Here is a 42,671-nt window from a genome sequence, read left to right on the forward strand (position 1 = left end):
GCTGCCCCCTTTTACGGGTGGCAGAATAAAAAACTCATCGTTGTTTGAATCCTGGAGCGATCTGGAAATCAGTGTATGCCATTGACGGTCCAATTCCCTCATCGGGTCTGCCAGTGACTCTTGTACCGCAATGGCCGGCTCGACGTCGATTCCCGTTACAGCCTGGATGGCGGTAAGGACCGGTGGGGCCGACGAGGGTACTTTTCCCTCAAGGACGGTCAGGCCGCACGCTCGAAGGGTGTCACGCCAATGGAAGCTGTTGTCGTCAATCGTCACCGTCGGCTCCTTTCTGTGGGAAGGCCCTGCTATTCCGAGTAGAAGAAATGATGATCTCCGCCTGGTTTGTTAATCTTTGCGTATCTCTCTATGTCGCTGGGATATCCGAAACTTCCATCTTCGCGTTGCACCCTACGGTTGTCCCAACCGAAGTTGACCAGTTCCCGAGTGTCGTCGATTTTTGGCTTCCCTGCGTGGAAGTGTGGGCCGGCTGGATCGTGTACATGTTCCACTACCACCCGGGATCCTTGTGCGGTCTCGAATTGTCGAAAATTGCCCCAGTGGCTCTGTTCGCTTGAGTACGTGTACCCAGGGGCATGTTTCAAATTTTTGTCCCCAGTGACAGTCCACTCGGCGATCGGGGTTTCTCCGTACGGCACCCCTGCTGCGTCGAACGCGGCCCTCTCGGCGTCCGCTCTGTACTTGAACGGGTTGGAATGTTCTCCCTTGGGCGGGCAGGGGCCCAGGCCGAGGGGGTCGGACCAGGTGTGGGGGTTGTGGACGTACGTCGCCGGGTTGGGGGCCGGTTCGAGGCCGAGGGGGTCTTGGGTGAGGTAGCGGGCGGTTTCGGGGTCGTAGTGGCGGAAGTAGTTGTAGTGGAGGCCGGTTTCGGGGTCGAAGTACTGGCCGGGGAAGCGGAGTGGCGTGTAGGCCGTGCTGTTCGTCGACCAGGTGGTGGTGCCCCAGAGCGTGGTGCGGGTGTGCCACGCAAGGGAGCCGGTCTCGTCTATGAGCTCTGTGGGAGTGCCGACCAGGTCCGTGGCTATGGCGAAGAAGCGTTCGTCGATCTCGTCCTGGGGGGCGTCGGCCGCGGTGATGCGTTCGGTCTGGGCGAGGGGCCGCAGGCCCTTGTGGTGCCAGGTGAGAGTGACCGAGTTGGGTAGCTTCTCCGACCACGTGGTCTGTTCGCAGAGGGTGCTGCCTTCCCAGCTGAAGTCGATCTGCTCTTCGACGGTAGCGCCGTCGGCGGCGAGCCGCTGTTTGGCGGTGCGGCGGCCGAGCGGGTCGTACAGGTAGCGCCAGCGCGTGCCGCCGGGGGTGGTCACGGAGGTGAGGCGGTCTTCGGCGTCCCAGGCGTAGCGCCAGGTGTCCGGCTTGCGGGAGAGGTGGACCTTCTGGCGGAGGGTGATACGGCCCTGGGCATCGTGCTCATAGCGCACGTCACCCGCGCGGGTGATGCGGGTGCCGGTGTAGGTACGCGGTCCCCGGGCCTCACCGCCGGCGTGCCGGTCCGGCCACGAGGCGGTGGTCTGGTTGCCGACCTCGTCGTAGGCGTAGGTCTCGGTCCAGTTTGTCGCGTGGACAGCGGTGACACGCCCCGCCGGGTCGAGGTCGAAGCGGCGACTGCCGGAGAGTTGGTCATCGACGCCGGTGAGGTTGCCGTCGGCTCGGTAGGTGTAGGCGCGGTGCTGGAGGAGGCCCGCGTCATGGCCGCGTACAGCCTGTGCGGTCAGCTGCCCGACCGTGTCCCACGTATGGGTGAGGGTGAGAGTGGAGCCCAGATGGCGCGCCAACTCCTGGCCCGCCGCGTCATGTTCGAAGGCAAGAGTGCGGCCCGAGGCCGTGAGGGCGGAGCGCCGCCCCGCTCCGTCGTACATCCAGGTACTGGTGGCGCCGGTAGGCGTGGTGCGTCCGGTACGGCGGCCCAGGATGTCGTAGGTGTACGACATGGTGCGGTCGGCGACCGTTTCGGATCGGAGACGTCCGTAACGGTCGTGGAGGAGGGTAAGTGTGGCGTCGGGGCCGATGGCCTGGGCGAGGCCGTCGGTGTAGTCGTACTCGTACGTGGTGATCGAGCCGTCGGCGTCCTTGGCCGTGAGCCGGCCCAGTACGTCGCGCTGATAGGTGACCGACTGACCGAGGCCGTTCGTACGCGTCACCAGCGCACCTGTGGCGTCATGGGCGTAGGTGAGGGTCCGGCCGTCGAAGTCAGTCTCCGATATGAGCCGTCCCGCCGGATCGTACTCGTAGTCCCAGGTCAGACCTTGGGGGCTGGTAACCCGGGTGAGACGGAGATGAGGGTCGTAATCGAACTCATAACGGGCGCCGTCCGGGCCGGTACGAGCCGCCATGAGATCGAAGTCCGTGTACTCGAAACGGGATACGGAGCCCATGGCGTCGGTGTTGCTCGTGCAGTTGCCCTCGCCGTCGTACGTCCATGACTGTGCTGTGCCGTCCGCCTCGATGCGGCGGGCGAGTCGTCCCTCCGGCGTCCATTCCAGACGTGCTGTCGCCCCGAGTGGGTCGGTGACGGCGACTGTACGACCGAAGGCGTCGCGCCCGTAACGGGTCACCGCTCCTAGCGGGCCGGCGACTTCGGCGACGAGGCCGGTCCGGTCGCACCGCACCCGGGTGGTGTTGCCCAGCGCGTCCGTCGCCGAGGTGAGGTTGCCCGCCTCGTCATAGGTGTAGTGCGTGGTGGCGCCGGACGGGGCGGTCGCCGAGACGCGGTTGCCCCGTCCGTCGTAGCTCTGGCGGCGGATGGTGCCGTCCGCGGCGCGGAGGGCCGTTGGCAGGTTGAGGGCGTTGTACGTCATTGATGCTGTCCGGCCGTCCGGCCGGGTGAACGAGACCAGGTTGCCGAGGTCGTCGTACTCAGACGTACTCGACCTGCCGAGCGCATCGGACCGTGACAGCAGGCGGTTGAAGCGGTCGTATGCGAATCGGGTGACCGCTCCCAGTGCGTCGATCTCGGTGACGACCTGCGCCCGGTCGTTGATCACGAATCGCTTGGTGTGGCCCAGGCCGTCGGTGACGGAGGTCATGCGCAGGCCGCTGTCGGGGTCGGTGTCGTCCCAGGTGAAGCGGGATTCCACGTGTCCGTTCGTGCCCGACTGGTAGACGCATCGGTCGAGATCGTCGTAGACGTAGTCGTAGTGGCTGCCGTTGGTATCGGTCCACGATGTGATGCGGCCCTGCTCGTCGCAGCCGAAACGCAGCGGCCGGCCGGAGGAGTTGGTTACCTCGGTGAGATGGCCATTCGTATACCCGTACCGGAGGATTTCCTGGTCGGTGCCGTCCGGTGCCGCGCCCGCCAGGTGCAGGGCGGTGACTCTTCCCTCGCTCGTGGTGAGCTTCAGGTGGTAGCCGCCGTGGTGCACGATCGAGGCCGGGGCGCCCGTCTCGTCGTAATCGAAGGCGATCCAACGTCCGTTACGGTCGTCGGTCTGGGCCAACAGAGCCAACTCGTCGCCGTGGTCGGCGAAATGCCAGACCCGCCCGGTGCTGGGGTCGGAGATGGTGTAGCCGTCGTCCACCCGGTCCAGAGGCCATTGCCTGCCATGCGTGGGCAGGACGGGGACACCGGGCGCGGGATGCGGATAAGCCAGCAGGCTGCCCTCGTCACAGCTGAACACCACGCCTTCCGCGTCGATCTCCAGCCGCTGGTCGACGGTGCTCGACCAGGTCGGGCCGAACCAGCCGCCCGCGCGGTACGAGGAGTCGAAGGTACGCCGGAACACCAGGGGCAATGCGCCCGGCAGCGAGATGTCCGTCTGCGGCAGGAGCACGCGCCCGGTAGCGACGTCGACCGGGTCTCCGTCGCACTTCGTCTCGTCGCACTTCTTGCCGCCGCTGTCAGGGTCCTTGTCGTGCCCGTGCCGGCTCTTGCCCTTCGGGCTGTCGGCGAGGTCTTTCATCCCGGCCCGCAGACCGCCTCGCAGAACGCCTGCGCCCTTGGTCCCGATCAGTTCGGGGACGAGTCGGCCGAGGAATTCGGACGGGTCGCCCTTCGCCGCGTCCCAGGCGTTCTTGAGGGCGCGGTCCGGGTTGGCGACGGTAGTGGCGAGGCCGGCGAGCGTCATGTTGACGCCCTTGTAGTACTCGGCAGGGTGGGTCAGGTTGTACGCGTCGAGCGGGTTGACCGAGCGGACGAAGTTGATCAGCCCCGCGGTGCCCTTGACGACGCCGCCGCCGAAGTGGGCCAGCTCGACACCCTGGCCCAGGCCCCAGTCCATGAGCTCCAGCTTGGCCCGCTCGCGTCCGGTGGGCTCATTCGGGGCATGCGCCATCGCCGCGGTGACGGCGCCTTTCGCGGTCTCGGCCGCCTCATTGTGGGCGCGCCGGGCGTCGTTGAGGATCTCTTGGGCGCGTCGCCGTTTGGCCGCGCCGGGGTCGGTGAAAGGAGCGGGCCTGGGGGGAGGATTGTCGTTATTGCGCGCCGCGTTGTACGCGTCGACCTTCTTGTTGTACGCGTCGGTGGCCGTCTTGGAGGTCTCGTTGCCCTCCTTGTAGAGGGCGATCGCCTCGCGTGCCTTGCTCTGCGCGCTGGTGACCGTCTTGGAGTACGTCTCCAGTGCCTTGGCCGCGTCCTCGAAGGCATCGGCCGCGCGCAGCCAGTCGGTGGGCAGAGGCTGGAACTTCTTCCGGAAGGCGTCGGCGCCCTCGCCCTTCCAGCGGCTGGAGTCGAGCTTCCTCATCCCGCCGCCGACGAGATCGAACGCCTTCTGGAAGTCCCGCAGGTTCTTCACCGTCGCGGCGATCTTCTCCGGCCTGCCATGGATCAGCTCGTCGGCTTCCTCACTCTGGCCGAGTTGCTGCTCACCGACCTCGGCGCCGAGAGAGGACGCCGTCTCGTCGCCCTAGTCCTCGACGGCGTCCGCCCAGTCATGCGCGCCGACCTTGTCCAGACCGTCACCGACCCGGTCCGTGGCCCAGTCGACACCCTCGCCCACGACCTCCTTGCCCTTGTCGATCCCCTTGCCGATCCCGTCGACGACATCGTCGGCGAGCCCTCCCCAGTCCACCATCAGCGGCTCTCCCCCCACCGCGGCTCCTCGGCCTGCGCCACCGTGTCCGCGGAGGGATCGAGAGTCTCCTTGAGCCGCTCGTCCAAGGCGTCACGTACGGCCGGGTCCATCGTTCCCGAGCGCTCCAACGAGTCGAGCATCGCGTCTTCCACGTCGTACGCGGTGTCCTTCCACGTCTGCTTGACTTCCGCGTGCGCCTCGGAGAACGACTCGGCACTCCAGTCGGGGTTGTCGTACGCGCTCTGCGTACGGATCTCGTCCCAGCCGAGCTCTCCGACTTCGTCCTCGCTCAGGTGCGGGTTCCCGTTCAGCGAGTTCACGCCGATCTTGATCGAGTCCTTGACGTACTGCTCCTGCTCGGCGAACGCGCCGGCCGACAATCCCACGCCCTGGGCGAAATCGTTCCCGCGCAGCGTCAGAGACCGGACCCCCCACTCCCAGCGATCGCAGAACGTCTGGAACTCGGCCGTCAGCCCGCCGTGCCCCACCTCCAGTCCCGACTGCGACAGGTCCGAGAACCCCCGCCCCGTCGACGCCTCACCGATCATCCCGAGCTCCTTCAACTCGGCATGCGCCAGGTCGATGCCCTTCGCGATGTCGGCGAGCGCCGACGCCGAGGCTTGCAGATCAGCACCGTCACCGGTCATGTGGTATCCCCGAGATCTACGGCCGCCGAGTCCGGCACAATGCCCTTGACCGGCGGAAACAACATCCCTTCCGCGCTGCCCGCGTCCAGCGCCACACCCGCCGGACCCGGCAGCATCACATCCAGCAGCCGCGCACCGAGAACCGTCCGGTACGCCCACTCCCGCCCCGCGGCCCCCTGCATCCGCGCGAAACCGGCCAGAGCCTCCTCGTCCGAGAACGCGCAGATCCACCGCACACCGTTCTGCTCGGCGGTCCACAAACTCCCGTACTCGTCGAACGGCACCAGCACCGCCGTACGCCGGAATTCTCCCAGCAACATCGCGAACTGACGCCTCGCAATGGCCAGTTCATCCACCGGCGCAGGGTCGGGAGCCGGCCCGGGACCCTTCTGGCCGCCGGTCGGCCGCTCCGTCTTCGGCCAGTCGATCAACTCGGTCAGTTTCGACGAACGGTCCGGCTCCGCTGTCTCATCCCCTGTCTCATCCCCGTTTTCCCGCACGTCCGAAAGGCTGTCACGGGAGCGTTTCCGGGAGCAAGGCACTGCCGTCGCGGGCGGTTCGGGCGGCGGCCCGGGGGACGCCGTTTCTCCACCGCCCGCGCCCTCAGGCCCGTAGCTCCTGTGTGCAGCACTTCACGCTGCCGCCGCCCTTGAGCAGCTCCCCGAGGTCGATGCCCAGTGGCTCGAACCCCCGGTCGCGCAGCGGGGCGAAGAGGCCGGCGGCGCTCTGGGGGAGCAGTACGTGGCGGCCGTCGCTCACCGCGTTCAGGCCGAGTGCCGCCGCGTCCGGTTCCTCGGCGATGAGGGCGTCGGGGAAGAGGCGGGCGAGTACGGCACGGCTGCCGGGGGAGAAGGCGTCGGGGTAGTACATGATCTCGTCGGCCGCGTCGTCCAGGACGCAGAGGGCCGTGTCCAGGTGGTAGTAGCGCGGGTCGACCAGGTCGAGGCCGATCACCGGCCGGCCGAAGAACTCCTGTGCCTCGTCGTGCGAGAGCGGGCTGGACCGGAAGCCGCGTCCGGCGAGCAGGTACGTGGCGGTGACGGCGAAGTCGCCCTCGCCCTCGTTGATGTGCACCGGCTCGCGGATGTCGGCGTAGCCGTGGGCGCGGAACCAGTTCAGGTGCGCCTCCGCCTCGTGGTGCCGCTCCGGGTGGGCGAAGCGGGCGCCGAGGACGCGGCCGTCGATGACCGTGGCGCCGTTCGCGGCGAAGACCATGTCCGGCAGGCCGGGGTCGGGGTCCAGCAGCGCGACGGTGTGGCCGAGCGCCGTGTAGCGGTCGCGGAGGTCCTCCCACTGGGCCAGGGCCAGCGGCAGGTCCACCGGCTTCGCCGGGTTCATCCAGGGGTTGATCGAGTACGTCACCGCGAAGTGGTGCGGCGGGCACATGAGATAGCGGCGGGGCGAGGCGTCACGAGGCAAGGGGGGCTCCTCACGAGCTGCGTTGCTGCGTTGGTGCGGGGGCTGCGGGGCTGCGGGTTGCGGGGTTGTGGGGTTGTGGGGCTGCTCGGCTGCGGGACTGCGGGGCACATGTGGTGTGTGTGCGTTGTGCGTGTAGGGGGAAGCGTGGTGTGCGTGAAGCCATGGTCCGCTTCCCGGGGCCCACGCGCTGTCAACCGTTCGGGTGGTTCCGCGCACGACGTACGAGGCAGTTTGCGAGACGATACGTATCGCCTCCCCGGTTGTAGATTGATGCCATGACTGACAGCGGGGCACCCGACTCCACCCGGCGCAGTGAGCGTTCACGCCGGGCGATCTATGACGCGGCCCTCGCCCTGGTGGGCGAGGTCGGCTACGGCAGGACGACGATCGAGGGCATCGCGGCCCGCGCCGGAGTCGGCAAGCAGACGATCTACCGCTGGTGGCCCTCCAAGGGCGCCGTGCTGCTGGAAGCCTTCCTCGACCTCATCGAGCAGGCGGCACGCGAGGCGGACGGCGGGGAAGGGATCCACGAGATCCCCGACACGGGCGATCTGGAGGCCGATCTCAAGCTGGTCCTGCGCGCCACGGTCGATGAGATGAACGACCCGAAGTACGAGGTGCCCTCCCGCGCGCTCGCCGCCGAGGGGATCATCAACACCGAACTGGGCGTCGAATTCGCGAAGACGATGCTCGAACCGCAGCTCCAGCTCTATGTGAGGCGGCTGAGAGCCGCCCAGGAGGCGGGGGAGGCGCGGCAGGACCTCGATCCCCGTATCGCCCTGGAGCTGCTGGTCGGTCCCGTCGCCCATCGCTGGCTGCTGCGCACGCTTCCGCTGACGCACGCGTACGCCGACACGATCGTCGAGTACGCGCTGCACGGGCTGGCCCCGAGGCCGTCCGCACGGCACTGAGTGCCAGGGTGCTGCCGGGGGTCTCCGGGACGCTGTCCGGGCGCCCCGGACCGTCCGGGCGCCGGGGGGCGCGCGGGGGCGCGTCGATGCATCCGGGGCGGGTGTGGTGAAAGCCACCGGCCCCGGAGCCCCCGTACGGGGCCATATATCGCCGCATAAGCCGCGATTCGCTCGGTGGTGGCGGACCACTCCCCAGACCCCGGTGGGGGCTCGCGGCCACCCGGGGAGCAGGATGGTGGGAGCATGGGGAGAGTCCGCAGGGACGAGCATGAGGTGTGAGGGGATCGATGGGCGACGATTTCGGCCGCTACCGCGGCACGGAGAGCAGGATTCCCCAGTGGCTGCGCAGGCGCCCCAAGAAGAGCGCCGGCGGCTCCGCGTTCGACGGGGACGTGGCCGGCCGGGAGGCGCTGCTGCTCGCTGTGGCGGCTGCCGGTATGCCCGTCTCGCCCGCCGCCCACCCCGTCGGCTACCGATGTTCCTGTGAACGGATCGGCTGTCCCACCCCGGCCAGACACCCCCTGTCCTTCGCCTGGCAGACCCAGTCCACGACCGATCGCGCGCAGATCGAGCGATGGGCGCGCAACCAGCCCGAGGCCAACTTCATCACCGCGACCGGCATGATCCACGACGTTCTCGACGTGCCGCTCGAAGCGGGCAGCCGGGCGCTGGAGCGGCTGCTCGAACAGGGCATCGACGTCGGGCCGGTGGCGGACTCCGGCGGCGACCGGATGCTCTTCTTCACCGCGACCAGGGGCACCCCCGAGGACGAGGACGAGTGGTGGCCCTGTGAGCTGGACTGCCACCCCGAGACGATGGACGAGCACCCGGGGCTGCGCTGGCACTGCCGGGGCAGCTATGTGCTCGTACCCCCGGCCCAGTTGCCAGGCGAGCTGTCGGTCCGGTGGCTGCGCGGTCCCGAGCACCCGCTGCCGGATCCGCTGACGCTGCTGGAGACCCTGACCGACGCGTGTGCCCGGTACGCGGGCGAGAACGGCGAGCTCGACCCGCACGCGGTGGCCTGGCCGCTGGGCCGCTGACAGTCGCTGCGACCGCCGACCGCCGACCGCCGACCGCCGACCGCCGCTGACAGCCGCTGGACCTGTGACTACTGGCTGACGTCCGCCGACAGCCGCTGGACCAGTGACCGACCAACGGCCAGTGGGCGGCCAACGGCTTGAGCTGCCTACGGCTTGAGCGACTGACAGGCCGACGACCCGAGGCGGCCCGGCCGTCTCAGGTCGTCCCGCCCGAGTGACAGGCCCTACGACCCCTTCGCCGCCGTGACCCCCTGAAGGCGGCTCGCCACCTCCACCGTCGGCGTGTCCGTCCCGGCGCGCGGCACCAGCGCCACCTGGCTGGAGACCCACTCCTTCGTGAGCGTGTTCCGTATCTGGCCCGTCATCAGCGCCCTCACGTCCGCGTTCGCCCCGGGCGTGACACCCTTCGCGCCCGTCTGCCGCTCGAAGTACCGCGTGGCGAAGAAGACCAGCGCGCCGCCGTCCTTCGTCGTCAGCCCCAGCGGGGCGAAGTCGCCCTTGTCGAGCGGCTGGTCGACGTACTGCGTGACCAGACCGGGCAGCCGCGCGTTCTTCTCGCGCGTCTCCCGCCAGCCGTCCGTGTGCGGCCCGTCCGCGAAGGTCTTCGCCGTACCGTCGCGCAGATACGAGGCGTACGCCTCGCTCAGCTTCCCCGGTGCCACCGCCAGCGCCTCGCTGTCCGGTGCCACCGGTTCGCCCCAGCCGTCCTTGTCGGTCGCGAACTCCGGGACCTCGTCGGCGGCCAGGATCGTCAGGTACGGCACCTTCCACCGGTCGTCGGGCCCGTTGCGTACGAAGACCAGCACCCAGCGCGTGTCCTGCGGGCCGCTGTCGTCCGCGTCGCGGTTGCTGTCGGTGTCCGCGACGAACCAGCGCGGCCAGCCCGCCTTCTTGGGGATCGTGAACCGCGCGTCGGTCAGCTCCAGCGGCTGATGCGCCGGGTTGCCGTCCGGGTTCGTGATGCTGCGCGCCTTGAGACCGGCCTGGTTGATCGCGCCCAGCGCGCCGGTCACCCGGGCCGCGTCGAGCGCCGGATCGTACGCCTTGTCCGCCGCGTTGTACGCGTCGGTGAAATCCTTCAGCGCGCGCGTGGCCTCACTCCGGTCCGCCGACGGCAGTACCGCCAGCTCCCCGTGCACCGTCACGCATCCGCTCGCCGTCAGCGACAGCACCATCGCCGTCGCGAGCCCCGCCGCTGCCCGAATCGGCCTTCCCCGCCTGCTCATCGGCCGCCTCTGCTCCTTGACCCCGACTGACCGGCCCCAACCCTACCGGCGCCAGGAACAGCGCGAGCGTCGGGACCAGATACAGGCACCAGACAGTGACCTGAAGGACCGTCGGGTCCGGCTGGAAGTTGAAGACGCCCTTGAGCAGCGTGCCGTACCAGCTGTCCGGCGGGATCGTCGTACTGATGTCGAACGCCTTGCTGGACAGGCCGCCCAGGAAGCGCGCCTCCTGGAGGTCATGGACGCCGTACGCGAGCACACCGGCCGCGACGATCACCAGCATCCCGCCGGTCCAGGTGAAGAACTTGGCCAGATTGATGCGCAGTGCGCCCCGGTAGAAGAGCCAGCCGAGCACCACCGCGCTGGCGATACCGAGCAGCACACCGGTCAGCGGCGCGTGGCTGCCGTCCGAGGAGGCGCGTACCGACGCCCAGACGAACAGCGCCGTCTCCAGGCCCTCCCGGCCCACGGCCAGGAACGCCGTCGCGACCAGCGCGCCCGTACCCATCCGGAGCGCCGCGTCCAGCCGGCCGTGCAGCTCCGTCCTCAGATGCCGCGCCGTACGCCGCATCCAGAAGACCATCCAGGTCACCAGCGCCACCGCGAGGACCGACAGCGAGCCGCCCAGCGCCTCCTGCGCCTCGAACGTCAGCTCCTGCGAGCCGAATTCGAGCCCGAAGCCGAAAGCGAGCGCGATGACGACCGCGACCCCGATCCCGAGCCAGACGGGGCGCAGCGCGTCGCGCCGCTCCGTCTTGACCAGATACGCGACGAGGATGCAGACCACAAGGCTGGCCTCAAGGCCTTCGCGCAGACCGATCAGATAGTTTCCGAACACGCCGGAACTCCCTTCCCGATGTCAGGAGAACAGGGCCCGGCCCCACCAGTCGTCCGTGTCCCGGACGCCCGGCGGGATCGCGAAGACCGCTGAACCCACGTGCTGGATGTATTCGTTGAGCGCGTCGGAGCGCGCCAGGGAGCGCTGTACGGGGATGAACGCGTCCCGTACGTCGCGCTGGTACGCCAGGAAGAACAGCCCCGCGTCGAGCCGGCCGAGGCCGTCCGTACCGTCCGTGAAGGAGTAGCCGCGGCGCAGCATCCGCGCCCCGTGGTGCGAGTCCGGATGCGCCAGCCGCACGTGCGAGGTCGGCAGCATCGCCTTCAGGCTGGGCTTGTCGTGCTCGCGGGCCTTGCCGACCGCCGCGCCCTCGCCCTTGTCCCGGCCGAAGACGTCCTCCTGCTCCTGGAGGGAGGTACGGTCCCAGGTCTCGATCCGCATCGAGATCCGGCGGGCCACCAGATACGAGCCGCCCGCCAGCCAGCCGTGGCCGTCCGCGTCCGGCACCCAGACGTGCCGGTCCAGCGCGGCGGTGTCCGCGCCCGCGATATTGCTCGTGCCGTCCTTGAAGCCGAAGAGGTTACGGGGGGTCTGGGCGCCGGGCGTGGTCGACGACGTCTTGCCGAAGCCGAGCTGCGACCAGCGCACCGCGACCTTCCCGAAGCCGATCCTGGCCAGATTGCGGATCGCGTGCACGGCGACCTGCGGATCGTCCGCGCACGCCTGGACACAGAGATCGCCGCCGCCGCGCGCCGGATCGAGGTTGTCACCGGGGAACCTGGGCAGCTCGACCAGCGCGGCCGGGCGCCGCTCCGCCAGTCCGAACCGGTCCTCGGCGAAGAGACCGGGACCGAAGCCGACGGTGAGCGTGAGCCGGGACGGCTTGAGACCGAGCGCCTCGCCGGTGTCGTCGGGCGGGGCCTCGGGGAGACCGCCGTACGCGCCCTCGCCGACCGCGTGTCCCGCCGTCATCCGCGCGGCGGCGCGGGTCCAGTCCTTGAGCAACTGGACCAGTTCCGTACGGTCCTCGGTCGTCACATCGAACGCGGCGAAGTGCAGCCGGTCCTGGACGTCGGTGGCGATCCCGGCCTGGTGGCGGCCGTGGAAGGGAACGGCCGCGCCGGACTCCGCGGCGGGCGCGGCGGTGTCATCGTCCCGTACGGCCGCCATGGCGCCACCGGCCGCGGCGGCGCCGAGCGCGAGCCCGGCACCGCCCCAGCCGAGCAGGGCACGGCGGGACGGCGAGGACGGCGGGGGCGGTGTCCCCGCGTCGTGCTTTCCGTCCGGTGTGCTGTCGTCGGAGGGCATGGCGCGGGCCTACTTGACGACGGCGGCGGCGAGCTTGGAGAGCGGCTCGGCCAGCGCGTTCACACCGTCCGAGAGCTCCTTGCGCTCCGCCTTGCCGACCTTCTCGTACGAGGTGAAGGTGTACGAGTCCGGGCCGTCGCGGTACGTGTCCAGCAGCTTGTCGAGCGCGGCGAACCGCTTGTCCAGCTCCGTCACCAGCGCCGGGTCGTTCTTCGAGGCGACCGGCTTGAGCAGGTCGTACGAGTGCCGCGCGCCCTCGACGTTGGCCTTGAAGTCGACGAGGTCGGTGTGGCTGTAGCGCTCCTCCTCGCCGGTGACCTTGCCCGCGGCGACCTCGTCGAGGAGTTCCTTGGCACCGTTGGCCATCGAGGTCGGGGTGATCTCGGCCCTGCCGACGCGCCGCTGCCAGTCGGCGAGATCCTTGTCGAGAGCGTCCGCGAGGGCCGTGGCGTCCGGGCCGAGCTTCTTGTCCTGCCAGAGTTCCTTCTCCAGCCGGTGCCAGCCCGTCCACTTCTGCCCGGTCTCCAGGCCGTCCGCGCGTACGTCGACCTTCGGGTCGATGTCACCGAAGGACTCGGCGACCGGCTCGGTGCGCTCCCAGCCGATGCGCGAGGGCGCGTACGCCTTCTTCGCGGCTTCGAGATCACCGGCGCGCACGGCGTCGGTGAAGACCTTGACCTTCGGCAGCGTCTCGTCGGCCTGCGTCTGGACGTACTTGCGGTATGCGGCGACCGCGGCGTCCATCTCCGGGCTGCGCTCGGCGGCGGCGGCGCCGCCGGTGACCGTCACCTTCTGGCGGATGCCGTCGCCCTTCATACCGGGCTTGCACGCGATCTCGTACGCGCCGGCCTTCACCTCGGCGGTGATCCTGGCCTTCGTACCGGGGCCGATGTTCTCGCGCTCGGTGACGATCCGGTCGTCCGGGAAGAGCAGATAGACCTCGGTGACCTTGGAGCCCTTGTTCTCGACGGCCAGTTCCACATGGCCGGCCGGGAACTCCTTCTTTGACACCTCGCAGGAGTCGTCCGCCGCGGTGACCTGGACGGCGCCGTCACCGGACTTCGCGGCATCGCTCTTCTCGGCGCAGCCCGTCACGGCGGTCAGGGCGGCCACCGCCGCGGCGGCGGTGACGACGGAGAGACGGACAGGTCGCATGCGGGGCTCCACGAGGGCTGGGATCGGGCGGGGGTGAGGCGGCCCTAACTTAGCTGAGGCTTACCTGTGCGGTGACCGGTCGTGCAGTGATTCACCTCTCACTCATCAGCTTTGAATACGGGCAGGTCACGGCGGCCCCCGGAGCGTCCCAAGGCCGGGTCAAGCACGGGTCAAGAAGCGGGCTTCCGGCGGGCGCTCGGTCGGCTTCGGGCCGGCTTCCGATCGGCTCCAGGTCGGCTCCAGGTCGCCTTCCGATCGGCTTCCGGTCGGCTTTCGATCGCCTTCCGTCACGACGCGCGCTTCGGGACCACCAGCGGAGCACCGGTGCGGGGATGCGGGAAGACCTCGACGGGCTGGCGGTAGACGCGGCTCAGCAACTCGTCGCGGAAGACCTCGGCGGGCGGCCCCACGGCGGCGACGGCCCCGTCGTGCAGTACGGCCGTACGGTCCGCGTGCGCGGCGGCGAGCCCCAGATCGTGCAGGACGACCACGACGGCGTCGCCCGCCGCCGCGCGCTCCCGGCAGACCCGCAGGACCAGTTCCTGATGGCGCAGATCGAGCGCGGCGGTCGGCTCGTCGAGCAGGAGCAGCGGGGCGCGCTGGGCGAGGACACGGGCGAGCGCGACCCGGGCCCGCTCGCCGCCGGAGAGCGCGGAGAAGGGGCGCGCCGCGAACTCGGTGGTCTCGGTGGCCGCCATGGCCCCCGCGACGGCCGCCTCGTCCTCGTCCTCCAGCGCCGTGCCGGCCCAGGGCGCCCGGCCCATCCGTACGACCTCCGCCACCGGGAAGGGGAACGAGAGGGTGGCGGCCTGGGGGAGCACGGCGCGGCGCAGGGCCAGTTCGGGCGCGGACCAGTCGAGCGCGGGGCGCCCGGCGATCCGTACCTCACCGCGGTCGGGCCGCAGATCCGCGGCGAGCGCGGCGAGCAGGGTCGACTTCCCGGCCCCGTTGGGCCCGACGAGCGCGAGCACCTCACCGGCGCGGGCGTCGAGACCGACCCCCCGGAGCACCTCGCGCTGTCCGAGCCGGACATGGAGGCCGCGGACCTCGGCGAGGGGGGTGCCGGGGACGGCGGACGCGGGGAGCGCGCGCCCGCGCGCGGCGAACAGACTCCGGAGGCTCATGCCCAACCGCCTTGCTTGGGAAGGGACGTGGGGTTCATGCCCAGCCTCCCTGCCTGCGACGGGTCCTGCGCAGCAGCCAGAAGAAGAACGGGCTGCCGAAGAGCGCGGTCAGCACGCCCAGCGGGAGTTCCGCCGGGGCCGCGACCGTACGGGCCGCCAGGTCGCCCGCGAGGAGGACCAGCGCGCCGCCGAGCGCACTGCCCGGGACCAGGAAGCGATGGCCGGGGCCGTTCGCCATCCGCAGCAGATGCGGCACCAGCAGACCCACGAACGTGATGATCCCGGCCACCGCGACCGCCGCCGCCGTGAGCAGCGCGACGACCAGCACCAGCACCCGACGGAGCCGTTCCACGTCCACCCCCAGATGACGGGCCGGCCGCTCACCGAGGGCGAGGAGGTCCAGCCGCCGTGCGTAGAAGGGCGCCAGGGCCAGACCGGCCAGCGCGCACGGCAGCACCGCGAGCACCTTGGGCCAGGTCGCCTGGGCCAGCGAACCGAGCTGCCAGAAGGTGATCTGGGTGATCTGCGCGTTGTCCGCGAAGAAGATGAAGAGCCCGATCAGCGCCCCGGCGAACGCGTTCACCGCGATACCGGTGAGGATGAGCGTGACCACTTCCGTACGGCCGCCCGAGCGGGACAGCGCGTACACCAGCAGCACTGTCGCGAGCCCGGCCACGAACGCGCAGACCGTCACCGTCCAGTTGCCGAGGAAGCTCAGCCCCAGCGCGATCGAGGCGACCGCGCCGACCGCGGCGCCCGACGAGATGCCGATGACACCGGGCTCCGCGAGCGGATTGCCGAACACGCCCTGCATCAGCGCGCCCGCGCAGCCGAGCGAGGCGCCGACGAGGAGCGCGAGGACGACGCGTGGCAGCCGTACGTTCCACAGGACGCTCTCGCCGACCCGGTCGAGTGCCGCGCCGCCGAGCCCGATCCTGTGCTGTACGGAGGCGAGGACGTCCCCGAGAGGGATGTGGTACGCGCCGATGCCGGCGGAGAGCAGACAGAGGACGACGAGCGCGCCGAGCAGTCCGGCGGTCAGCACGGCGGTGCTCCCGGGCAGTCGCCGTCGCCGTCGCAGTCGTCCCTTCGCGGCGGTCCCGGCGCCGGGCGGACGGTCGCCCGGATCCTCTTCCGTGGGTGACGGCCCGTGCACGGTGAACGCTGACATCACGTCACTTTCCGTTCGCGTACAGCTGCTTGATGATCGACCGCAGTACCTCGTCCGTGCGCGGGCCGTAGTTCAGCAGCACCCCGTCATCGACCGCGACGACCCTGCGGTCCATTCCCGCCGGAGTCTCGGCGACCCCGGGGATCTTCACCAGGCCGTCCATCCCGCCCACCGAGTCGAGCCCCTTGGCCATGACGAGGATGGCGTCGGGCGCGGCCTTCGCCAGTGCCTCGCTCGTGATCGCGGTGAAGTCCTTGGTCAGCCCCGACTCCTTGCCCGCGTCGACCGCGCCGGCCGCCTCCAGCAGTGAACTCGCCCCGGAATCACGGCCGCCGAGCAGATAGACGGAGGCCGAGCCGCGCAGATAGAGGAAGGCCACGCGCGGCTTCCCGCTGTCCCGCTCGCCCGCCGGGATCTCCTTGCGTACGGCGTCGATCCGGCCCTCCGTACGTTTCTTCAGCTCGGCGCCCGCCGTCGGCACGCCCAGCGCGCCGGCCACCGCGTCGATCCGGGTCCCGACATCGGCGAGGCTCTTCGCCGGGTCGACGACGACCAGCGGAATGCCCGCGTCCCGGATCTGGCCGATGGCCTCGGCGGGGCCCGTGGTGGTGTCGGCGAGGACGAGCGTCGGCCTGAGCGACAGCACGCCCTCCGCCGAGACATCGTGCGCCCTGGTCACCACCGGCAGCTTCGCGGCCTGTTCGAAGGTGGCGGTGATATCGCGGGCGACGACCCGCTCGCCGAGGCCGAGCGTGAAGACGATCTCGCTCAGCGAACCGGTCAGCGGCACGATCCGGTCGGCCGAGGCGACCGTGACCTTCCTGCCGTCGGCGGAGTTGACGGTGACGGGCAGCCGGAGCGCGGGCGTGCCGGCCAGTGGTTCCACCCGGTCGGCGGCGGCCGTGGGCGACGGGTTCCGCTTCGCGTCGGCCGCCTTCGTACTGGCGCCGCCGCAGCCGGTGGCGACCAGGGCAAGGGCCATGGCGGAGAGAAGGGCGCCCATGAGGCGTGATCTGCGCACCGAGCGCACCATCCTGTCGTTCTGTCGAGTCGTCGAGTCGTCGAGTCGTCGAGTCGTCGAGTCGAATCGTTGGGTTGTCGGGTTGTCGGGTCGAGTCGTTCAGCCGGGGCTCCTGCGGGGAAGGGGTTCCGACACAGCCCCGAGATAGCTTAGGTTAGCCTTACCTTGCTTGCCAGGTCTGGGATGGTTATGTATCCGGGCCCGGCATCCCTGCTCGTCAGACGTGGGAGTGACTCCGAATGCTGTCCTTCAGACCCGTGCGCGCGTTCGTCGTCGCGCTGCTCATGGCACTGCCGGTGGCCCTGCTGCCGGCCGCCGGCGCGCAGGCGGCCGACCGTACGGTGCAGGGCGGCCGGCTCGACTGGGGTATCAAGTCGTCCTTCCTCGGCTATGTCACCGGGCCCATCGCGCAAGGGAGTTGGGCTCTCGGCGGGGGCGTGGCCACCGTGGGCAGCCAGTTCCGGTTCCACTCGGCCACCGGCTCCTACGACCCGGACACCGGCGCCCTCAGGGCCGGTTTCTCCGGCGGCGTCCGGTTCGTCGGTCACCTGAAGGCCGACGGCACCCATGAACTCGATCTGACGATCAGCCGTCCCACCGTGCGGATCTCCGGCGGCAGCGGCACACTCCACGCGGACATGACCAGCAAGCCGAAGGGAAGCGGCAAGGTCACCTCGGCCTCGCAGGTCCCGCTCGCCACACTCGATCTCTCCGGGATCGGGATGAAGGGCGGCGGCAGCCCCGTCGTCCTCACCCGCGTCCCGGCAACGCTCACGGCGCAGGGCGCCACCGCCTTCGCCGGGTACTACACCGCCGGTACGGCGCTCGATCCGGTCAGCCTGTCCGTGGACGTGAAGGCGGCCGGCGCGGCGACGAAGTCCCCGACGGCGTCCGCGACCGGATCCGGCGACGGCGACGGCGAGAAGTCCACAGACACGATCGTGGACGCGGCCGTCGACTGGGGCGTGCGCCGCACCTACCGCGAGTACGTCACCGGCCCCATCGCCAAGGGGAAATGGACGCTGAACGGCGGGGCCCAGGACGGCGGCGCGCTCTTCCGCTTCCCACGGGGCAAGGGGACGTACGACGCAGGAAAGGGCACGCTCGACGCCGCCTTCGCGGGCAGCGTCCGCTTCACCGGGGCCGAGCTGGATCTGACGCTCAGCAAGATCGTCGTTCAGGTGAAGGACGGCAAGGGCACGCTCTCGGCGGATGTCACCGACGCGGCCGAGGGCAGCCCGCCCCGTAAGGCCGTGCCGCTCGTCACCTTCGCGGCCAAGGACTTCACGCCCAAGGACGGTCTCGCCTCGCTCACCGAGGCCCCCGCGACGCTCACGTCACCGGGCGCCGAGACCTTCGGCTCCCTCTACGCGGCCGGGACGGCGATGGACCCCGTCTCGCTCGCCGTCGCCGTCGACAAGAAGGCCGAGTTGCCCGCGCTGCCCGACCTGGGCAGCGACGCCTCGCCCTCGGCGGCGCCGAAGGGCACGGCCTCCGCCTCCGCTTCCACGGGGACGGCCACGGACGACGCGTCGTCCTCCGCGTCCTCGTCGTCCACCGGTTCGGGGACGTACGCGGTCATCGGTGCGGGTGCTCTCGTCGTCGCGGGACTGGCGGGCTTCACGGTCGTCGCCGCCCGCAAGCGCCGTGGCACCAACACGCCATAACCGGGCCCGCACTTGCCCCAGCCCACGCCCGCACCCTGCTCTAGCCCGGCCCGCACCCTGCCCCAGCCTGGGTCGCACCTGTCCCAGCCCGGCCCGTACATGCCACAACTCGGCCCCCACACGCCGTAACTCGGCGCACGCACGCCATAACTAGGGCCCCCACACGCCGTAACTCGGCGCACGCATGCCATAACCCGGCCCCCGCACGCCATAGCCCGGCGTCAATACGCCGCACGCACCCCCCACCCTTCGCACGGAATCCGTGCTTCCACTTCTCATCGGCAAGGAGAACACCCACCCATGGCACCAACCCGCCGCCCCATAGGCCCCCTCGCACTCGCCGCCGCCATCGCGACGGCGGCAGCCCTCGGCGCCACCGCCTTCACCCTCCCGGCGCTCGCGTCCGGCACCCCGGCGGGCGCGCCCGCGGGACCGCTCGCCGCGCCCGCCGGACCGCTCGCCGCGCCCGGCGCCGCCCCGAAGCTGGTTCTGAAGGACGGCACCCTGGACTGGGGCCTCAAGGAGTCCTTCCGTACGTACGTGACCCGTATCGCCGCGGGCACGATCACCCCCGCCGACGGCGCCACCCAGGCCACCGGCAACGGCCCCTTCACCTTCACCAACGGCACCGGCTCGTACGATCCCGCCACGCACAACGTGGCCACGGACTTCGACGGCAGCGTGCTGTTCTCCTCCAAGGCGCACGGCTTCGAGATCAAGGTCGCGGACGTCAAGCTGGTCACGGCCGGGACGGGCGGTGCCATCGAGGCGGACGTCACCCTCAACGGCGCGACCCAGCAGGACATCGAGCTGGCCTCGATCGATCTGACGGGCATCCGTCCGGAGACGACCGGTACCAGGATGGTCTTCAAGGACATCCCGGCCACGCTGACCGCCGACGGCGCGAAGGCGTTCAACGGGATGTACGCGGAGGGCACGGCGCTGGACAAGGCCACGCTCGCCGTCGGTTACGAGACGGGCGGCGGCACGTCCTCTCCGCCGCCCTCGCCGTCGCCGACCCAGTCCGAGCCGGCGCCGACCCCGTCGAAGCCGACTCCCTCGAAGCCGACGACCGCCCCTACGTCGGACGCGCCCAGCACCGGGCCCACCCCGACCACCATCCCGACCACCACCCAGTCCACCACCCCCTCCACCACCGTCTCCGAGGCGCCTCCGGTGGCCGAGAACGGCGCGATCGTGGACGGCACTCTCGACTGGGGTGTCAAGGAGTCCTTCCGCTCGTACGTCGTCGGCCCCATCGCCCGGGGCAAGGTCGAACTCGGTGACGGCGCGACGACGTCGGGCGCGGCGGCCTACCGCTTCCCCAAGGGCACCGGCGACTTCGACGCGACCGCCCGGACCCTCTCGGCGTCCTTCGGCGGTACGGTCCGCTTCCTCGGCCACAAGGAGGCAGGCGCGTACGTTCTCGACCTCCGGCTGAGCGGTCTCCAGGTCGTGGTGAAGGACGGCAAGGGCACGCTCGTCGCCGATGTCCGCACCAAGGACCGCGAGACGGGCAAGGTCTCCACATACCGGGACCTGACCTTCGCCACGCTGGACACCCCGGCCGCCGGACCGGTCGCCAAGGACGGCGTCGTCACGCTGAACGCCGTGCCCGCGACCCTCACCGCCGACGGTACGAAGGCCTTCGGCGGGATGTACCAGGCGGGCACGGAGCTGGACAGGCTGACCCTCGCGGTCGCGCTCGACAAGGACGCCAACCTCCCGGGCACCACGGGCGGCACAGGCACCACAGGCGGCACGGGCGGCACGGACGCCGCGGGCGGTTCCGGTACGGCGGGCGGTTCCGGTACGGCGGGCGGCGGCAGCGTCGGCGGCACCGTCGGCGGCGCGGGGGGCGGGGCCCTCGCCTCCACCGGCTCCGAGGTCCCGGCCGGCGCGCTGATGGGCGCGGCCGGTGCGATCGCCGCGGCCGGCGCGGCCGTCGTCTTCGCGGCCAAGCGGCGCCGTACCGGCCAGGAAGAGACCGCGTAACCAGGCCCCACGGCACGGCAGAACGGCGGGGCACCTCGTAATGCCCCGCCGTCCTGCCGTGACGGTGGAATCCGCGCCGCTCAACGGCGGTGCTTAAATGCCTGCGTGACTGACATCGACGTGCTCATCGACGTACTCAGCGTCTTCTGCGGAGCCGACGGCCGGCACGGCAATACGCTCGGTGTCGTCCGCGAGGGGCGTCACCACCCCGACCGTGCGGCCCGGCAGGCCATCGCGGCCCGGCTCGGCTACAGCGAGACCGTGTTCGTCGACGACCCCGAGCGCGGTGTGGTCGACATCTACACGCCGGGACTGCGGCTGCCCTTCGCCGGACATCCGCTCGTCGGCGCGGCCTGGCTGCTCGACCTGGAGACCGTGAACCCGCCCGCGGGCGAGGTGTGGGTGCGCCAGGACGGCGAGTTCACCTGGATCACGGCCCGACCCGAGTGGGCCCCGCCGCGTACGCTCCGGCGGTACGCCTCGGCCGCCGAGGTCGACGCGCTGCCCGCCCCGCCGCCGGGCGAAGGCTGGCTCTACGCCTGGGCCTGGGAGGACGAGGCCGCGGGCCGGGTCAGGGCCCGCGCCTTCCCGCGCCGTGACGACGGCATAGCCGAGGACGAGGCGACCGGCGCGGCGGCGCTGCTGCTCACGGCGGAGCTGGGGCGCGCGCTGAACATCACTCAGGGCCGGGGGTCGCAGTTGATCACGGCCCCCGGCCCTGACGGATCGATCGAGATCGGCGGCCGGGTGCGTCTGCTCACCGCCCACTGACGCCGTATCAGCCCGCCCCGCGCTCAGCTGCTCATGCGCTCAGGCTGCTCCCGTGCTCCCGTGCTCACGCGCTCAAGCTGCTCACGCGCTCAGCGGGAACTGCGCGCCCAGTTCCCGGAACACCGCGCCGTTGAAGTCGAACGCGCGCTTGCACTCGTCGATGATCCGCTGCTTCTCCAGATCGTCCGCCGCCACCTGGTCGAGCAGCTCGCGGTAACTCCGCTTGAACGCCGCCGGGTTGGCGATCCCCTCGAAGACGTAGAAGCGGACGCCGTCCCCCTTGCGGGCGAAGCCCCAGGTCTTCTCCGCCTTGTCACGGATGATCTGGCCGCCGGAGAGGTCCCCGAGATAGCGGGTGTAGTGGTGCGCCACGAAGCCGCCGGGCCAGGTGCGCGCGCACTCCTCGACCCGCGCGGCGTACGCGGCGGTCGCGGGCAGCGGCTCCAGGCCCGTACGCCAGTCCGCCCCGCGCAGATGCGCCAGATCGCGCTCCAGCTCGGGCGTGCGCTCCAGCTCGCGCTGGATGAAGGGCCCGGCGACCGGGTCCTTCCGCAGCGCCTCCGAGGCGCCCTCCAGCGCGCGGTACACGAACCACAGCTGCTCGGTGTAGCGCGCGTACGCGTCCACCCCGAGCCGGCCACCCAGCAGATCGCTCATGAACGACGAGGTCTCCGCCTCCGTGTGCTGCGCGTGCGAGGCGACACGGATGAGCGTGGAGAACGGGGTGGCGGTGGCGGTTGCGTCCAAGGCGGGCCTCCGGGGACCGAGGGGGACGGGAGCAGGCGGGTGCCGGCGCCGGCGGCACGGGTGGCCGCCATGACCAGATACTCTTACTTAGGCTTACCTAAGTCAACTGGTTCCCGACGTCCTGTCGGTAAAAACGCTACCCCGCTCACCCGGGTCGGCAACCTCGGAGCCTTCACAGATCCCAGATGCCCCGTGGATCTCGGATGCCCCGTGGATCTCGGACGCCCCGGGGATCTCAGGGAAGGGTGAGAATCTCCGCCCCCGTCTCCGTCACCACCAGCGTGTGCTCGAACTGCGCGGTCCGCTTGCGGTCCTTGGTCACGACGGTCCAGCCGTCGTCCCACATGTCGTGCTCGTACGTACCGAGCGTGAGCATCGGCTCGATGGTGAAGGTCATGCCCCGCTGGATGACGGTGGTGGCGTGCGGGCTGTCGTAGTGCGGGACGATCAGCCCGGAGTGGAAGGACGAATTGATCCCGTGCCCGGTGAAGTCCCTGACGACGCCGTAGCCGAACCGCTTGGCGTACGACTCGATGACCCGCCCGATCACATTGATCTGCCGGCCGGGGCGTACGGCCTTGATGGCACGGTTCAGTGCCTCGCGGGTCCGCTCGACCAGGAGTTTCGACTCCTCGTCGACGTCCCCGCAGAAGTAGGTGGCGTTGTTGTCGCCGTGCACCCCGTTGAGGTACGCGGTCACGTCCAGGTTCACGATGTCGCCGTCGCGGAGCACCGTGGAGTCCGGGATTCCATGGCAGATGACCTCGTTGACGGACGTACAGAGCGACTTGGGGAAGCCCCGGTAGCCGAGCGTGGACGGATAGGCGCCGTGGTCGCACATGAACTCGTGTGCGACCCGGTCCAGCTCGTCCGTGGTGACGCCGGGTGCGATGTGCTTCGCGGCCTCCTCCATCGCCTGCGCGGCGACGCGGCCCGCGATCCGCATCAGTTCGATGGTTTCTGCGGTCTGCACTTCCGGCCCGGTGTACGGGGTGGGGGCGGGTTTCCCGACGTACTCGGGGCGCCGGATGTTTCCGGGAACGGAACGGACGGGAGAGAGCTCGCCTGGTACGAGCAGTGACTGGCCAGACATGCCGGCGAGTCTAACGAGCGCCGGTGGGGCAGCATGGCGTCAGAGGAAGGAGCCGAAGATGGCCCTGTTCAAGAAGCGCACGGTCGGCAAGCCCGGCGAGTGGTACTACTGCCTGAAGCACCAGAAGGTCGAGGAGGGGCCCGAATGCCCCGCCAAGGACCGCTTCGGGCCGTACGCGAGCCGCCAGGAGGCGGAGCACGCGATGCAGACGGCCCAGGAGCGCAATCTGGAGTGGGAGACGGATCCGCGCTGGCACGACGCGTCCAAGGGCGACGCCGGGGCCGGGGAGGACACGAACCCGCCCGCCTGACGCGACATGGGCTACGAGGTACGGGTACGAGGTACCTGGTACTGGTACGAGGTACCTGGTCCTAGGTACGGGCTCAGGTCGTCGTCGCCGTCGCCGCTTCCTTCTGGGCGCGGCGGCGCAGGGCGTCCTCGTCCGTCTCCGAGTCGTACGTCACCAGCCTCGGCAGCACCGCCGCGAGCAGGCCCACCGAGGCCACGCAGGCGAGTCCGCCGCTCCAGACGGCGGGGCGGGTGCCCGTCCAGCCCGCCATCACGCCCGCCCGGATCTGCCCGAGCTGCGGTCCGACGCTGTACGAGAGCACCTCGATGCCCGCGAGCCGGCCGCGCAGCTCCTCCGGGATCGTCTGGTTCCAGATGGTCGAGCGGCCCAGACCGCTGAGCATGTCGCCCGCGCCCGCGAGCCCCAGACAGACCAGCACCACCCAGATGTTCGAGAACCATCCGGCGGCCGTGATCGCCAGCCCCCAGCCCGCGGCGCCGAACACCACGAAGAGGCCGTGTCTGCGCACCCGTGAGGTCCAGGCGCTGGTCAGACTGAGCGCCACCGAGCCGACCGACCCCGCCGCGTACATCAGACCGAGCGCCCACTCCGCGTCCAGATCGTCCGCGAGGAACGGGAAGATCGTGTTCGGGAAGGCGAAGAACATCGCGGCCATGTCGATCGCGTACGTCCCCAGCAACACCGGTCTGCTCCACGCGTAGCGGGCCCCCTCCACGATGCCCCGCAGGGACGGCGCCTGCGCGTCGTGCGCGGCGGGCGCGGGTGAGAGCCGCAGACAGAGCAGTACGGAGACGGCGAAGCCCAGGATCGTGACCCCGTAGGCCGTGCCGTGACCGGCGTACGCGACGACCAGACCGGCCAGCGAGGGCCCCGCGATCGCGCCGAGCTGCCAGCGCACGGCGTTGAGGGCGGCGGCAGCGGTGAGCTGGGCGTGCGGGACGATCCGCGCCATCAGCGAGTCCAGCGCCGGCCGTTGCAGACCCGCCAGCGCGGACACCCCGGCCGCCACCACGTACAGCGGCCACAGCAGCGGCTGGGGAAGCAGTGAGTTCACCAGCAGGACGGCGGCGAGCACCCCGAGCCCCGCCTCGGTGAGCAGGATGACCTTGCGCCGGTCGACGGCGTCGGCGAGGGCTCCGCCGTACAGCCCGAAGATCACCAGGGGCACCAGCTCCACCGCGCCCATCGCGCCGACGGCCAGCGGTGATTCGGTGAGGTCCTTGATCTGGAGCGGCAGCGCGATCATCGCCATGAAGCTGCCGAAGTTCGTCACCAGCCCCTGCACCCAGAGCAGCCGGAATTCCCGCGAGGAACGCAGAGGGGAGAGATCGGGGAGTATCGCGCCGAGCTTCGTGGTCACGAGAGGCCATGATCGGCGCGGATGTGTGAATTGGGCAAATGAATTGCCGGGGCTGACGGGCGTGCGGGCTCAGCGGCGTGCCGGGCCGGAGGGCAAGGGCCGGGGGCAGGGCCTGGGGAGCGCAGTACCTGCCGACGCGCGGCCTTACCAGCGGGCGGGCGGCGGCGCCGTCAGCTGGTCGGCCAGCCGGGACAGCCGGTCCCGGAACCGCCGCCGCCCGCGCGGCCCCGGCAGACTGTTCTCCCCGGCCGCCGCGCTCACCAGATGCTGCACGGTGTCCAGATCCACGCCCTGCGCCGCCTCCGCCGCGTCCACCGACAGGGCGTCGTGCGCCAGCCCGCGCACCTCCGCGTCCCCGCCGTCCAGCGACAGCACCGTCGCCCCGGCCCGACGGGCGCCGTGCACCCGCTCCAGCAGACCGGCGCCCGGCCGCTCCGGCGCCACGACGAGCAGCGTCTCGCCCCGGCCGGCCGCTTCGAGGCGGCCCAGGCCGACGGCCAGATGTGCCGGGTCCCCGGACCGCACCCGGTGCCGTACGAGCGTGGGCGTCAGCTCGGGCTGTCCCGACCAGGCCGCCTCGTCCACGAGATGCGCGGTGAGATGCCACGGCTCGTACTCCTCCGTCCCGACGAGCAGCAGCCCACCGCCCTGCGACACGACAGAGGCCCGCAGCGCCCCCGCGAACCGGCGGGTCGCGGACGGCCATTCCGTTCCGGCGAGTACTTCACGCAGCAGTGCGACGCGTACGGCATCCATGGGCCCGCATCCTGCCGCAGCCGGCCGCGCGGCGTGGGAGGTCGGGAATCGGCTCACCCGAACGTGCGCCAGTACCGGCGAGTAGGGTCGTGACCATGACTTCAACGGACAGTGGCAGCACCCCCAAGCCCCCCGCCAAGGACCCCTGGGACCTCCCGGACGTCTCCGGTCTTGTCGTCGGCGTACTCGGCGGCACCGGCGACCAGGGGCGCGGGCTCGCCTACCGGCTGGCGAGGGCCGGACAGAAAGTGATCATCGGATCCCGGGTCGCCGAGCGGGCCGGGACGGCGGCGGCCGAACTGGGCAACGGCGTCGAGGGCCTGGCCAACGCCGAGTGCGCGCGCCGCAGCGACGTGGTCATCATCGCCGTGCCGTGGGAGGGACACGCCAAGACCCTGGAGTCCCTCAAGGAGGAGCTGGCGGGCAAGCTCGTCGTCGACTGCGTCAACCCGCTCGGTTTCGACAAGCGGGGCGCGTACGCGCTGAAGCCGGAGGAGGGCAGCGCCGCCGAGCAGGCCGCCGCCCTGCTGCCGGACTCCCGGGTGACCGCCGCCTTCCACCATCTCTCCGCGGTGCTGCTCCAGGACCCGGCGGTCGAGCGGATCGAGACGGATGTGATGGTGCTGGGCGAGGTACGCGCGGACACCGATCTCGTCCAGGCGCTGGCGGCCCGTATCCCGGGCATGCGCGGGGTGTTCGCGGGCCGGCTCCGCAATGCCCACCAGGTGGAGTCGCTGGTGGCCAACCTGGTCTCGGCGAACCGCCGTTACAAGGCACACGCGGGCCTGCGCGTGACGGACGTGTAGCGCGTGTACATGCACATGTAGGAGACGCGCGGTACAGCGCGGTACAGAGAAGTAGGAGAGAGACGCGGCCCGTGCGGGGCGCGGGCCGGGCCGTCAGCCCGCGGCCGTCGCCGTACGGGCCGCGCGTTCTGCCTTCGCCTTGCGTACGTAGTACCAGGCCATATTGGACGACAGCCCGGCCAGCAGCACCCACACGATGCCGAACCAGTTCCCCTGGACGAAGGAGAACACGGCCGCGGCGACGGTGAGGACGCAGACGGCGAGGGCGTACAGAGCGAGGCGGGGCATGCGGGTCGGCTCCTGTCGGGGGCGTTTGTGCTGTCGTCGTTCGCGTTCCAGTGTCCCCCATGCCCGGGAACGTCCCGCCGCCGCCCGGTCGCCTTTCCCCCGCCGCCCGGCTGTCTTCCCGCCGGACCTCTGACCTGCCGGATGTCGCCTTCCGGCCCCCGGATGCCGTCTTCACAGAGTTGGCATGAACTTGCTGATTTTATGGTGCGACGGTGATCGTATGTGTGTACGTTGTGACCGTCCGCATGGGGAGTGTGGGCATCTTGGGCCGTCCATGGCCTCTTTTTGTTGCTCTGGGGAGGGCACGTGCGTCTGCACGGCGAGCGTTTCGGGGTCCGTCTGTCCACGCGCCGGCGGTCGCTGACCGTGGGGGCGCTGGTGCTGGCGCTGTCGGCCGGCCTGGTGTCGGCCGAGGCGGCACCGCCGCCCGCGCCCACGTCCGGCGCGTCGTCATCAGCACCGTCTTCAGGACCACCTTCAGCACCACCTCAGGCACCGCCTACCGGGGCGAAGCGGGCGGCCGAGTCCGCGGCCCGGCCGGCGGGCCCGGAGCAGACCCGCGCGGCAGCCGCCGCCGAGGCCGCTCCGGCGGTCAGCGACGCCGTATACGCGTACGACGCGGCCGGCCGCCTCGTCGGCATCACGGACCCGGCGGGCGAGACGGCCCGCTACCGCTACGACGAGGCCGGCAACCGGCTGGGCATCGACCGGTTCGCGTCCGCCGATCTGTCGGTTCTGTCGCTGGTGCCGACCCGGGCCGCCGTCGGGGCGACCGTCACCCTTTCGGGAACGGGCTTCTCCACGACGCCGGGCTCGAACGCGGTCTCGTTCGGCGGGCGGGCGGCCGAGGTGGTGTCCGCGTCCGCGACGCGGCTGAAGGTCAAGGTCCCCGCGGCGGCCGTCACCGGGAAGGTGTCGGTCAAGGTCGGCGCCAACACCGCCCAGTCCCCGGAGACCTTCACCCTCGCCGCCCCCGCCCCGGCGCTCACCACGATGGACCCGGCCTCCGGGGCCGTGGGCACGTCGGTGGTGCTGACGGGCTCCGGATTCGCGCCGACGGCCTCCGAGAACGTCGTGCGGTTCGGCGGTGGCGTTCTGGCGGAGGTGACCGCCCGTACGGCCACCACGCTCACGGTCAAGGTCCCGGCCGGGGCCACGACAGGGCCGGTCGAGGTGGAGACGCCCGACGGCCGCACCGCCACGGCGGCGGGTTTCCGGGTCACCACCAGCGGTTCCAACGGCGAGATCGAGTCGTCGGTGACGACATCGGTCACGGACAGCAGCCCACCGACCGTCTCGATCACCACGCCGGGCAACCGGGCGCAGGTGTTCTTCGACGCGGATCAGGGCGACGACATCACCTTCGGCTTCACCAACGCCACCTTCAACTCGTCCGTCACGCTTGAGCTGTACGACCCGGAGGGCGAAAAGGTCGGCGGCAACGGCAGTTTCAACGGAACGGCCGGGGACTGGGAGGTCGAGAACCTCCCCCTCGCGGGCCAGTACTCGCTGATCCTCAGGCCCGGATCGAGCAACTTCGGCGCCGCTGCCGTCACCGTGTCGAAGCCGGTGACCGGAACGCTGGACCTGACCGGGCCGACGGCCCAAATGCCGCTGTCCCGGGCCGGACAGGACGGCAAGCTCATTTTCTCCGCTCTGCTGGGCGACTCCCTCAGTCTCGGTATCGATGCCGCGCCCGTGGGCAAGAGCCTGTACGCGCGTCTGTACGGGCCGGACGGCAGCCAGGTCAGCAGCCGTTACATCGCGGCGAACGGCGCGGGCGCGATCGATGTCGACGCCCTGTCCCAGTCGGGCACGTACACGCTGAGGCTCGACCCCGACGCGGCGGCCACAGGCACGGTCGGCGTGACCGCTTCGCACTACGCGGACGCGGGAACCGTCGATCCGGCCGCTCCCGCCGTCGAGTTGGCGGTCGACCGGCCGGGGCAGGACGGGCGGGCGCGGTTCGCCGCCGTGGCGGGACAGCGTCTGTCACTGGGCGTCGCGGGCACCGGGTTCGGCGGTTATGTACGGACGGAGATCCGACGGCCGGACGGCTCGCTGCTCGAATATTTCCTGGTCCCCGACGACTCCAGCGCCGAGTGGGACAGCCCCGTACTGCCCGGGTCGGGCACGTACACGATCGCCGTACTGCCGAACAATCCTCTTGCGACCGGCCGGCTGACGCTGACACTCTCACGCCCGGTGGCGCTCGCCCCGCTCTCCGATACGGGCAGTGCCGTCGCGGCGACCATCGGCCGCTACGGACAGAACGCCGAGTCGGCCTTCCAGGCCCAGGCCGCCGCCCGGCTCTCGCTGGGCATCACGGGGAACACCTTCACCGAGACCGTCGCGGTGACCGTCCTCGCACCGAGTGGCGCGGCCGTCGTCGACGCCGACAGCGTCGCCGCGGGCAAGGCGGTGACGATCGCCCTGTCCGGGGTGCCGGAGACCGGCTCGTACCAGGTGATCGTCGACCCCAACAAGGGCGCCGCGGGAACGCTCGCCCTGACCCTCTCCACGGATGTCCCGGTGCCGCTGACGGCGGACGGGCCGTCGGTGCCGGTGACGTTCGCACGCGCCGGGCAGCGGGCCCAGGCCGAGTTCACCGCGCCGGACACCGCGTCACTGGGCCTCGCCGCCACCGCCAACAGCGTTCCGCAGGCGACCGAGGTCCGGCTGGTCCCGGAGGACGGGACCGCGCAGACCATCGGCTCCTTCACCAAGAACGCCTCGGGCGCCTACTACCTGACCGGCCTGACGCCCGGCAAGAAGTACACGCTGCTGCTGACGCCCGCCGCCGCGGCCACCGGCTCCCTCACGCTCTGGCTGTCGAAGCCCGTGCCCGCCGCAGTGCTGACCACCTCCGATCCCTCCGCCACCGTCGACATCACCCGGCCGGGGCAGCAGGTGGAGCTCCGCACGGACGCCGCCGCGGGGGACGGCTTCTCCGTCGTCTTCTCGGGCACCACGCTGACCGCCCAGTCGAGCGTCCGGCATCTGCCGCCAGGGGCCTCGGCCGATGTGTCGATCGGCACCCTGCGTACGGCGGATGTGGATGTCGCGCTGCGCGCGCCGCTGACCGCGGGCACCCACCGGGTGCTGGTCCAGCCGAACGCGCCGGCCACCGGACGGACGACCGCGACCCTGGTCAAGGACGTGGACGGCGGAACGCTGACGGTGGGCGGACCGCAGAAGCCACTCGCGATCACCACCCCGGGCGGACACGGTCACGTCACCTTCACCGGCACGAAGGGGCAGAAGCTCACACTGGCCATCGTCGCCCCGGCGTCCGAGTGGGTCCTGTCCGTCTACGGCCCTGATGGCAAGTGGCTGGTCAACGAACGCTCCATGAGCGCCACGACCCTCTCCTACGCCCTGGCCACGCTCCCGGCCGACGGTCTCTACACGCTGACCGCCGATCCGGGCGCGCTGAAGACAGGTACGTACACCCTGGGGCTCACCGCCCCGGCCTTGAAGGCACCCGCCACCGCCGCACCCGCCACCGCCGGCAGTCGTCAGAACGCGCTGCCGGCCGGGCCGGACGCCGGGGCTGGTGTGAACGCCACGTCCGGTGCGGACGCGCCTCAGAAGACGGCGCCGCGCGGTGTCGACCCGAGCGGCCCGGACGCCTGACGGCCCGGCAAGCAGAACCTCCAGGGCCAGGACTGGATCACGGCCCGTGGAGCCGCGCCCAAGGCCCCGCCCGCGCTGCGCGCCCCGCCCGGTTCCACCGCGCTGACCGGACACGTACTGAAGCTCGACGGCAAGCCGCTGTCGAAGGTCACCGTCTCCGTGGGAAAGAAGTCCACGCGTACGGATGCCCGCGGCCGGTTCCTGCTCGCCGGGATCAGCCCGGAGGCGACGACCCTGGTGGTCGAGGGCGCGAGCGCGAACACCGAGCGGCGTCAGTACGGCCGGTTCGACATCCGGATCCATCCCAGGGCCGGGCGCCCGGTCGACCTCGGTTTTCCGGTGTGGATGACGCCCCTGGACACGAAGCACACCGTGCGCTTCGCGGCTCCGGCGAAGACCGAGGTCGTACTGAAGACCCCGAGCATCCCGGGACTTGAGGTACGGATCCCGAAGGGCTCCGTGGTCCGTGACGAGAAGGGCAGGCCGGTCACCGAGCTGGGGATCACGGCGATCCCGCTCGACCGTCCGCCGTTCCCACTGCCGGAGAACAGCGTCGTGCCGGTGTTCTTCACCGTGCAGCCCGGCGGCACGTACGTGTTCCCCAAGGGCGCGCAGGTCATCTACCCCAACTACACGCGCGAAGCCCCCGGCACCGAGGTCGAGTTCATGGACTACGACCCGAAGAAGAAGGGGTGGTACGTCTACGGGAACGGCCGTGTGTCCGCGGACGGGAAACAGGTGGTGCCGGACGCGAAGAGACGCGTATGGGCCTTCCACGGCGCGATGTTCAACACGGGGCAGCTGCCGCCCTGGCTGACATCGTGGCTCAAGGACACCCTGGACTGGCTCTCCGGGGATCCGGTCGAGCTCTCCACGGGGATGCTCACCGACTCCCGTACCGACCTGGCCGTCTCCGACTCGCTGGGCTCGGCCGAGGTGACCCGCACCTACTGGCAGGGCGACACATACAAGCGGGCGTTCGGTATCGGCCGCGATCTGATCTACAACTCCTTCCTGCACTCGGCGCAGCCGTACCGCGAAGTCGATCTGTATCTCCCGGGCGGGGCGAAGGTCCACTACACCCGTACGTCACCCGGCACCGGCTGGAACGACGCCGTCTTCGAACCTCTCGACACACCGAGCGAGTTCCGCGGATCGAAGATCTACGGCGGTAACGGTCGCTGGGAGATACGTTTCCGCGACGGCAGCATATGGACGTATCCGCAGTACGCGCCGTTGCAGCAGATACAGGACCGGCACGGCAACACCCTCAAGATCAGCCGCCTCAACGGCACCAAGGGCGATATCACCCAGATCACGACCCCGGGCGGCCGGTGGATCAGCTTCGGCTACGACACCAGCCACCGGATCATCAGTGCCCGCGACAACACGGGCCGCACCACGGGCTACACATACGACACCGCGGGACGCCTGGAAACGGTGACCGACCCCGCGGGCAAGGTCAGCCGCTATACGTACGACGGCACCACGAACCGGGTCAGGACCGCCGTCGACGCCCGTGGCGTCACGTACATGTCCAACACCTTCGACGCGGCCGGCCGGGTCAAGGAACAGACGCTCACCGAGGACTGGCTCACCCAGCGCCTCTCGGGCCGCAAGGTCAACTGGGGCCAGGTCGGCTCGTCGGCGGCCCTGGGCTGCCTGACCGGAATGCTCGGCGGCGCGGGCAACGGCGGCAAGTTCGCGGGCCGCGTCGACTGCAAGAACAGCTTCACCGGCGACACCCCGGTCCTGATGGCGGACGGCACCCGCAAACCCATCAAGGACGTACGGGTCGGCGACAAGGTCCTCGCGACGGACCCCGAAACCGGCGAGAGCGGCCCGCGCGAGGTCTCCACCCTGATCCAGGGATCCGGCGACAAGGCCCTGACGGACATCACCGTCGCCGCGGCTACTGAGGACGGCAGGCCGGCCAAGATCACCGCCACGGACGGCCACCCCTTCTGGCTCCCTGAGGTGAAGGAATGGACCGACGCCGGCGACCTCCGGCCGGGCCAGTGGCTCCGCACCAGCTCCGGCACCTGGGCCCAGATCACGGCGATCAGCCACCGCACGCGGTCGACGGCGGTCTACAACCTCACGGTCGACGACCTCCACACGTACTATGCGCTGGCGGGCGCCACACCGGTCCTGGTTCACAATTCCGGCCTTTGCGATCCGCCTCTGAAGTCGTTGCACCCGGACAGCTCGCTCGATAAAAGTTCGCTGGACTTCTGGGGAAAGCAAGACACGGAAGATATCCTTTTTTCGTTGAGGCCAGGGGCGAAGGAGGCGCTTAGAGTGAAGCCGGACGGGACGATCGCGAATGGAAACACTCGGATTAAGGTCCTGCGGGATCGCGGATACGATGTCGACTCCTTGCCTCGTGAGCCCTACGGCAGCAGTCGACCAATGACGGACGAAGATTTCTGGAACATGGGTCAATGAATATTCGAGATCGAGTGCTTGCGGTCCTGGAGTCGGAGTCCAAGGAAGTGTTCCTGCTGGCCTTGGGGCACCGGCTAGGGATATCGGCGCGCTTCATTTTCTCGGAGGCAACTTCGGATGCACTGCAACAAGCCCGAGCTTGCAACGAGATGATGATCGCCATCTGGCTGCAAGTGTGGGCTATGAAGGATGCTGAGGGAGATGGCTACCCGGATTCAGAATTCCTTCCGATCCTGCTGGGAAAGGCTGATGCAGGAAACGCGCGTCCGTATCTTCGTGATGCGATTGAGAGCGCCCTGTTTTCGGTCCACGGTAATGGGGAATCAGGTCAGGGATCTATAAGCCAGTAAAGTGTCCCGACAAGAGGTCTGAGGGAATCGAGGAGCCCCGCCGGAAGGAAATTCCGGCGGGGCTCCTGTGGCGTTTGACGGCAACGCTGACGGCAACGTCAGCGGACGACTGCTGCGGTGGGTGGGTCGTCACGGTCGCCGTCGGTCGGGCTGAGGGCGTTGCCCAGAGAGTCGATGACCTGGCGTTGGAGGCGGAGTCGGACGTGGGCGTAGACGCCGGCGGTGACGCCGATGTGGGCGTGGCCGAGGAGTTCCTTGATCACGACGAGTTCGACTCTCTGTTCCAGGAGCAGGGTCGCAGTCGAGTGCCTGAGGTCGTGGAAGCGGATGCGGCGGAGGCCGGCCTTGCGGAGGAGCGTGATGAAGGCGCGGGTGAGGTTGGTCGGGTCGATCGGTCGGCCCTGCGTGGTGGTGAACACGTGCCCGTCGTGCTGCCATGTAGTGCCTGCTGCCTCAAGCTCGCGCTTGTGCTGTTCGTGGTGGAGTTTCAGCGACTGGACGCAGCGGTCGGGGAGGGCGATGCGGCGTTCGGAGGCCCGCGTCTTGGTGGGCAGCGTGGTGAGTCCGCCTGCGACGGTGCGCTGAAGGGTGCGGCGGATGGCGGCGGTGCCGGCGTCGAGTTCGAGGTCTTCCCAGCGCAGTCCGAGGAGTTCGCCTTTGCGGAGTCCGGTGTGGAGGGCGAGTTCGAACGGGCGCGTCCCACTCCCGGCCACCGCGCGGCGGCCGGAGCTGCACGTATGGCCCCATATGTCCCATCACCACGTCCACCTTGCCGCTCCGCTGGTCGACCACCAGGGCCCCGGCATCGGGCGAGACGGTGTGCCCGTCGGTATCAGGGGTGGGGGCCGTCATCGTGACCACCCCGGCGAGGCGGTGCGCGACTGGGCGTTCAGTCGCAGGGCGGGAACACATGGGGTGGTGCTCTTTCGCGCGGTGACGCTCCTCGGCGGCGGGATGCGTGCCCCGGGCGTATCGCTGCCGCAGGGTCGGCACCGATCCTCACGCCGGTCACCGGGACGAAGGCCGTCTTCCTCCACGAGGCGTACCCGCGGCTGAACGAACTCCTCACCGAACGCGCCGCCGAAGGCTGCACCGTCCGCATCGCGATCGGGGACGCCGACAGCGGCAACGTCCAAGCCCGCGGCCGGGAGGAGTGGTTCGGCCACGGCATCGAATCCCGCTGCCGCCTCGCCCTCATGCACTACAAGCCGCTCGCCGGCACCCCCGGCATCGAAGTCCGCACCCACAGCACCACGCTCTACAACTCCCTCTCCCGCGCCGACGACCAGCAACTCGTCAACGCCCACGTCTGGGGCGTCAACGCCTACGCCGCCCCCGTATGGCATCTTCGCCGACACCAGGACAGCGGCATGTTCGACACCTACGCCGAGAGCTTCGACGCGGTGTGGGCGAGGGCGACGCCCGTACGACAGGAAGGCTGACCGTGGCGCGAACCGAGTGCTACGGCGACCCCAGCGCCCCCAAGCCGAACAGCATGGTCGTCGCGGCCTCAGCCGTCGTCACCGACAACCACGGCCATATCCTCCTCCATCGCCGCCGAGACAATGACCTATGGGCCCTGCCCGGCGGAGGAATGGACCTCACCGACTCCCTGCCAGGCACGGCCGTCCACGAGGTCAAAGAGGAGACCGGCCTCGACGTGGAGATCACTGGCATGGTCGGCACCTACACCGACCCGAAACACATCATCGCCTACGCCGACGGCGAGGTCCGGCGACAGTTCAACGTCTGCTTCACCGCCCGCATCAGCGGCGGCCGGCTGGCAATCTCCGACGAGTCCACCGAGCTCCGGTTCGTGCCGCCGGACGAGATCGGACAGTTGCCGATGCACCACACCCAACAGCTCAGGCTCCAGCACTTCCTGGAACACCGCGAGAAGCCTTACCTGGGCTGAACCGGATGACGGCAACAACTCCGCACAAGCACGGACACCCACGCACGTCACCGGACCAGCAAACCGCGCTTGACCAGCGAAAAAGCAGGTCGAAGGCTTCGCGCAGCACACGTACTATGCGCTGGCGGGGGCTACACCGGTCCTGGTTCACAACTGCAACCCGTCGGTCGATGATGTGTTTGCGCGGGCCGCTGAACTCGGCGACTCCAGTGGTGAATACCTCTATCGAGGTGTCACCAACAATCACTACAAGCTCGCGGAAGCGAGGGCAGGTGTTACGGAGAGTGTTTTCACATCGTGGTCACCTGACCTGGAGACAGCGCGAGAATTTTCAGAGGAGTTCGGTAGGGGGCTCTGGTTCTCAGGGTTCCGCGCAGTGCAATCGATCCAAGCCGCATGAGAGTTGCCGGACAGCGAGGACTCGAAGAGCTGGAAGTCCTCATTGAGGGTCGAGTCACGGGCTGCCAGGTGAGCTGTGAATGGGGGCCATTTAGGTGACAGAATCGACGTAGTCGTGTCCGGGAGAGGGGTTTTGAGTGTCTGGAACCAGTGCGGGTGATCTGTTTGCGCGCTATTGCTTGCCTGGGAACAGGTATAAGAAACTCCTCTCCGGGAGTTTCATGAGGGCTGGCCGTGAGCACGCCCTTGAGTTTGGTGCGGCCTTGTTGGACGACGGTCGGCAGGCGTCGGCGAGCGAACTGGAGCAGCTCCTGGTCGGCGACTGGCGGGAGGCTCTTACGGCGTGTTGGCTCATCGGGTTTGCGCAGAGATCTGAATTTCGAGATGAGCTGCACAGGCTTATCGATGAGGGGAAACCAGCCGTGGTGCCTTGGTGCGCTGCTGCATATCGAGAGGCGTTTGGGCGTACGGCTTTCGCAAGATCTACTTGCGTCCGAAGGGTTGTGGGATCGATGGTCGGCGGCAGGCTTCCTTGAGGATGCTGATCCTTCCCATTGGGAGAGGGAAGTGGCAGGCTGGATTGAGCTTGCCGAGAGCCTGGACTGATCACTGGCAGGCTATACCTCTACCAGCTTCTGAAGGGGGTTCACTAAGACCCAGTGCGGTTTAATAGGGAACGTTGCAACTGCCATGCGCTGCGCGCCGTGCAATTACAGTGGCCCCACCGGATGCATTCCGGTGTGGGCCACTGCGGTGTCTGACGGCAGTAGTTGACGGCAACGTCAGCGGACGGTGGATCCGACGTCTAAAGACTCCTCTTCGCCTGCCGGAGGTTCGAGATCGGCCGCTGTGGGGTCCGGTCAGGATGAGGGTCGGGCCCTGGGGTGGGGCAGGTCGTAGAGTGCGGGGCGGCCGGTCGTGAGGGCCGTCTCGGCGGGGGCGTGTGGGGTTCGGTGTCGCGTGGCCGGTCCGTTGTTCGGTGTGGGGAATCCAGCTCAGGGGGAGAACGCGCGTGGTCAGACGGAGATCTTTGCTGCTCGCTTCCTCGGCGGCCGGGCTCGCGGTGGGGGGCGCCGCTGTCTATGGCGTGCGGGCCGGGGGCGAGAGTGGCGATGTCGGTGACGGGAGCCTGAGCGGGGGGCTGGGAGCCTCGATGCCGGCGCAGCTGCGGGGTGTTCTGCCGGGGGGCCGGGTTGTGATGGTCGTGCTGGACCGTGTGCCGGGCGGGGGTGGATCGCGGGGTGCGTTGCGGGAGTTGGTTTCCGGCTTGCGGGCTGTGGAACGGGCCGGTCTCGTCGTGGGGGTGGGGCTGGGGGCCGGTGCGTTCGAGGCCGGTGGGACGCGGCCTCGTCAGCTCGTCGGCATGCCGCCCTTCCCCGGCGACCTGCTGGATCCGGCGCGGTCGCACGGTGATGTGCTCGTGCAGGTCGCGGGGGACCGGGCCGGCGACGTGCGGGCTGCGGTCGAGCGGCTGCTCCCCGCCGTTCCTGGCTGGCGGGAGCGGTGGCGCATCGAAGGGTTCCGGGCCGAGAACCGGGAAGAGGGCGGCCGGGGGCTGGCCCGTAATCCCTTCCACTTCACCGAGGGGTTCGGGAATCCGGCCGGCGACCGGGAGACCGCCGATCGCGCCCTCGTACGGGCAGGTCAGGGCGAACCGGACTGGGCCGTGGGCGGGAGTTATCAGGTCGTACGGATCATCCGGTTCGCGACCGACCTGTGGGACAAGGACTCCGTACCCGAGCAGGAGCGGATCATCGGGCGCCGCCGCGACGGGCGATGGCTCGACGGGGCGCCCACGGACGAGGAGCCGAACTTCGCGGCCGACCCCAAGGGCCGGCTCACCCCGCTCGACTCGCACGTACGGCTGGCCGCGCCCGACCGCCGTGAGCCGCCGCCGCTCGTGCGGCGCAGCTACAGCTACGACCGGGGCGACGGCGACACCGGGCTGGTCTTCTCGTGTTTCCAGCGCGATCTGGCCAGGGGGTTCGAGGCCGTGCAGAAGCGGCTGGAGGGTGAGGCCATGGCCAAGTATCTGCTGACCACCGGTGGTGGCTACTACTTCGTCCCGCCCCCGGGCGACCACTGGATCGACGCGCTCGTCCAGCCGTACTGACCGAGCACGTTGACCGAAAGCCATGGACGGCTCTTGGCGGTGCCGTCGGAGTTGCCCCGAAAGCGACAGGTGTGCCGCAGACGTGGGGCCCACCTCGGTGCACCGAGAGCAACGGCTACGTTGCTGATCCGGGGTTCTCGTGCTTGGCGGCGTTGAAGCGCGCCTTCTTCTGGCGATTCCCGCATGTGTTCATCTCGCACCATTTGCGGGTGCGGCTCTGGCTGGTGTCGAAGAAGGCCGCTTGGCAGGTCGGCGATGCGCACAGGGCCAATTTTCCGTCTCGTTCGCCTGTGATGATGCTGATCGCGTCGGCGGCGATGACGCCCAGGGCATCCTCCACGGAGGAAGCCGAGCCGAGTCGCCATCGCCGATTGCCCTCGGGCGTCAAGACGGCCGCGGCCCGACCTTGAATGCTGTTGTCGTTGATGACCTGGACAGCGGACACAGGGAGAGGGTCCCGGCGCGCGGCCGCTGTCGCGGCGGCATGAATGGATTCCCTCAGCTCCCAGGCGCGTTCGAGCTGGGCGGTCGTGCAGGACTCCACGGCAAGGCCACTCACCACCAGCCAGTCGACCAGTCGGTTCGGCGTGGGGATGCGCTCCACGGCGTCCCCGCGACGCTCCGACAGGGTCCCCGTGAAGCTGGTCGCCAGCACCTTACCGAGACGGAAGTCAGGGAACCGAGCACTCATGGAACCACCTTAGCTGGTTGCCCGCCGACAGTGAGACCTGCTAGAACCGTCTTAGCCGGTTCCAACACGTTCCGGGCCGGTTCCACCGATGGCCAGGAGGTCTCATGTCCACGCACTGGTGCGTCACCGACGCCGCGGCCGCCATTGACCGCGGCGTTGTCACCACGTCGGCTCACCGCGACGGGGGCATCTCATGAACCGTCGAAGTCGAACCAGCGACGTACACGCATTCGAAGCCCACGCGAGCGACACCGACCTCGACGACCTGCGCGCGCGACTGGCCGCGGCACGGCTGCCGGAAGTCGAGACGGTCTATCGCGCCGCGCCCGACCCGCGCCGATGGGATCAGGGCGTTCCTCTCGCCGACCTGGTGGACGTCGTGAACTACTGGCGCACCGGGTACGACTGGCGGTCGTTCGAAACGCGCCTCAACCAGATCGGCCAGTTCCGTACGACCATTGACGATCTGGGAATCCACTTCCTGCACCGCCGGTCCACCCGCGCGGACGCCACCCCTCTGATCTTGACTCACGGCTGGCCGGGCAGCATTGCCGAGTTCACCCATGTAATAGACGAACTGGCAGATCCGGAAAACGCGGACGCACCGGCGTTCCACGTCGTCGTCCCGTCGCTGCCAGGCTTTGGTTACAGTGACGCGCCGACCACCACCGGGTGGGGAATCGAGAAGATCGCGGCCGCGTGGGTGGAGCTGATGGCAAGGCTCGGCTACAGCAAGTTCGTGGCCCACGGCGGCGACTGGGGAGGCGTGATCACCACAATCCTCGGCGGCAGGTTCCCGGAGCACGTGCTCGGCATCCACACAACGACCGCGCAGGCACCGCCCGGGTTGACAACGGACGGGCTGACGGCGGCCGAGCGCGAATGGACCGAGGAAACCCGCGATTTCTGGCGTCACCACGCGGGGTACGCGAAGCAGCAGGCGACCCGACCGCAGACCATCGGGTACTCGCTCGTCGACTCACCTGTCGGGCTTCTCGCGTGGATCCTCGACAAGTTCGCCGAGTGGACAGATACCGAGGACAGCCCGTTCGAGACGATTTCCAGAGACAGCGTTCTCGACGACGTCACCCTGTATTGGCTGACGCGGACCGGCGCATCGTCGGCCCGTATTTACTACGAGAGCCACAACTCGCTCGACCCCGAACTACGGGTCGACGTCCCGTCGGCAATCAGTGTGTATCCCCGCGACATCGAGAAGTGTCCGCGCGCCTGGGCCCAGGAGCGGTACCGACAGATCGTCCGATGGCGGTCGCCCGAGACCGGGGGACATTTCCCGTCGCTGGAGGTTCCCGAGTATTTCGTCAAGGATCTGCGAGAGGGCCTCGCGGCGGTGCTGGCCGCCGGCGGCAGTTGGTCTTGAGGCTGCCGACACCGGGAGACACGTCCGCAGACCCTGTCCGGTCGGTCCGGGTGGTCGGCCGGGGTGGTCGCTACTGGCCGGCCGGGCCGCAGATGTATTCGTTCCTCGTGTTCCAGAAGCTGAAGAGATCACGTCCGCAGTAGCTGTCCAGCTCCGAGACCCCCAGCCCGCGCAGGATCGCGTGGATCAGGTCGAAGAAGGCCGCGTTCACCTGGGGGATGAAGAAGAGCAGGACGAAGACGGCGAGCAGTCCGTACGGGGCGATCGGCTCCACCTGGCGGCGGAATTTGTAGGACAGCCAGGGCTCGACCACCCCGTACCCGTCCAGGCCCGGGACCGGGAGGAAGTTGAGGATCGCCGCGGTGACCTGGAGCAGCGCGAGGAAGCCGAGGGCGTAGCGGAAGCCCGTCGGGACACCGGACAGGGCGTCCAGCCAGAAGGGCGCGGTGCAGACGATGGCGAACAGTACGTTCGTCAGCGGCCCGGCCGCGGAGATCAGGCTGTGCCGCCAGCGGCCCTGGATGCGCCGGCGCTCGATGAAGACCGCGCCGCCCGGCAGACCGATACCGCCAAGGATCACGAAGACCACCGGCAGCACGACGGACAGCAGCGCGTGCGTGTACTTGAGCGGGTTGAGCGTCAGATAGCCCTTCGCCCCGACCGAGATGTCCCCGCTGTGCAGCGCGGTACGGGCGTGCGCGTACTCGTGCAGGCAGAGCGAGACGATCCAGGCGCCGGTGACGAACAGGAAGACGGCGATCCGGATGTTCGCCGCGAAATCCGTCCACACGGCCCAGCCCGCGACGGCCGTGACAGCGGCGATCCCCAGGAAGACGGGGGAGATCCGCCGGTCGCCGCGGCGGGAGGAGGCGGTGGTCATGGGTGGGTCTCCTCGGGGGCGTGGGACGGCGGTCGGACCGCCCTACCGTAAGCAGCGCGGGACGGTGGTCGGCGTCGCCCGACCGTACAGCTGACAGAACGGGAACGTCCGGCGCCCCGATAACGTCTCGCCAACGGATCCCGGTTCCGGGAAGGCTGAGCGCATTGCACTGTGGAAGATCATGTACGACAGCCGGCAGATGGAGTGCTGCGGAGAGCCCTTCTCCGTCGGCGACGAGGTCTCCTGGCCGCTGCTGATGCTGCCCGCGCCCGCCCGGGACGCCTCGGCCTGGCAGGACTGTCTCACCACGCTGGAGGCACCGGACGGCACGGCCGGGGACGGCACGGCCGGGGACGGTACGACCCTCGTCCGGGGGCCCGGACTCGTCGCGATCTGGACCGGAGAGGACCGCGTCGGGAAGGGCGCGGAGCTGAGCGGCTATCTCTCGGTGGAGCGGCACGGCGGGACGGTCCCCGGCATCTCCGGCGTCTCGCTCAGCGCCGGTACGGTCAGCTCCCTTCACGTCGTCACCCAGGGGTACGCCGTGGACCGCACCGGATCAGGGGCGTACGAGGCGGTGCCGGACGAGCGGTGGCTGCGCCCGGTCACCACCTGCCCCAAGTGGTTCAGCACGCTCGCCCAGCCGCCCGCGCCCCGTCGCGAGGACTATCGGCGCCTGGCGACCGGCGTGCTGGTCGGACTCACGACCGGATAGGCCGGGGCGGCCTTCCCGACGGCCTTCACGGACAATGGGCGGATGCGCTACCGGCTCCTCGGCACCACACGGGCACTGCACGACGACGGCACCCCCGTCGCCCTCGGCGGTGCGCGGCTGCGTGCGCTGCTGACGGTGCTCGCCCTGCGGCCCGGCCGTACGGTCCCGGTCGGCCAGCTCGTCACCGAGGTCTGGGACGGCGATCCGCCCGCCGACGCGGTGGGCGCGCTCCAGGCGCTGGTGGGGCGGTTGCGGCGGGCGCTCGGTCCCGCCGCCGTCTCCTCCGTGGAGGGCGGTTACCAGCTGCGCGCCGACGAGGAGGACGTGGATCTCCACCGCTTCGGCCGGCTCGCCACCGAGGGCGCGCGGGCCCTGGCGGACGGTGACGCGACCAAGGCGGCGAGCCTTCTCGACGAGGCGCTGGCGCTCTGGCGCGGTCCCGCGCTGGCCGACCTCCCCGACCGTACGACCGAGGCGGCCCGCTGGGAGACCCGCAGGCTGGAGGCCCGCAGGGCGCGGCTCACGGCCGCGCTCGCCCTCGGCCGCGCCGAGGAGACGCTGCCCGAACTGGCCGCGCTCTGCGGTGAGTTCCCGCTCAACGAGCCGCTCCAGGCGCTGCGTATCCGCGCCCTGCGCGACGCGGCACGCCCGGCCGAGGCCCTGGCCGTGTACGACAGGGTGCGCCGCGCGCTGGCGGCCCGCCTGGGCGCCGACCCGGGCCCGGAACTGCGCGCCCTGCACGAGGAACTGCTCCGCGGCACCGGCGGGACCGGCACGTCCGGTGGGTCCGGCGCGTCCGCTCGGTCCGATGAGCGGGAGCGGGCCGGGGGCGGCGGGCGGTCCGGCCGTACGGCCGCCACGTCCCCCGACCCCGTCCGCCCAGCGGACCGGGCCCCGCGCCCCGCCGCGCCGCCCGGCAACCTCCGGGCACGGCTGACCAGCTTCGTGGGGCGCGAGGGCGACATCGAGGCCCTCCGCGGCGATCTGGACCGCGCCAGGCTCGTCACCCTGCTCGGCCCCGGCGGAGCGGGGAAGACCCGGCTCTCGCAGGAGGCCGCGGAGCTGATGGCCGAGGGGTGGCCCGACGGCGTATGGCTCGCGGAACTGGCGCCCGTGAACGATCCGGACACCGTGCCCGAGGCCGTACTGACCGCGCTCGGCGCGCGGGAGACCGTGCTGCGGGGCGCCGGGGCCGAGGAACTGCGGGCCGCCGACCGGCACGCCGGTGAGCCGCTCGTACGGCTGGCCGAGCACTGCGCGCGACGGCGCATGCTGCTGATCCTCGACAACTGCGAGCATGTGATCGGCGCCGCCGCCGCCCTCGCCGAGGAGCTGCTCGCCCGCTGTCCCGAGGTGACGATCCTGGCGACCAGTCGTGAGCCGTTGGGGGTGCCGGGTGAGTCGGTGCGGCCGGTGGAGCCGTTGCCGCCGGATCCGGCGCATCGTTTGTTCGCGGAGCGTGCGTG

31 protein-coding genes and 5 pseudogenes are annotated in these 42,671 nt (G+C 70.0%); 16 read left to right on the top strand and 20 right to left on the bottom strand.

Features of this window, described 5'->3' with window-relative positions; genetic code table 11:
• The 5 genes and pseudogenes from CU044_RS39250 to ddaH all read right to left on the bottom strand — a co-directional run.
• Positions 1–276 (bottom strand): annotated as a pseudogene (locus CU044_RS39250) (hypothetical protein); the annotation flags it as partial.
• 29 nt (positions 277–305) lie between these two features.
• Positions 306–5,024: pseudogene (locus CU044_RS30010) on the bottom strand (putative T7SS-secreted protein).
• A complete protein-coding gene (locus tag CU044_RS30015; protein WP_129771891.1) occupies positions 5,024–5,671 on the bottom strand; it encodes a hypothetical protein in 648 nt (215 codons plus the stop codon). Before CU044_RS30015 ends, CU044_RS30010 begins: the two are co-directional and overlap by 1 nt.
• Positions 5,668–6,171: an SseB family protein gene (locus CU044_RS39850; RefSeq protein WP_240045937.1), complete on the bottom strand. Its 504-nt coding sequence runs from the start codon at positions 6,169–6,171 to the stop codon at positions 5,668–5,670. The genes CU044_RS30015 and CU044_RS39850 overlap by 4 nt, the downstream gene beginning before the upstream one ends.
• A gap of 103 nt (positions 6,172–6,274) precedes the next feature.
• A pseudogene (gene ddaH, locus CU044_RS30025) lies at positions 6,275–7,111 on the bottom strand (dimethylargininase); the annotation flags it as partial.
• Between the two features lie 254 nt (positions 7,112–7,365).
• Here ddaH and CU044_RS30030 point away from each other — a divergent pair.
• Both CU044_RS30030 and CU044_RS30035 read left to right on the top strand, forming a co-directional pair.
• On the top strand, positions 7,366–8,001 hold the full coding sequence (locus CU044_RS30030; protein ID WP_129771893.1) for a TetR/AcrR family transcriptional regulator: 636 nt from the start codon (positions 7,366–7,368) through the stop codon (positions 7,999–8,001).
• Between the two features lie 287 nt (positions 8,002–8,288).
• Positions 8,289–9,041: a bifunctional DNA primase/polymerase gene (locus CU044_RS30035; RefSeq protein ID WP_129771894.1), complete on the top strand. Its 753-nt coding sequence runs from the start codon at positions 8,289–8,291 to the stop codon at positions 9,039–9,041.
• Positions 9,042–9,265: 224 nt separating this feature from the next.
• Here CU044_RS30035 and CU044_RS30040 read toward each other — a convergent pair whose 3' ends face one another.
• The 7 genes from CU044_RS30040 to CU044_RS30070 all read right to left on the bottom strand — a co-directional run bounded on the left by CU044_RS30040 (position 9,266) and on the right by CU044_RS30070 (position 16,866).
• The gene (locus CU044_RS30040) at positions 9,266–10,216 is read right to left on the bottom strand and encodes a hypothetical protein (protein WP_129771895.1); all 951 of its coding nucleotides are present in this window, start codon (positions 10,214–10,216) and stop codon (positions 9,266–9,268) included.
• Entirely contained in the window at positions 10,137–11,105 is a 969-nt protein-coding gene (gene efeU / locus CU044_RS30045) for an iron uptake transporter permease EfeU (RefSeq protein WP_129771896.1), read from the bottom strand. The genes CU044_RS30040 and efeU overlap by 80 nt, the downstream gene beginning before the upstream one ends.
• A 21-nt stretch (positions 11,106–11,126) precedes the next feature.
• Positions 11,127–12,413: an iron uptake transporter deferrochelatase/peroxidase subunit gene (gene efeB / locus CU044_RS30050; protein ID WP_129771897.1), complete on the bottom strand. Its 1,287-nt coding sequence runs from the start codon at positions 12,411–12,413 to the stop codon at positions 11,127–11,129.
• Positions 12,414–12,422: 9 nt separating this feature from the next.
• A complete protein-coding gene (gene efeO, locus CU044_RS30055; RefSeq protein WP_129771898.1) occupies positions 12,423–13,568 on the bottom strand; it encodes an iron uptake system protein EfeO in 1,146 nt (381 codons plus the stop codon).
• A gap of 287 nt (positions 13,569–13,855) precedes the next feature.
• Positions 13,856–14,692, bottom strand: a complete 837-nt coding sequence (locus CU044_RS30060) for a heme ABC transporter ATP-binding protein (protein ID WP_129771899.1) — start codon at positions 14,690–14,692, stop codon at positions 13,856–13,858.
• A gap of 34 nt (positions 14,693–14,726) precedes the next feature.
• Positions 14,727–15,863, bottom strand: coding sequence for an iron ABC transporter permease (locus CU044_RS30065; protein ID WP_129771900.1), 1,137 nt, complete (start codon positions 15,861–15,863; stop codon positions 14,727–14,729).
• Between the two features lie 4 nt (positions 15,864–15,867).
• A complete protein-coding gene (locus tag CU044_RS30070) occupies positions 15,868–16,866 on the bottom strand; it encodes an ABC transporter substrate-binding protein (RefSeq protein WP_193564115.1) in 999 nt (332 codons plus the stop codon).
• Between the two features lie 257 nt (positions 16,867–17,123).
• Between CU044_RS30070 and CU044_RS30075 the strand changes: the two genes are divergently transcribed.
• The 3 genes from CU044_RS30075 (at position 17,124) to CU044_RS30085 (ending at position 21,317) form a co-directional block, all read left to right on the top strand.
• Positions 17,124–18,551 (top strand): HtaA domain-containing protein, encoded by a 1,428-nt coding sequence (locus CU044_RS30075; RefSeq protein WP_129771902.1) that lies wholly within the window; start codon positions 17,124–17,126, stop codon positions 18,549–18,551.
• Between the two features lie 300 nt (positions 18,552–18,851).
• On the top strand, positions 18,852–20,546 hold the full coding sequence (locus CU044_RS30080; protein ID WP_129771903.1) for an HtaA domain-containing protein: 1,695 nt from the start codon (positions 18,852–18,854) through the stop codon (positions 20,544–20,546).
• Between the two features lie 105 nt (positions 20,547–20,651).
• The gene (locus CU044_RS30085; protein WP_129771904.1) at positions 20,652–21,317 is read left to right on the top strand and encodes a PhzF family phenazine biosynthesis protein; all 666 of its coding nucleotides are present in this window, start codon (positions 20,652–20,654) and stop codon (positions 21,315–21,317) included.
• Positions 21,318–21,398: 81 nt separating this feature from the next.
• On the opposite strand, the gene CU044_RS30090 is transcribed toward CU044_RS30085, so the two are convergent.
• Positions 21,399–22,064, bottom strand: coding sequence for a biliverdin-producing heme oxygenase (locus tag CU044_RS30090; RefSeq protein ID WP_129771905.1), 666 nt, complete (start codon positions 22,062–22,064; stop codon positions 21,399–21,401).
• 235 nt (positions 22,065–22,299) lie between these two features.
• Complete coding sequence (map, locus tag CU044_RS30095; RefSeq protein WP_129771906.1) at positions 22,300–23,157, bottom strand: type I methionyl aminopeptidase; 858 nt, start codon at positions 23,155–23,157, stop codon at positions 22,300–22,302.
• Positions 23,158–23,215: 58 nt separating this feature from the next.
• Here map and CU044_RS30100 point away from each other — a divergent pair, with 58 nt between their 5' ends.
• Positions 23,216–23,467 carry a hypothetical protein gene (locus tag CU044_RS30100; protein ID WP_129771907.1) on the top strand — a complete coding sequence of 84 codons (252 nt, stop codon included), beginning with the start codon at positions 23,216–23,218 and terminating at the stop codon, positions 23,465–23,467.
• 73 nt (positions 23,468–23,540) lie between these two features.
• Here CU044_RS30100 and CU044_RS30105 read toward each other — a convergent pair whose 3' ends face one another.
• Both CU044_RS30105 and CU044_RS30110 read right to left on the bottom strand, forming a co-directional pair.
• Positions 23,541–24,827, bottom strand: a complete 1,287-nt coding sequence (locus CU044_RS30105; RefSeq protein WP_129771908.1) for an MFS transporter — start codon at positions 24,825–24,827, stop codon at positions 23,541–23,543.
• Between the two features lie 144 nt (positions 24,828–24,971).
• The gene (locus CU044_RS30110; RefSeq protein WP_129771909.1) at positions 24,972–25,583 is read right to left on the bottom strand and encodes a hypothetical protein; all 612 of its coding nucleotides are present in this window, start codon (positions 25,581–25,583) and stop codon (positions 24,972–24,974) included.
• A gap of 95 nt (positions 25,584–25,678) precedes the next feature.
• On the opposite strand from CU044_RS30110, the gene npdG reads away from it, so the two are divergent.
• Entirely contained in the window at positions 25,679–26,389 is a 711-nt protein-coding gene (npdG, locus tag CU044_RS30115; RefSeq protein ID WP_129771910.1) for an NADPH-dependent F420 reductase, read from the top strand.
• 93 nt (positions 26,390–26,482) lie between these two features.
• On the opposite strand, the gene CU044_RS30120 is transcribed toward npdG, so the two are convergent.
• Positions 26,483–26,677: a hypothetical protein gene (locus CU044_RS30120; RefSeq protein ID WP_129771911.1), complete on the bottom strand. Its 195-nt coding sequence runs from the start codon at positions 26,675–26,677 to the stop codon at positions 26,483–26,485.
• Between the two features lie 306 nt (positions 26,678–26,983).
• Between CU044_RS30120 and CU044_RS30125 the strand changes: the two genes are divergently transcribed.
• The 3 genes from CU044_RS30125 to CU044_RS30135 all read left to right on the top strand — a co-directional run bounded on the left by CU044_RS30125 (position 26,984) and on the right by CU044_RS30135 (position 33,111).
• Complete coding sequence (locus CU044_RS30125) at positions 26,984–30,313, top strand: IPT/TIG domain-containing protein (protein WP_165372003.1); 3,330 nt, start codon at positions 26,984–26,986, stop codon at positions 30,311–30,313.
• A 159-nt stretch (positions 30,314–30,472) separates the two neighbouring features.
• Positions 30,473–32,761 carry a polymorphic toxin-type HINT domain-containing protein gene (locus CU044_RS30130; RefSeq protein ID WP_129771913.1) on the top strand — a complete coding sequence of 763 codons (2,289 nt, stop codon included), beginning with the start codon at positions 30,473–30,475 and terminating at the stop codon, positions 32,759–32,761.
• Positions 32,758–33,111 (top strand): hypothetical protein, encoded by a 354-nt coding sequence (locus CU044_RS30135; protein ID WP_129771914.1) that lies wholly within the window; start codon positions 32,758–32,760, stop codon positions 33,109–33,111. Before CU044_RS30130 ends, CU044_RS30135 begins: the two co-directional genes overlap by 4 nt.
• A 98-nt stretch (positions 33,112–33,209) precedes the next feature.
• Here the strand turns inward: CU044_RS30135 and CU044_RS30140 are convergent.
• Positions 33,210–33,800, bottom strand: a pseudogene (locus CU044_RS30140) (site-specific integrase); the annotation flags it as partial.
• 333 nt (positions 33,801–34,133) lie between these two features.
• Between CU044_RS30140 and CU044_RS30145 the strand changes: the two are divergent.
• From CU044_RS30145 to CU044_RS30155, 3 genes and pseudogenes are all read left to right on the top strand, one after another.
• A pseudogene (locus CU044_RS30145) lies at positions 34,134–34,553 on the top strand (XRE family transcriptional regulator); the annotation flags it as partial.
• A gap of 2 nt (positions 34,554–34,555) precedes the next feature.
• Positions 34,556–35,026, top strand: a complete 471-nt coding sequence (locus tag CU044_RS30150; RefSeq protein ID WP_129771915.1) for an NUDIX domain-containing protein — start codon at positions 34,556–34,558, stop codon at positions 35,024–35,026.
• Between the two features lie 1,675 nt (positions 35,027–36,701).
• Positions 36,702–37,538: a Dyp-type peroxidase gene (locus CU044_RS30155; RefSeq protein ID WP_240045939.1), complete on the top strand. Its 837-nt coding sequence runs from the start codon at positions 36,702–36,704 to the stop codon at positions 37,536–37,538.
• 115 nt (positions 37,539–37,653) lie between these two features.
• On the opposite strand, the gene CU044_RS30160 is transcribed toward CU044_RS30155, so the two are convergent.
• Entirely contained in the window at positions 37,654–38,229 is a 576-nt protein-coding gene (locus CU044_RS30160) for a CGNR zinc finger domain-containing protein (protein WP_129771916.1), read from the bottom strand.
• A gap of 193 nt (positions 38,230–38,422) precedes the next feature.
• On the opposite strand from CU044_RS30160, the gene CU044_RS30165 reads away from it, so the two are divergent.
• Positions 38,423–39,610: an epoxide hydrolase gene (locus CU044_RS30165; protein ID WP_129771917.1), complete on the top strand. Its 1,188-nt coding sequence runs from the start codon at positions 38,423–38,425 to the stop codon at positions 39,608–39,610.
• Between the two features lie 70 nt (positions 39,611–39,680).
• Here CU044_RS30165 and CU044_RS30170 read toward each other — a convergent pair whose 3' ends face one another.
• Complete coding sequence (locus CU044_RS30170) at positions 39,681–40,490, bottom strand: site-2 protease family protein (RefSeq protein WP_129771918.1); 810 nt, start codon at positions 40,488–40,490, stop codon at positions 39,681–39,683.
• 181 nt (positions 40,491–40,671) lie between these two features.
• Here CU044_RS30170 and CU044_RS30175 point away from each other — a divergent pair, with 181 nt between their 5' ends.
• Together CU044_RS30175 and CU044_RS30180 are read left to right on the top strand one after the other, a co-directional pair.
• Positions 40,672–41,205 (top strand): DUF6578 domain-containing protein, encoded by a 534-nt coding sequence (locus CU044_RS30175; RefSeq protein WP_129771919.1) that lies wholly within the window; start codon positions 40,672–40,674, stop codon positions 41,203–41,205.
• Between the two features lie 42 nt (positions 41,206–41,247).
• A partial coding sequence (locus CU044_RS30180) for a BTAD domain-containing putative transcriptional regulator (RefSeq protein WP_129771920.1) occupies positions 41,248–42,671 on the top strand: 1,424 nt, incomplete at its 3' end.

It is taken from the genome of Streptomyces sp. L-9-10, assembly GCF_004151105.1.
Taxonomy (GTDB): Bacteria; Actinomycetota; Actinomycetes; order Streptomycetales; family Streptomycetaceae; genus Streptomyces.

Excerpts from the sequence above, each read along its gene's own strand:
- CU044_RS30015 (WP_129771891.1), bottom strand. The coding sequence starts at position 5,671 with ATGACCGGTGACGGTGCTGATCTGCAAGCCTCGGCGTCGGCGCTCGCC.
- CU044_RS30030 (WP_129771893.1), top strand. The coding sequence starts at position 7,366 with ATGACTGACAGCGGGGCACCCGACTCCACCCGGCGCAGTGAGCGTTCA.
- CU044_RS30035 (WP_129771894.1), top strand. The coding sequence starts at position 8,289 with ATGGGCGACGATTTCGGCCGCTACCGCGGCACGGAGAGCAGGATTCCC.
- CU044_RS30040 (WP_129771895.1), bottom strand. The coding sequence starts at position 10,216 with ATGGTGCTGTCGCTGACGGCGAGCGGATGCGTGACGGTGCACGGGGAG.
- efeB (WP_129771897.1), bottom strand. The coding sequence starts at position 12,413 with ATGCCCTCCGACGACAGCACACCGGACGGAAAGCACGACGCGGGGACA.
- efeO (WP_129771898.1), bottom strand. The coding sequence starts at position 13,568 with ATGCGACCTGTCCGTCTCTCCGTCGTCACCGCCGCCGCGGCGGTGGCC.
- CU044_RS30060 (WP_129771899.1), bottom strand. The coding sequence starts at position 14,692 with ATGAGCCTCCGGAGTCTGTTCGCCGCGCGCGGGCGCGCGCTCCCCGCG.
- CU044_RS30065 (WP_129771900.1), bottom strand. The coding sequence starts at position 15,863 with ATGTCAGCGTTCACCGTGCACGGGCCGTCACCCACGGAAGAGGATCCG.
- CU044_RS30070 (WP_193564115.1), bottom strand. The coding sequence starts at position 16,866 with ATGGGCGCCCTTCTCTCCGCCATGGCCCTTGCCCTGGTCGCCACCGGC.
- CU044_RS30075 (WP_129771902.1), top strand. The coding sequence starts at position 17,124 with ATGCTGTCCTTCAGACCCGTGCGCGCGTTCGTCGTCGCGCTGCTCATG.
- CU044_RS30080 (WP_129771903.1), top strand. The coding sequence starts at position 18,852 with ATGGCACCAACCCGCCGCCCCATAGGCCCCCTCGCACTCGCCGCCGCC.
- map (WP_129771906.1), bottom strand. The coding sequence starts at position 23,157 with ATGTCTGGCCAGTCACTGCTCGTACCAGGCGAGCTCTCTCCCGTCCGT.
- CU044_RS30100 (WP_129771907.1), top strand. The coding sequence starts at position 23,216 with ATGGCCCTGTTCAAGAAGCGCACGGTCGGCAAGCCCGGCGAGTGGTAC.
- CU044_RS30110 (WP_129771909.1), bottom strand. The coding sequence starts at position 25,583 with ATGGATGCCGTACGCGTCGCACTGCTGCGTGAAGTACTCGCCGGAACG.
- npdG (WP_129771910.1), top strand. The coding sequence starts at position 25,679 with ATGACTTCAACGGACAGTGGCAGCACCCCCAAGCCCCCCGCCAAGGAC.
- CU044_RS30120 (WP_129771911.1), bottom strand. The coding sequence starts at position 26,677 with ATGCCCCGCCTCGCTCTGTACGCCCTCGCCGTCTGCGTCCTCACCGTC.
- CU044_RS30135 (WP_129771914.1), top strand. The coding sequence starts at position 32,758 with ATGAATATTCGAGATCGAGTGCTTGCGGTCCTGGAGTCGGAGTCCAAG.
- CU044_RS30160 (WP_129771916.1), bottom strand. The coding sequence starts at position 38,229 with ATGAGTGCTCGGTTCCCTGACTTCCGTCTCGGTAAGGTGCTGGCGACC.
- CU044_RS30165 (WP_129771917.1), top strand. The coding sequence starts at position 38,423 with ATGAACCGTCGAAGTCGAACCAGCGACGTACACGCATTCGAAGCCCAC.
- CU044_RS30170 (WP_129771918.1), bottom strand. The coding sequence starts at position 40,490 with ATGACCACCGCCTCCTCCCGCCGCGGCGACCGGCGGATCTCCCCCGTC.
- CU044_RS30175 (WP_129771919.1), top strand. The coding sequence starts at position 40,672 with ATGTACGACAGCCGGCAGATGGAGTGCTGCGGAGAGCCCTTCTCCGTC.